48 protein-coding genes and 2 pseudogenes (1 of these 50 running past the window's edge) are annotated in these 57,671 nt (G+C 72.8%); 20 read left to right on the plus strand and 30 right to left on the minus strand.

Features of this window, described 5'->3' with window-relative positions; all coding sequences use genetic code 11:
* Positions 1–159: 159 nt before the first annotated feature.
* From ACIRD3_RS32375 to pdhA, 3 genes are read right to left on the minus strand one after another with little or no spacing between them, the layout of a single operon-like run.
* Positions 160–1,599: a dihydrolipoamide acetyltransferase family protein gene (locus ACIRD3_RS32375; RefSeq protein WP_402223705.1), complete on the minus strand. Its 1,440-nt coding sequence runs from the start codon at positions 1,597–1,599 to the stop codon at positions 160–162.
* A 15-nt stretch (positions 1,600–1,614) separates the two neighbouring features.
* A complete protein-coding gene (locus ACIRD3_RS32380; RefSeq protein ID WP_402223707.1) occupies positions 1,615–2,589 on the minus strand; it encodes an alpha-ketoacid dehydrogenase subunit beta in 975 nt (324 codons plus the stop codon).
* The gene (gene pdhA / locus ACIRD3_RS32385; protein WP_402223709.1) at positions 2,589–3,743 is read right to left on the minus strand and encodes a pyruvate dehydrogenase (acetyl-transferring) E1 component subunit alpha; all 1,155 of its coding nucleotides are present in this window, start codon (positions 3,741–3,743) and stop codon (positions 2,589–2,591) included. Before pdhA ends, ACIRD3_RS32380 begins: the two co-directional genes overlap by 1 nt.
* 425 nt (positions 3,744–4,168) lie before the next feature.
* Between pdhA and ACIRD3_RS32390 the strand changes: the two genes are divergently transcribed.
* Together ACIRD3_RS32390 and ACIRD3_RS32395 are read left to right on the plus strand one after the other, a co-directional pair.
* Positions 4,169–4,828, plus strand: a complete 660-nt coding sequence (locus tag ACIRD3_RS32390) for a response regulator (RefSeq protein ID WP_402223710.1) — start codon at positions 4,169–4,171, stop codon at positions 4,826–4,828.
* A gap of 125 nt (positions 4,829–4,953) precedes the next feature.
* Complete coding sequence (locus ACIRD3_RS32395) at positions 4,954–5,994, plus strand: phosphotransferase (RefSeq protein WP_402223842.1); 1,041 nt, start codon at positions 4,954–4,956, stop codon at positions 5,992–5,994.
* A gap of 6 nt (positions 5,995–6,000) precedes the next feature.
* On the opposite strand, the gene ACIRD3_RS32400 is transcribed toward ACIRD3_RS32395, so the two are convergent.
* The 11 genes and pseudogenes from ACIRD3_RS32400 to ACIRD3_RS32450 all read right to left on the minus strand — a co-directional run bounded on the left by ACIRD3_RS32400 (position 6,001) and on the right by ACIRD3_RS32450 (position 17,449).
* Positions 6,001–7,737, minus strand: a complete 1,737-nt coding sequence (locus tag ACIRD3_RS32400; protein ID WP_402223712.1) for a protein kinase — start codon at positions 7,735–7,737, stop codon at positions 6,001–6,003.
* A 111-nt stretch (positions 7,738–7,848) separates the two neighbouring features.
* Entirely contained in the window at positions 7,849–9,300 is a 1,452-nt protein-coding gene (locus ACIRD3_RS32405; protein ID WP_402223714.1) for a protein kinase, read from the minus strand.
* A gap of 291 nt (positions 9,301–9,591) precedes the next feature.
* Positions 9,592–10,206, minus strand: coding sequence for a bacterial proteasome activator family protein (locus ACIRD3_RS32410; protein ID WP_402223716.1), 615 nt, complete (start codon positions 10,204–10,206; stop codon positions 9,592–9,594).
* A 283-nt stretch (positions 10,207–10,489) separates the two neighbouring features.
* Positions 10,490–11,236, minus strand: coding sequence for a hypothetical protein (locus ACIRD3_RS32415; RefSeq protein WP_402223718.1), 747 nt, complete (start codon positions 11,234–11,236; stop codon positions 10,490–10,492).
* 151 nt (positions 11,237–11,387) lie between these two features.
* Positions 11,388–12,365 (minus strand): NAD(P)H-quinone oxidoreductase, encoded by a 978-nt coding sequence (locus tag ACIRD3_RS32420; protein ID WP_402223720.1) that lies wholly within the window; start codon positions 12,363–12,365, stop codon positions 11,388–11,390.
* 36 nt (positions 12,366–12,401) lie between these two features.
* A complete protein-coding gene (locus ACIRD3_RS32425; protein ID WP_402223844.1) occupies positions 12,402–13,421 on the minus strand; it encodes a potassium channel family protein in 1,020 nt (339 codons plus the stop codon).
* Positions 13,422–13,506: 85 nt separating this feature from the next.
* Positions 13,507–14,715 (minus strand): molybdopterin molybdotransferase MoeA, encoded by a 1,209-nt coding sequence (locus ACIRD3_RS32430; RefSeq protein WP_402223722.1) that lies wholly within the window; start codon positions 14,713–14,715, stop codon positions 13,507–13,509.
* Positions 14,712–14,998 (minus strand): annotated as a pseudogene (locus tag ACIRD3_RS32435) (DUF6457 domain-containing protein); the annotation flags it as partial. The pseudogene ACIRD3_RS32435 and the gene ACIRD3_RS32430, both read right to left, overlap by 4 nt.
* A 114-nt stretch (positions 14,999–15,112) precedes the next feature.
* A pseudogene (locus ACIRD3_RS32440) lies at positions 15,113–15,681 on the minus strand (molybdenum cofactor guanylyltransferase); the annotation flags it as partial.
* A gap of 55 nt (positions 15,682–15,736) precedes the next feature.
* Positions 15,737–16,693, minus strand: coding sequence for an MBL fold metallo-hydrolase (locus ACIRD3_RS32445; protein ID WP_402223724.1), 957 nt, complete (start codon positions 16,691–16,693; stop codon positions 15,737–15,739).
* A 111-nt stretch (positions 16,694–16,804) separates the two neighbouring features.
* A complete protein-coding gene (locus tag ACIRD3_RS32450; protein WP_402223726.1) occupies positions 16,805–17,449 on the minus strand; it encodes an FMN-dependent NADH-azoreductase in 645 nt (214 codons plus the stop codon).
* 106 nt (positions 17,450–17,555) lie between these two features.
* Between ACIRD3_RS32450 and ACIRD3_RS32455 the strand changes: the two genes are divergently transcribed.
* Positions 17,556–17,966 (plus strand): winged helix-turn-helix transcriptional regulator, encoded by a 411-nt coding sequence (locus ACIRD3_RS32455; protein ID WP_402223727.1) that lies wholly within the window; start codon positions 17,556–17,558, stop codon positions 17,964–17,966.
* Between the two features lie 100 nt (positions 17,967–18,066).
* On the opposite strand, the gene ACIRD3_RS32460 is transcribed toward ACIRD3_RS32455, so the two are convergent.
* Entirely contained in the window at positions 18,067–18,831 is a 765-nt protein-coding gene (locus ACIRD3_RS32460; RefSeq protein WP_402223729.1) for a polyprenol monophosphomannose synthase, read from the minus strand.
* Between the two features lie 329 nt (positions 18,832–19,160).
* On the opposite strand from ACIRD3_RS32460, the gene manA reads away from it, so the two are divergent.
* Complete coding sequence (gene manA, locus ACIRD3_RS32465) at positions 19,161–20,360, plus strand: mannose-6-phosphate isomerase, class I (protein ID WP_402223731.1); 1,200 nt, start codon at positions 19,161–19,163, stop codon at positions 20,358–20,360.
* A gap of 135 nt (positions 20,361–20,495) precedes the next feature.
* Here manA and ACIRD3_RS32470 read toward each other — a convergent pair whose 3' ends face one another.
* Both ACIRD3_RS32470 and dnaB read right to left on the minus strand, forming a co-directional pair.
* Positions 20,496–21,923 carry an acyltransferase family protein gene (locus ACIRD3_RS32470; protein ID WP_402223733.1) on the minus strand — a complete coding sequence of 476 codons (1,428 nt, stop codon included), beginning with the start codon at positions 21,921–21,923 and terminating at the stop codon, positions 20,496–20,498.
* Between the two features lie 75 nt (positions 21,924–21,998).
* Positions 21,999–23,627, minus strand: a complete 1,629-nt coding sequence (gene dnaB, locus ACIRD3_RS32475; protein ID WP_402223735.1) for a replicative DNA helicase — start codon at positions 23,625–23,627, stop codon at positions 21,999–22,001.
* A gap of 451 nt (positions 23,628–24,078) precedes the next feature.
* Between dnaB and ACIRD3_RS32480 the strand changes: the two genes are divergently transcribed.
* Positions 24,079–25,428, plus strand: a complete 1,350-nt coding sequence (locus tag ACIRD3_RS32480; RefSeq protein ID WP_402223737.1) for an MATE family efflux transporter — start codon at positions 24,079–24,081, stop codon at positions 25,426–25,428.
* 121 nt (positions 25,429–25,549) lie between these two features.
* On the opposite strand, the gene rplI is transcribed toward ACIRD3_RS32480, so the two are convergent.
* The 4 genes from rplI to rpsF all read right to left on the minus strand — a co-directional run bounded on the left by rplI (position 25,550) and on the right by rpsF (position 27,319).
* The gene (rplI, locus tag ACIRD3_RS32485) at positions 25,550–25,996 is read right to left on the minus strand and encodes a 50S ribosomal protein L9 (protein WP_402223738.1); all 447 of its coding nucleotides are present in this window, start codon (positions 25,994–25,996) and stop codon (positions 25,550–25,552) included.
* Positions 25,997–26,013: 17 nt separating this feature from the next.
* Positions 26,014–26,250, minus strand: a complete 237-nt coding sequence (rpsR, locus tag ACIRD3_RS32490) for a 30S ribosomal protein S18 (protein WP_030059640.1) — start codon at positions 26,248–26,250, stop codon at positions 26,014–26,016.
* A 79-nt stretch (positions 26,251–26,329) separates the two neighbouring features.
* Positions 26,330–26,932 (minus strand): single-stranded DNA-binding protein, encoded by a 603-nt coding sequence (locus ACIRD3_RS32495; protein WP_402223740.1) that lies wholly within the window; start codon positions 26,930–26,932, stop codon positions 26,330–26,332.
* A gap of 96 nt (positions 26,933–27,028) precedes the next feature.
* Positions 27,029–27,319: a 30S ribosomal protein S6 gene (gene rpsF, locus ACIRD3_RS32500; RefSeq protein ID WP_030233085.1), complete on the minus strand. Its 291-nt coding sequence runs from the start codon at positions 27,317–27,319 to the stop codon at positions 27,029–27,031.
* A 320-nt stretch (positions 27,320–27,639) separates the two neighbouring features.
* Here rpsF and ACIRD3_RS32505 point away from each other — a divergent pair, with 320 nt between their 5' ends.
* The 3 genes from ACIRD3_RS32505 (at position 27,640) to ACIRD3_RS32515 (ending at position 30,300) form a co-directional block, all read left to right on the plus strand.
* A complete protein-coding gene (locus ACIRD3_RS32505) occupies positions 27,640–27,939 on the plus strand; it encodes a hypothetical protein (RefSeq protein WP_402223743.1) in 300 nt (99 codons plus the stop codon).
* Between the two features lie 194 nt (positions 27,940–28,133).
* Positions 28,134–29,252, plus strand: a complete 1,119-nt coding sequence (locus ACIRD3_RS32510; protein WP_402223745.1) for a lipid II:glycine glycyltransferase FemX — start codon at positions 28,134–28,136, stop codon at positions 29,250–29,252.
* Positions 29,253–29,265: 13 nt separating this feature from the next.
* Entirely contained in the window at positions 29,266–30,300 is a 1,035-nt protein-coding gene (locus ACIRD3_RS32515) for an alanine racemase (protein WP_402223747.1), read from the plus strand.
* Between the two features lie 33 nt (positions 30,301–30,333).
* On the opposite strand, the gene ACIRD3_RS32520 is transcribed toward ACIRD3_RS32515, so the two are convergent.
* Positions 30,334–31,911, minus strand: coding sequence for a glycosyltransferase family 87 protein (locus ACIRD3_RS32520; RefSeq protein WP_402223748.1), 1,578 nt, complete (start codon positions 31,909–31,911; stop codon positions 30,334–30,336).
* Between the two features lie 155 nt (positions 31,912–32,066).
* Entirely contained in the window at positions 32,067–34,544 is a 2,478-nt protein-coding gene (locus ACIRD3_RS32525; RefSeq protein ID WP_402223750.1) for a transglycosylase domain-containing protein, read from the minus strand.
* A 536-nt stretch (positions 34,545–35,080) separates the two neighbouring features.
* Here ACIRD3_RS32525 and ACIRD3_RS32530 point away from each other — a divergent pair.
* The 5 genes from ACIRD3_RS32530 to ACIRD3_RS32550 all read left to right on the plus strand — a co-directional run bounded on the left by ACIRD3_RS32530 (position 35,081) and on the right by ACIRD3_RS32550 (position 40,278).
* Positions 35,081–35,782 (plus strand): PadR family transcriptional regulator, encoded by a 702-nt coding sequence (locus ACIRD3_RS32530; RefSeq protein WP_402223752.1) that lies wholly within the window; start codon positions 35,081–35,083, stop codon positions 35,780–35,782.
* A gap of 124 nt (positions 35,783–35,906) precedes the next feature.
* Complete coding sequence (locus ACIRD3_RS32535) at positions 35,907–36,989, plus strand: inositol-3-phosphate synthase (protein WP_402223754.1); 1,083 nt, start codon at positions 35,907–35,909, stop codon at positions 36,987–36,989.
* A gap of 134 nt (positions 36,990–37,123) precedes the next feature.
* The gene (locus ACIRD3_RS32540; RefSeq protein WP_402223756.1) at positions 37,124–38,443 is read left to right on the plus strand and encodes an MFS transporter; all 1,320 of its coding nucleotides are present in this window, start codon (positions 37,124–37,126) and stop codon (positions 38,441–38,443) included.
* Between the two features lie 108 nt (positions 38,444–38,551).
* Entirely contained in the window at positions 38,552–39,208 is a 657-nt protein-coding gene (locus ACIRD3_RS32545; RefSeq protein ID WP_402223758.1) for a hypothetical protein, read from the plus strand.
* 32 nt (positions 39,209–39,240) lie between these two features.
* Positions 39,241–40,278 (plus strand): hypothetical protein, encoded by a 1,038-nt coding sequence (locus ACIRD3_RS32550; RefSeq protein WP_402223760.1) that lies wholly within the window; start codon positions 39,241–39,243, stop codon positions 40,276–40,278.
* Positions 40,279–40,357: 79 nt separating this feature from the next.
* Here the strand turns inward: ACIRD3_RS32550 and ACIRD3_RS32555 are convergent, their stop codons facing one another.
* Positions 40,358–41,785, minus strand: a complete 1,428-nt coding sequence (locus ACIRD3_RS32555; RefSeq protein ID WP_402223846.1) for a CCA tRNA nucleotidyltransferase — start codon at positions 41,783–41,785, stop codon at positions 40,358–40,360.
* A gap of 433 nt (positions 41,786–42,218) precedes the next feature.
* Here ACIRD3_RS32555 and ACIRD3_RS32560 point away from each other — a divergent pair, with 433 nt between their 5' ends.
* The 7 genes from ACIRD3_RS32560 (at position 42,219) to trxA (ending at position 52,944) form a co-directional block, all read left to right on the plus strand.
* Complete coding sequence (locus ACIRD3_RS32560) at positions 42,219–44,753, plus strand: DUF6049 family protein (RefSeq protein WP_402223762.1); 2,535 nt, start codon at positions 42,219–42,221, stop codon at positions 44,751–44,753.
* A 59-nt stretch (positions 44,754–44,812) separates the two neighbouring features.
* Entirely contained in the window at positions 44,813–47,317 is a 2,505-nt protein-coding gene (murJ, locus tag ACIRD3_RS32565) for a murein biosynthesis integral membrane protein MurJ (protein ID WP_402223764.1), read from the plus strand.
* A 301-nt stretch (positions 47,318–47,618) separates the two neighbouring features.
* Entirely contained in the window at positions 47,619–49,640 is a 2,022-nt protein-coding gene (locus ACIRD3_RS32570; protein ID WP_402223766.1) for a protein kinase family protein, read from the plus strand.
* A gap of 41 nt (positions 49,641–49,681) precedes the next feature.
* Positions 49,682–50,404 carry an RNA polymerase sigma factor SigM gene (gene sigM / locus ACIRD3_RS32575; protein WP_402223768.1) on the plus strand — a complete coding sequence of 241 codons (723 nt, stop codon included), beginning with the start codon at positions 49,682–49,684 and terminating at the stop codon, positions 50,402–50,404.
* A complete protein-coding gene (locus tag ACIRD3_RS32580; RefSeq protein ID WP_402223770.1) occupies positions 50,401–51,345 on the plus strand; it encodes a hypothetical protein in 945 nt (314 codons plus the stop codon). Before sigM ends, ACIRD3_RS32580 begins: the two co-directional genes overlap by 4 nt.
* Positions 51,346–51,518: 173 nt before the next feature.
* Positions 51,519–52,484: a thioredoxin-disulfide reductase gene (gene trxB / locus ACIRD3_RS32585; protein WP_402223772.1), complete on the plus strand. Its 966-nt coding sequence runs from the start codon at positions 51,519–51,521 to the stop codon at positions 52,482–52,484.
* A 133-nt stretch (positions 52,485–52,617) separates the two neighbouring features.
* Positions 52,618–52,944 (plus strand): thioredoxin, encoded by a 327-nt coding sequence (gene trxA / locus ACIRD3_RS32590; protein WP_402223774.1) that lies wholly within the window; start codon positions 52,618–52,620, stop codon positions 52,942–52,944.
* 101 nt (positions 52,945–53,045) lie between these two features.
* On the opposite strand, the gene ACIRD3_RS32595 is transcribed toward trxA, so the two are convergent.
* The 6 genes from ACIRD3_RS32595 to yidC form a co-directional block, all read right to left on the minus strand.
* Positions 53,046–53,663, minus strand: a complete 618-nt coding sequence (locus ACIRD3_RS32595) for a GNAT family N-acetyltransferase (protein WP_402223775.1) — start codon at positions 53,661–53,663, stop codon at positions 53,046–53,048.
* A gap of 135 nt (positions 53,664–53,798) precedes the next feature.
* Positions 53,799–54,785, minus strand: a complete 987-nt coding sequence (locus tag ACIRD3_RS32600; protein WP_402223776.1) for a ParB/RepB/Spo0J family partition protein — start codon at positions 54,783–54,785, stop codon at positions 53,799–53,801.
* Positions 54,782–55,759, minus strand: a complete 978-nt coding sequence (locus tag ACIRD3_RS32605; protein WP_402223777.1) for a ParA family protein — start codon at positions 55,757–55,759, stop codon at positions 54,782–54,784. The genes ACIRD3_RS32600 and ACIRD3_RS32605 overlap by 4 nt, the downstream gene beginning before the upstream one ends.
* 269 nt (positions 55,760–56,028) lie before the next feature.
* Entirely contained in the window at positions 56,029–56,865 is an 837-nt protein-coding gene (gene rsmG / locus ACIRD3_RS32610) for a 16S rRNA (guanine(527)-N(7))-methyltransferase RsmG (protein ID WP_402223779.1), read from the minus strand.
* A gap of 181 nt (positions 56,866–57,046) precedes the next feature.
* Positions 57,047–57,577, minus strand: coding sequence for a protein jag (locus ACIRD3_RS32615; protein ID WP_402223781.1), 531 nt, complete (start codon positions 57,575–57,577; stop codon positions 57,047–57,049).
* An 82-nt stretch (positions 57,578–57,659) separates the two neighbouring features.
* On the minus strand, positions 57,660–57,671 hold the 3' end of the coding sequence (yidC, locus tag ACIRD3_RS32620) for a membrane protein insertase YidC (protein WP_402223783.1). Its footprint extends 1,158 nt past the window's final position; the window shows 12 of its 1,170 coding nt (coding positions 1,159–1,170); its start codon lies off the right edge, out of view — the gene reads right to left on this strand; the stop codon is at positions 57,660–57,662.

Below are 57,671 nucleotides of genomic sequence, written 5' to 3' on the forward strand. Positions count from 1 at the left end.
CGCGGGCCCCCCCCCCCGGGGGGCGGCCGCCGGGCCCGCCGCCGCGCCCCCCGCCCCCCCGCGCCCGCCCCCCCCCCCACCCCCCGCGGGGCCCCCCCCCCCCCGGGGGGGGGGGGCCCGCCCCCCTTCTGTGGTTCCGGTGACCGGTCCGGTGACCGGTCAGCCCCAGGTGATCAGGCGCTTCGGGTACTCCAGCAGCGCGGCCACGTCGGCCAGCACCTTGGAGCCCAACTCCCCGTCCACCAGGCGGTGGTCGAAGGAGAGCGCCAGCGTGGTCACCTGACGCGGGACCACCTTGCCCTTGTGCACCCACGGCATTTCCCGGACCGCGCCGAAGGCGAGGATGGCCGCCTCACCCGGGTTGAGGATCGGGGTGCCGGTGTCGACGCCGAAGACGCCGACGTTGGTGATGGTGACCGTCCCGCCCTGCATGTCGGCCGGCGAGGTCTTGCCCTGGCGGGCGGTCTCGACCAGCTCGCCGAGCGCGACGGCCAGCCCCGAGAGGGTCCTGGACCCGGCGTCCTTGATGTTCGGGACGATCAGGCCGCGCGGGGTGGCCGCGGCGATGCCGAGGTTCACCTGGCCCTTGATGACGATCTCCTGGGCCGCCTCGTCCCACTGGGCGTTGATCTCGGGGTGCCGCTTGATCGCGGTGAGCAGCGCCTTGGCGACCAGCAGCAGCGGGCTGACCCGGACGTCCCGGCCCAGCTCGCCGCTCTCCTTGAGCCGGCGGACGAACTTCATCGTGCGGGTCACGTCGACCTGGACGAACTCGGTGACGTGCGGGGCGGTGAAGGCCGAAGCCACCATCGCCTGCGCGGTCGCCTTGCGGACGCCCTTGATCGGCACCCGGACGTCGCCCGCGGTGGGGACGAGTGCCGGCGCCGCGACCGGCTCGACCACGGCGGTCCCGACCGCCGGAGCGGCCGGAGCGACCGGCTCGGCCGGAGCGGCCTGGGCCGCCGCGTGGGCGTGCACGTCCTCGCGGGTGATCACGCCGTCCCGGCCGGTCGGGGTGACGTCCCGCAGGTCGACACCCAGGTCCTTGGCCAGCTTGCGCACCGGCGGCTTCGCCAACGGCCGCTCCCCGGTGGGCGCTTCGGCGACCGGCGCCGGAGCCACCGCAACCGGAGCCACCGGGGCGGGCGCGACCGGAGCCGGAGCCGGCTTGGTCGCGGTGACCGTGGTGGTGGTCGTCCGCCGGGCCCGGCGCTGGGCGGTGCCGGTGCGCGGGCCGTAGCCGACCAGCACCTCGCGGCGCTCCGGCTCGGCCTCCTCGGCCGGGGCGGGCGCGGCCGGAGCCGCGGCGACGGGGGCGGCCGGAGCCGCGGCCCCCGCCTCCCCGGCGACCGCGACGGAAATGATCACGGTGCCGACGTCGACCGTCGTGCCCTCGGGGAAGTGCAGCTTCTCGACCACCCCGTTGAACGGGATGGGCAGCTCCACCGCCGCCTTGGCGGTCTCCACCTCGCAGACGACCTGCCCGTCGGTGACGGTGTCACCGGGCTTGACGAACCAGCTGAGGATCTCGGCCTCGGTGAGGCCCTCGCCCACGTCGGGCATCTTGAACTCGCGGAGCGAGCGAACTTCGGTGGTCATCTTCGCTCCCCGGGATCAGTACGCGAGCGCGCGGTCGACGGCGTCGAGCACGCGGTCCAGGTCGGGGAGGAAGGCCTCCTCGACGCGGGACGGCGGGTACGGCGCGTAGTAGCCGCCGACCCGAAGGACCGGTGCCTCCAGGTGGTAGAAGCACTTCTCCGTGAGCCGGGCGGCCAGCTCGGCGCCCATGCCCAGGAAGACGGGTGCCTCGTGCACCACGACGGCCCGTCCGGTGCGCTTGACCGACTCCTCCAGGGTGGTGAAGTCCACCGGGGAGAGCGAGCGCAGGTCGACGACCTCCAGCCGGCGGCCGTCCTCCTCGGCGGCCGCGGCGGCCTCCAGGCAGACCTTGACCATCGGGCCGTACGCGATCAGCGTCGCGTCGGTACCGGGCCGGACGATCCGGGCCTCGTGCAGGCCCAGGTCGGCGGCGTCGCCGACCTCGCCCTTGTCCCAGTAACGGCGCTTGGGCTCCAGGAAGATGACCGGGTCGTCCGACTCGATCGCCTGCCGCAGCATCCAGTGCGCGTCGTGCGCGCTGGACGGGGTGACGACGCGCAGACCGGCGGTGTGCGCGAAGTACGCCTCGTGCGACTCGCTGTGGTGCTCGACGGCGCCGATGCCACCCGCGTAGGGGATGCGGATCGTGACGGGCATCTTGACGTGCCCGAGCGCGCGGGCGTGCATCTTCGCCAGCTGGGAGACGATCTGGTCGAAGGCCGGGTAGACGAAGCCGTCGAACTGGATCTCCACCACCGGGCGGTAGCCGCGCAGGGCCAGGCCGATCGCGGTGCCGACGATGCCGGACTCGGCGAGCGGGGAGTCGATCACCCGGCCCTCGCCGAAGTCCTTCTGCAGGCCGTCGGTGATCCGGAAGACGCCACCGAGCTTGCCGATGTCCTCGCCCATGAGGAGGGTCTTCGGGTCGTTCTCCAGCGACTTGCGCAGCGCCCCGTTCAGCGCCTTGGCGATGCTCAGCTGACCGGCCATCAGAGGTTCTCCCCCGCCTCGAAGGAGGCCGCGTACTCGACGTACTCGGCCCGTTCCTCATCGACCAGCGCGTGCGGCTCGCTGTACACGTGGTCGAAGATCAGGGTCGGGTCCGGGTCCGGCATGCCGCGCACGCCCTCGCGCACCCGCAGCCCCAGCTGCTCGCTCTCGGCGTCGACGGCGGCGAAGAACTCCTCGTCGGCCAGGCCCTCCTTCTCCAGGTGGGCGCGGAGCCGGGTGATCGGGTCCTTGGCCTTCCAGGCCTCGGTCTCCTCGGCGTGCCGGTAGCGGGTGGGGTCGTCCGAGGTGGTGTGGGCGCCCATCCGGTAGGTGAAGGCCTCGATCAGCACCGGGCCGTTGCCGCTGCGGGCGTGGTCGAGCGCCCAGCGGGTGACCGCGAGGCAGGCCAGCACGTCGTTGCCGTCGACCCGTACGCCGGGGAAGCCGAAGCCGGAGGCGCGGCGGTACAGCGGGATCTTGGTCTGGGTGGTGGTGGGCTCGGAGATCGCCCACTGGTTGTTCTGGCAGAAGAACACCACCGGGGCGTTGTAGACCGAGGCGAAGGTGAAGGCCTCGTTGACGTCGCCCTGGCTGGAGGCGCCGTCGCCGAAGTACGCGATCACCGCGTCGTCGGCGCCGTCCTTGCTGATGCCCATCGCGTAACCGGTGGCGTGCAGGGTCTGCGCGCCGATCACGATGGTGTACAGGTGGAAGTTCTTCTCGTTCGGGTCCCAGCCGCCGTGGTTCACGCCGCGGAACATGCCGAGCAGGTTCAGCGGGTCGACGTCGCGGCACCAGGCCACGCCGTGCTCGCGGTAGGTGGGGAAGGCGTAGTCGCCGGTGCGCATGGCGCGGCCGGAGCCGACCTGGGCGGCCTCCTGGCCGAGCAGCGAGGCCCACAGGCCCAGCTCTCCCTGGCGCTGCAGCGCGGTGGCCTCGCCGTCGAACCGGCGCACCAGCACCAGGTCGCGGTAGAGGGAGCGCAGCTCCTCCGGAGTGGTGGTGAGGGGGTAGTCCGGGTGCTCGACCCGCTCGCCTTCCGGGGTGAGCAGCTGGACGAGCTCCGGCTGGGCGTCCTTACCCGTGGCGCGGAGGGTGTCAGGGACAGCGGGGGCCGCCTTCTTGCGAGCCCTCGCCGTGCTTTTGACGGTCACGTTCACTCCTCGGTCTGTCCGGCCGCCCGGGGTCGCCGGTGACCGGTCCGGTCACCGCCTCGCGGGGCGCGCGTGGGTGTGCGCTCCTACTGCGGGGCAGGTGGTGATCCTGTTCCGACGGCACCCTCACGAGAACGTTACCCAGCGTCCGCCCTTGGCGCGCTTGCGCTAGGACGTCCTACTTGTTCAGGGCCTACAACCCCGAGGGTGCCGCGCTCGGACCGCCGTCGGAAGGGTGGGGGTGACGGACGACGTGACGCAGCTCTCAATTCGAGCGCCTTCAGGACACCAGCGCACGTTATCCGGGCGGACGCCTGTGCGTAAGGGGGTTCTCGATATCGGTTTCGGATGGCTCTGGCCGGATCACGTCGTGATGACCGGGCGGACGATAGGTCTTTCCTACGGTGATATGGGAGGCTTTGGTCGTGACTGATAACGGACAAATCAGGGTATTCCTGCTCGACGACCACGAGGTCGTCCGGCGGGGCGTGCACGATCTGCTCTCGGTCGAGGACGACATCGAGGTGGTCGGCGAGGCCGGTACGGCCGCCGAGGCGCTCACCCGGATCCCCGCGGTCCACCCCGACGTCGCCGTGCTCGACGTCCGGCTGCCGGACGGGAACGGGGTCGAGGTCTGCCGCGAGATCCGGTCCCGGCTGCCGGGGCTCAAGTGCCTGATGCTGACCTCGTTCTCGGACGACGAGGCGCTGTTCGACTCGATCATGGCGGGTGCCTCCGGCTACGTCCTGAAGGCGATCCGCGGCACCGACCTGATCACCGCCGTCCGGGACGTCGCGGCCGGCCGTTCGCTGCTCGACCCGGTCGCCACCAGCCGGGTGCTCGCCCGGCTGCGCGACGGCGGCGAGAAGGAGGACGAGCGACTGGCCCAACTCACCAAGCAGGAGCGGCGGATCCTCGATCTGATCGGCGAGGGGATGACGAATCGTCAGATCGGCAACGAGTTGCACCTGGCCGAGAAGACGGTGAAGAACTACGTCTCCAGTCTGCTCGCCAAGATGGGCATGGAGCGACGCACCCAGGCGGCCGCGTTCGTGGCGCGGCACCAGGCCGACCACCAGCACTGACCGGGCGATTGCACATATCTGACGGCTTGTCAAGGGCCCCCGCCAGGGGGCCATAACCTCTGGCTGTGACTTTCAGCCAGACCCTCGCCTGCGCCCCGGCCCGCCCCGACCTCTCCGCTCCGCCGATGGGGACACTCAGCCCGCCAGTCCCGCACACCGCGCTCGCCGAGGTCCTGGCCCGCTACCCGGTGGGGCGGCTGCTGACCGCCGAACCGGTCGCCGAGGGCCTGCTGAACCGGGGGTACCGGGTCACCACCGAGGCCGGCCGGTACTTCCTGAAGTGCTACGTCGACACCGCCACCGCCAGCCGCCCGAAGATCCTCGCCCACCACCGCGCGATGGCCGCGCTGCACACCCTCGGACTGCCCGTCGCACCCCCGCTGACCTGCGCGGAACGCTCCGGCACGGTGGTCGGCTCGGGCGGCCGGCTGTTCGCCCTCTTCCCGTGGACCGATGGCCGACACCGGCACGGTACCGAGCTCGACCTGCCGCAGTGCGACGAGCTCGGCGCGCTGCTCGGCCGACTGCACGGCGCGCTCGACGACGTCTGCGCCCCCTTCGAGCAGCCCGCCGGCTACCGCAGCGCCGACCCCGCCGACAGCGCGGCGCTCGCCCGCGACCTGCGGCGCAGCGCCCGGGAGCAACGCCCGTACGGGGAGCTGGACGCGCTGGTGGAGCGGCGCCTCACGGAACGGCTGGAACTGCTCGCCGAACACGCCCACCGCCGCCCCGCCCCGCAGGCCGCCCCGCCCACCGGCTGGACCCACGGCGACTTCCACGGCCTCAACCTGCTGTACGGCGACGGCCCGCCGGGCGACCGGGTGGCGGCCGTCCTGGACTGGGACAAGCTCGGCCCGCAGCCGCGCGCCGAGGAAGCCGTCCGGGCCGCCACGCTGCTCTTCAACGACCGTACGTCCGGCGTCCTCGACCTGGTCCGGGTCCGCCGCTACTCCCAGGCCTACCGGGCCTCCGGGGCCGCCACCGCCGAGCACCTGGCCGCCGCCGCCCACCGGGTCTGGTGGGAGCGGCTGAACGACTTCTGGATGCTGCAGTGGCGCTACCAGCGGGGCGACCACCGGGCCGACCCGCTGTACCCCGCCTCGGCGGGCCAACTGGCGTGGTGGTGCCAGGAGTACGAGCAGGTCCTGGACGCCTTCGCCAACTGACCCGGGTCAGCCGCCGAGGGTCGGCGGCGAGACCGGTCCCTTCGAGGAACTCGGCGGCGCCGGGTTGGTGGGCGTCCCGCCCCCGCCGCCCGAGGTCGGCGTCGAGCCGCCGGTCGACCCGCTGGTCGGCGTGCTCGTCGCCGTCCCCGTCGCCGTGTGGGTGGGGGTCGCCGTCGGCGTCGGGGTCGGGGTGTGCCTGCCCGCGCTCGGCGACGGCGACACGTTGGTGCCGTTGTTCCCCGAGTTGTTCCCGCTGTTGTTGCCGTTGTCGGTCGGCTGCTGCGGCTTCCTGCTGCCGGAGACCGAGGCCGGCGGGCTCGGCAGACCGCTCTGGGACTGCGTGACCGGCTCGGTCGTGCTGACCGCCGGCGCGGGCGTCGAGGGCAGGTTGTGGTCCTTGTTGCCGCCGTCGTCGCTGCCGCTGAGCGCGATCGCGATCCCGGCCCCGGCCGCGACCAGCACGGCGATCGCGCCGGCCACCCAGGCCCACGGCCCGCGCCGCCGGCCGTGCCCGTCGTCGTCGCCGCCGTCGCCACCGCCGTACGCGCCGCCACCGCCCGAGTAGGGGGTGAAGGGGGTCTGCTGGTCTCCCTGGTAGGGCAGCGCGGAGGTCTGGTCGCCCGGGCGGACCACGCCGAAGGCCGCGGTGGCCGCGGTCTGGTCCGGCCGGATCACCTGGGTCGCACCGGTGTCGCCCGCGGCGCCGGCCGCGCCGACCCAGCCCGCCCCTGCCGCGCCGTGCATCTCGCGCAGCGCGTGCTGCAGGTGGGCGCGGAACTCGTCGGCGTCCTGGAAGCGGTCGTCCGGATTCTTGGCGAGCGAGCGCAGCACCAGCGGGTCGAGGCCGACCGGTACCCGGCTGTTGGCCTGCGAGGGCGGCACCGGCGGGTCCTGGACGTGCTGGTAGACCACCGAGAGCGGGGTGTCGCCGGTGAACGGCGGACGCAGCGTGAGCAGTTCGTACAGCATGCAGCCGGCCGCGTACAGGTCGGACCGGTGGTCGACCGGCTTGCCGAGCGCCTGTTCGGGCGAGAGGTACTGCGGGGTGCCCATGACCATGCCGGTCTGGGTCATCGTGGTGGCCCCGCCGGTGAGCGCCCGGGCGATGCCGAAGTCCATCACCTTGACCGCGCCGCTGTTGGTGATGATCACGTTGGCGGGCTTGATGTCGCGGTGGACGATGCCGTTCCGGTGGCTGTAGGCGAGCGCCTCCAGCACCCCGGCGATGATGATCAGCGCCTGGTCGACCGGCGGCGCGTCCTCGTCCGCCAGCAGCTCGCGGACGGTCCGGCCCTCGACCAGCTCCATCACGATGTACGGCGTGGACTCGTCCCCGACGTACTCCTCGCCGGTGTCGTAGACCGAGACGATCGAGTGGTGGTTGAGCGCCGCGACGGCGTGCGCCTCGCGGGTGAACCGCAGCCGGGCGACGTCGTCCTGGGCCAGCTCGCCGCGCAGCAGCTTGACGGCGACGGTGCGGCCCAGCCGCACGTCCTCGGCCGCGAACACCTCGGCCATGCCGCCGCGGCCCAGCCGGTGGGTCAGCCGGTAGCGGCCCTCACCGACGGTGCCCAGCGGCGCGGCGGTGCCGCGGCCGGGGGTGTGCGGGCCGCCGGCGCCGATGACGGGCGGCAGTGCCGAGGTCGCGGCCTCGCTGCCGGGCTCGGGGATCCTCGGCGTCCCGCCGGTCCGGCCGGCCGCTCGGGCACCCGCGTCGTCGTCCGGCTGATGCGTCTGTGCCATCGCTCCTCGCCCCGGGCGTTCGCTCGGATCGCGGTGCCCTGTCGCTTACGTATCCCCGAACGCTACCGCCTCCGGGCCGCACCATGACACGCCCGAACCGGCCGGAAGCCGTCAGAGCAGGCCATTCCGGTCGGTCGGGAGGTCGGCCGGGGCGTCGACCACCAGCACGTTCGCCGGGCCCACGCCGTGGCTGTACTTGCCGTTCGTCTTCTTGTCGGCGTTGTTGATCACGATCGCGATGATGATGCCGGCCAGCACGAGCACGCCGACGATGATCCCGATCACGACCACGGCCGTCGAGCAGCCGCCGCCGGACGGCTTCGGCTGCTGGTACGGCGGCATGGGCTGGGGCATCGGCTGCGGCATCGGCCGCGGCGGCGGGGTGTGCGCCTGCTGCGGCCCCCCTTGCTGGAGGAACTGCGGGTGCGGGGTGTGCGGGGCCTGCGGACGCGGGGTCTGGTAGGCCGGCGGCGGCGTCTGGTACTGCGGCTGCGGCTGCCCCCCTTGCTGGAGGAACTGCGGGTGCGGGGTCTGGTAGGCCGGCGGCGGCGTCTGGTACTGCGGCTGCGGCTGGAACGGGTGCGGGGTCTGCGGCGCCTGCGGGGCGGCGTGCACCGAGCGCGGCCCCTCGTTGATCACCAGCGGGGTGCTGGCCTGCAGCTTGTGCCCGTTTCCGCCGCCCTTCGCGGCCTCGATCAGCCGCTCCGCCTCGTCCCGCATCGCGGCCGCGCTCTGGAACCGGTGCGCCGGGTCCTTGCGCAGCGCCTGGGCGACGAACGCGTCCACCTCGGGGGTGACCGAGCGGTTGAGGGCGGAGGGCGCCGGCGGCTCCTCCTGGACGTGCTTGTAGGCGATCGAGAACGCCGAGTCGCCGTCGAAGACCAGCTGGCCGGTGAGCATCTCGAAGAGCATCACGCCGACCGAGTACAGGTCGGAGCGGGCGTCGACCGGCTTGCCGAGCGCCTGCTCGGGCGAGAGGTACTGCGGCGTGCCGACGACCATGCCGGTCTGCGTCATCGACGTGACGCCGGATTCCAGCGCCCGGGCGATGCCGAAGTCCATGACCTTGACGTTGCCCTTGCGGTCGAACATGACGTTGCCGGGCTTGATGTCGCGGTGCACCAGGCCCATGTCGTGCGAGGCCTCCAGCGCGTTCAGCACGCCGATGGTGACCTTCAGGGCGTCCTCGGTCGGCATCGCGCCGTACTGGGCGATCGCCTCGTTGATCGCCTCGCGCAGGCCCTTGCCGTCGATCAGCTGCATGACGATGTACGGCGTGCTGGAGCCGTCCGGGGCGATGTCCTCGCCGCTGTCGTACACCGTGACGATGTTCGGGTGCTCCAGCCGGGCCACCGCCTGGGCCTCACGGCGGAACCGCTCCTTGAACGAGTCGTCCCGGCCCAGTTCGCTGTGCATGCTCTTCAGCGCGACCTGCCGGTCCAGCACGCTGTCGTAGGCGAGGTGCACGGACGCCATGCCGCCCTCGCCCAGCAGCCGCTGCAGCACATAACGGCCGTTGCCCAGGGAGAAGCCCTCGACCGCCGCGTTGCCGTGCTCGCTCATGGTCCTCTGCTCCCCCTCGGCGCGGCCGTGCTGCCGCAACCTGACGTTCGGTCTCGTCCGTGCGTGGTGACCCGGCCCGCTGGCCCGGCGAACCCCTGTCGCGGCGGCTCGACCGGCCTGCGACAGGGGTCAGGGTATCGGCTCGCGCCGACGGTGATCGGCCCAGGGCCGTTCCTGGGTCCGTGCCGTCGGCGCCGGATCCCGGCGACGACGGCCCGGGGCGGATGGTCGTGGTACGTCCGGTCCGGCGGTCCGCCGGAGCTACCGCCGGGTACCGGACGCGGGGTACGGCTACAGGTACGGGCCGGAGCGGATGCCGCGGCCCTGGCCCGGCTCGTCCTCGTCCTGGTCGCCGCCGTGCAGACCGGGCGGCAGCGCCCGCCGCATCTGCTCCAGCTGGGCCCGCGCCGCCATCTGCTGGGCGAACAGCGCGGTCTGGATGCCGTGGAACAGGCCCTCCAGCCAGCCGACCAGCTGGGCCTGGGCGATCCGCAGCTCGGCCTCGGTCGGGATGGAGTCCTCGGTGAACGGCAGCGACAGCCGCTCCAGCTCGGCGACCAGCTCCGGGGCCAGGCCGAGTTCGAGTTCCTTGATCGAACTCGCGTGGATGTCCTTCAGCCGGGCGCGGCTCGCCTCGTCGAGGGGCGCCGCCCGGACCTCCTCCAGCAACTGCTTGATCATGCTGCCGATGCGCATGACCTTGGCGGGCTGCTCGACCATCTCGGTCACCGGGAGCTCACGCGGCACGTCGCCGTCGTCCTCCCCCTCCCCGACCGGGCCGCCGAACCCCTGGCCCACGGGCATCCCGTCCGGTCCGACGATCAGCACCTTCTGGCTGTCCTGCGGCTGCCCGCCGGCCGCCTGGTAGGGCTCCTGCGACGAGCGCTCGTTCATCGGATTCGTCATGAACAACATTCTCTCTCACTGGGGTTGGTCGGGCGGAAGCCCCCGTGCGTCCCGCCGGCCTGCGCCACCCGTCACGAAGGTACGCCCCCGCGCGCCGCGCGGGAATCCGTACGGCTCCTCAGATCCCGCGCCCCGCCCACCGACCACCCCACCCGAACCCGCACCGAACCTCCACCCGCCCGCGCCCCGGCCACCACGACCACGGCCCTTCCGGCGGCGGCCGCACCCGCGGCTCGGCCCGGTGCAGCCTCAGCCCCTGCGCGGTCTCAGCCCTTGCGCAGCCTCAGCCCTTGCGCAGCCTCAGGCCGACCAGCCCCAGCCCGCAGCCGATCAGGCCCAGGCCGACGCCCAGCGGGAGCTGGGTCGTGGAGGCGTCCCGCCAGCGGGCGGGCAGGACGATCGGGATGGCGGCGGCCGCGACGGGCCGGCCGGAGGCGGTGGTGACGGTGTCCGGCGCGACGGCGTCGCCGGGGGCGGCCTGGTCCGGGGTGTCCGGGTCGGCCTCCGGCCGGTCGGCCCCGACGGCCTGGTCCTGGGCCTGCTCGGGCGCCTGGTCGACGGCCTGGTCCGGTTCCTGGTCCGGCGCCTGCTCCACGGCGGCCGCGGGGTGCTCCGGCAGCGACGCCGGGCGGTGCCGGTGGCCCCGGGGGAAGGCGCCGTCCGGGTGCGGACGGGACAGCGCGCGCTGCGGCGGCGCGGGCGCCGGGGTGGGCACGGCCGAGCGCGCCGGACCGGTCCACTCCGCGCCCGGGGAACTCCCCGCCTCCGGCGTCGAGGGCACCTGGGCGGCCGGGGAAGCCGGGGAGGCCGGGGCAGGAGCTGCGGAGGGAGAGGAGGGCGACGGCGAGACCCCCGCGGAAGGCGCCGGCATCGCCACCGCCGCCGAGGCGGCGGCCAGCGGGAGCGCGAGTCCCAGCGCGGCCGCCGCGAACAGCTGCTGCGCACGGCCCGGGCGGGGGTGGCGACGGGTACGACGGTGGTGCGGCGCCGCGGGCAGCGGCCCGAGGCAGGCGTGCGGTGATGCGGCCACGGTCGGAGTCCTTCCGACGGCCGCCCGCGCCCGGGGGCGGGGCGGCGGCGGGACAGCTCCGGACCAGCGTCGCACGATCCGACAATCAAGGCATTTCGGACACTCGTCCCACCACCGCCGCCCCGGCCGCACCACCGGGTCGACCCGTCCGTCAGGCCCGCAGCACGACCTTCCCGACCTGCTCCCCGGCCTCCAGCACCCGGTGCCCCTCGCCCGCGTCGGTCAGCGGCAGCACCCGGTCCACCACCGGCTTCACCACCCCGGACTCGACCAGCGGCCACACGTGCTCGCGCACCGCCGCCACGATCGCCGCCTTCTCCGCCAACGGCCGCCCGCGCAGGTTGGTGGCGATCACCGCCGCCCGCTTGCGCAGCAGCGCGTTGAGGTCGAGCTCACCCTTCACCCCGCCCTGCAGTCCGATGATCACCAGCCGCCCGTTGACCGCCAGCGCGTCCACGTTCCGCTGCAGGTACTTGGCGCCCATGATGTCCAGGATCACGTCCGCCCCGGCCCCGCCGGTGGCCTCCTTGAGCACCTCGACGAAGTCCTGCTCGCGGTAGTCGATCACGATGTCCGCGCCCAGCTCGGCGCACCGGGCCAGCTTCCCGGCGCTGCCCGCGGTGACCGCGACCCGCGCGCCGACCGCCTTGGCCAGCTGGATCGCCATCGTCCCGATGCCGCTGGCACCCCCGTGCAGCAGCACGGTCTCGCCGGGCCGCAGGTGCGCGGTGAGGAAGACGTTGGACCACACCGTGCAGGCGACCTCCGGCAGCGCAGCGGCCTGCTCCGGGCTCAGCCCCGCGGGCAGCGGCAGCAGCTGCCCGCTCGGCACCGCGACCCGCTGCGCGTAGCCGCCGCCGGACAGCAGCGCGCACACCTCGTCGCCGACCGCCCAGCCGGACACCCCCGGCCCGAGCGCGACGATCCGCCCGGCGCACTCCAGCCCGGGGTAGGGCGAGGCGCCGGGCGGCGGGTTGTAGAAGCCCTGCCGCTGGAGCAGGTCGGCACGGTTGACGGCGGTGGCCGCCACCTCGACCAGGACCTCGCCCTCGCCGGGCACCGGGTCGGGCACCTCGGCCCACACCAGTGCCTCGGGGCCGCCGGGTACGGGAATCGTCATCGCATGCATGCCCCGAACCTACTGCGCGTCACGGCAGTTCGGAGCTCAGGCCCGGCCCGGCCCGCCGACACCGGGTCGGTCGGCCGACCTGATGACGATCACCCGGTCGGTGAGCTGCAGCACGGCGGCCTCCGGCTCGGTGTAGTTGAGCACCCGCCGGCCGCGGACCACCGCGACCACCAGGTCCTCGCACGCGCGCGGGCTGTGCCCGGCCTCGGCCCGGGTGACCGGCCGCTCCACCACGTCCAGCCCGTTGCCGTACGTCAGCAGGTCCTCGATCACCGCGCCGGCGTGCGGGCTGAGCATCGACAGCCCGAGCAGCCGCCCGGCCGAGCTGGAGCTGGTGACCACCACGTCGGCGCCGCTCTGCCGCAGCAGCGGGGCGTTCTCGTCCTCCCGCACGGCGGCTACCACGGTCGCGCCCTTGTTCAACTGCCGCGCCGTCAGCGTGACCAGCACGGCGGTGTCGTCCCGTTCCGGCGCGACCACCACCCGGGTCGCCGTGGCGAGCCCGGCCCGCACCAGCGTGTCGGTGCGGGTGGCGTCGCCGACCACCCCGACCAGGCCGTGCTGCGCGGCCTGGTCGATGACCTTGCGCTGCGGGTCGACGACGACGATCTCCTCCTTCTTCACCCCCTGGCCGAGCAGGGTGTCGACGGCGCTGCGGCCCTTCGTCCCGTACCCGATGACGACGGTGTGCTCGCGCACGGTGGACCTCCAGCGGTTCAACCGCCACTGCCGGCGGGTCCGTTCGGTGAGCACCTCCAGGGTGGTGCCGACCAGGATGATCAGGAACAGCACGCGCAGCGGGGTGATCACGAAGATGTTGGTGAGCCGGGCGCCGTCGCTGAACGGCGTGATGTCGCCGTACCCGGTGGTGGAGAGCGTGACGGTGGCGTAGTACGCCGCGTCGAGGAAGCTGAGCCCGCCCCCGGCGTTGTCGTGGTAGCCGTCCCGGTCGACGTAGACGAGCAGCGTGGTGGCCACCAGGACGGCGAGCGCCAGCAGCAGTCGCGTGCCGACCTGCCGTACGGCGGGCTCGGCCCGGCGGGCGGGCAGCACGATCCCGGCGTCCGCCCACGGCTCGGTCCCCGGTGCCGGAGGACGCCGCAGCCGGCTCACCCGGCGGCCCCGGCCGTACCACGCGTCCTCACGGGACCTCCAGCAGCTCGACCGTCTCCCCCGCCGCCGCCCCGCCGGGCGGGACCACGGCCAGCGCCTCGGCCCGGGCGAGCCCGCGCAGCATGGCCGGTCCGTCGAAGGCGAGCGGAACGACTCCCTCCGCGGTGCGCCGGACGGGCTGCAGCCGGGTGTCCGCCGGGTGTCCGGGCAGCGCGGCCGCGGCGGGTGCGAGGACGGGGGCGCCGCCGGTGCGCCCGCTGCGGGCGTGCAGCAGCGGCAGGCCCAGGGTGACCATCCCGGCGACGGCGGCCAACGGGTTGCCCGGCAGGCCGACCAGGTGGCGCCCGCCGGGGAGTTCGGCCAGCAGCATGGGGTGTCCGGGCCGGACGGCGACGCCGTCCACCAGCAGTCGGGCGCCGGCCTCGGCGAGCGCCCGGTGCAGGAAGTCGACCGGTCCGGCGGCCGTCGCGCCGGTGGTGACCACGATGTCGGCGGTGGAGTGCCGCAGCGCGTCCCGGAGCAGCCCGAAGTCGTCCCGCACATGGCGCACTTCGGCGACCTCGGCACCGGCGGCCCGCAGCCAGGGCGGCAGCAGCGGCCCGAGCGCGTCCCGCACCAGGCCCGGCCCGGGGATCCCGTCTGCGAGCAACTCGTCCCCCAGTACGAGCAGTTGGACCACCGGCCGACGGTGGACGACCAGCCGGTCGTGACCGCAGGCGGCGGCCAGGCCGAGCACGGCCGGCCCGACCGGGGTGCCCTCCGGCAGCAACTCCTCGCCCCGGCGGCACTCCTGGCCGCGCGGCCGGACGTCCTGACCGGTGGTCAACCGGCGCGGTTCGCGGTCGCGCAGCAGCGTGCCGTCCGCGAGTCCGTGCTCGCGGCGCAGGACGGCGGTGGCGCCGGACGGCAGCCGGGCGCCGGTGGCGATCTCCACGGCGGTGCCGTCGGCCAGCGGCGCCGGGTCGGCCGCTCCGGCCAGCACCCGGCCGGCCACCCGCCACGGGCCCGGCCCGGCGACCGCCCAACCGTCCATCGCGGAGGTGTCGAAGGCGGGCAGGTCGGTCAGCGCGCGCAGCGGCTCGGCGAGGGTGTGCCCGAGCGCCTCGGCCAGCGGCAGCCCGGTGCCGGGCAGCGGGCGCAGCCCGGCCCGGCGCGCGGTCTCGCGGGCCCGGGGCCACCCGAGCGCGGCGGGACCGGTCGACGGGGCGGCCACGGTGGTCTGCCCGACCGCGCTCACCGCTCGCCCGGCCGGTCGGCGGCGCCCCACCCGTCGGCGAGGGCCTCGGTCCGCCGGGCGGCCGCGGCCACCGCCTCCGGGCCGCCGCCCTGCTGAGCGGCCGCGTAGCCGATCAGGAAGGCGGTCAGCGGCGCGGCCGGCCGGGCCACTCCGTGCGCGACCACCCGGGCCAGGTCGAGCAGACCTCGGACGTCCACGTCCAGGTCGATGCCCAGGTCGGCCTTGACCTCGGCGATCCAGTCATCCAGCGTGCGCTCCATGCGCCCATGCTGCCTGATCGGCGGTTTCCCGGGGGTGTCCGGGGCCGTGTGCGGGGCGCGTCGTCTCCCTCACGGACCGCCGACGGGAGCAGTGCGGCCCCGGCTCGCCCCGGCCCGGCTCGCCTCAACCCCGGTCGCGCTCCCGGGCCTGCTCCAGGTCCTCCCAGGTGTCGCAGTCGTACGCGACGTCGTCGGTGTCGGCGACCCGCAGCCGGGCCAGCCCGCCGACCAGGCGGCGCAGCGGCTGCCCGGCCGGGTCGCCGAGGGCGGCCAGCGCGGCGCGCAGCGGGGCGGTGCGGTACGCGGCGGCGAGCGGCTGGTCGCGCCCGCCCGCGTCGACCAGCACGGCGGCGTCCGCGCCCGCCCCGGCCCGGTCCAGTGCGGCGGCCAGCCGTTCCACCGTCCGCCGGTCCAGGAACGGCAGGTCGGCGGCGAGCAGCAGCACGGTGTCCGCGGTGACCAGGTCGAGTCCGGCGGCGACGGCGGCGACCGGGCCGCCACCGGGCGGCTGTTCCCTGGTCCAGCGGACGCCGGGCCGCTCGGTGGGCCGGGTCGGGCCGACCACGACGGTGGTGCGGGCGTCCGCGCAGGCGGCGAGCACCCGGTCGAGCAGAGTGGTCCCGCCCACGGTCAGGGCGGGCTTGTCGGCTCCGCCGAGGCGCCGGGCGGCACCACCCGCCGGAACGATCACGTCGTACGGCGTCATGCGGCCAGTATCGGCCCTGCCGCAGCGGCCCCGGGACGGGTCTGCGGACGGGGCCTCAGTCGGTCGGGTCGTCCTCGACGATCTCCGCGTCCACGATCTCCGCGTCCTCGGTGTCGTGCCGCGCCGCCGCCCGGGCGGTGTTGGCCTCCGCGCCGAGGTCGAGGATGGCCGGCAGCGTCAGCTCCCCGTACCGCTCGTTCATCGCGGTGACCAGGGCCTCGGGGTCGTCCGGGTGCACGGCCAGCAGCCGGTCGAAGTCCTGCAGGTACTCGGCGGTGAAGGCGAGCACCCGGGCGGCGTCGTCGCCCTGGCCGGGGGCGCGGTGCCCGGCGATCACCCGGTCCACCCCGAGGTCGGCGATCCGGCCGAGGTTGTGTCCCCAGGTGATGCGCTGGGCCGGGGTGGTGTCGGCGGTCCAGACGTGGGTGCCGTTGTAGGCGAAGTCCCCGGCGATCACGGTCCGGATGCTCGGCACGTGGACGACGGTGGAGTTCCCGCAGTCGCCCTGGCCGAGCAGCAGGACGGGGATCACCTGGCGGTCCAGCATGAGCGGCTGCGGCAGCAGCGGAGCGGGGACCAGCGGGTGGTCCGGGATGTCGTCGCCGTACACCGGCTTCCACTGCGCGACCTTGGCGGCGGCGGTGCGCCGGATGCCCTCGACCACCGCCGGGGCGGCCAGCAGCTGCGCGTCGGGGAAGAGCTTCAGCACCTCCTCGGCGCCGAAGTAGTGGTCCGGGTGCTGGTGGGTCACCACGATGGCGAGCAGTCGGCGGCCCTTGCCCGCGACCCACTCGGCGAGTTCGCGTCCGGCGCTGCGGGTGAGCTGGGCGTCCACCAGGATCGCGGTCCGCTCGCCGAGGATCAGCGTGGAGGTGGCGAAGAAGGCCGACTCGGGGCCGGCGAAGACGGCGACCTCCAGCGGCCGGGCGGCCCGCTCGGTCTCCGCGGACGCGTCGGGCGAGGCGTCCGCACGCTCCGCGCCGGCGCTGTCCTCGGGCGGGGACGACGTCACGGGCTTGCTCCCTCTGCTCGGCGGTCGGATTTCCTGCGCCCTACAGCATGGGAGTACCGGTGCCCGATTCGACGGAAGGCGCGCCCGGCGGGGCGCGCCTTCCGGTTCACGTCACACCGCGACCCGGGTGGCAAGCTCCTCGGCCCGGCGGGCGGCCTGCTCCAGGGCGCGGGCCTTGGACTCGGCGGCGTTCGGGATGAAGTCGGCCAGCGCCGGAACGACCGGGGCCATGGTGAACTCGGGGACGATGAAGTCGACCTCCAGGCCGAGTTCGCCCAGCACCTTCCCCAGGTAGGTGGTGACGAACTCGTACGGCTCGCGCGGGGCGCCGGGCGCGTACGAGCCGCCGCGGGAGGCGACCACGGTGACCGGGGTGCCCTTGGCGGACGGTGCCTCGCCGGCGGTGCGGCCCATCAGGATCACCTGGTCCAGCCAGGCCTTGAGGGTCGACGGGATCGTGAAGTTGTACATCGGGCTGCCGATCAGGACGGCGTCGGCCCCCTCCAACTCCGCGATCAGTTCCTCGCGCAGCGCGAAGGCGGCGGCCTGCTCGGCGGTGCGGGCCTCGGCCGGGGCGAATCCGCCGCTGATGCCGTGCGCGTCCAGGTGCGGGACCGGGGCGGCGGCGAGGTCCCGGTAGATCACGGTGCCCTCGGGGTGCTGGGCCTGCCAGGCGGCCCGGAAGGCGGCGGTGACCTCGCGGGAGACGGAGCCGTCGGCGACCGCGGAGGAGTCGATGTGCAGAAGCGTGGGCATGGCGGACCTCCAGAGAATAAGTAGCTGCTGTTTTCGCTGCAGCTGAAAGTACGGTAGCAGCTTACTTTTCTGCAGTCACTAGTGACCGGTCGAGTACCCTGGAGCCATGGCCCAGCACCAGGTAGTGACCGACGGAGCAACCACCGCCCCCGATGCCTGCGGCCCCGTGCCCGAGGGCGCCTGCCAGAACGTCGACCTGGCTCTCGGCCGGGTCTTCACCCTGCTGGGCAAGCGCTGGACGGGCATGCTGCTGGGCGTGCTCAACAACGGGGGCCAGGCCTACTTCTCCGAGCTGCGCCGCGCCGTCCCCGGCATCAGCGAGCGGATGCTCTCCGACCGGCTGACCGAGCTGACCGAGGCCGGACTGGTGGTCCGCGAGGTCGACGCCGGCCCGCCGCTGCGGGTCAGCTACCGGCTCACCGAGGGCGGCATCGCGCTCAAGCCCGCCCTGCACGAGCTGGCCGTCTGGGCCGATCGCTACCTGCCGGAGAGCGCCCTCAAGAGCGGCGGCTGCTGAGGCCCGCCGGTCCTCCCCCGGACATGCGGAAGGGCCCGCCCGCTGTCACCAGCGGACGGGCCCTTCACCCGAGCTTCTCTTCTCAGCGCGTCCCGGCGCCTCAGCGCTTCCCGGCGCCGCGCAGCCGGGCCAGCCGGTCGGACAGACCCCAGGTGGTCACCCGCCACAGCGCCTCGACCACGATGTTGCGGCTCATCTTGGACGCGCCCAGCTCGCGCTCGACGAAGGTGATCGGCACCTCGGCGACCTTGAACCCCGCCTTCACCGTGCGCCAGGCCAGGTCGACCTGGAAGCAGTACCCGGCCGAGGCGACCTCGTCCATCCCCAGGCCCAGCAGGGTCTCCTTGCGGAAGGCCCGGTAGCCGCCGGTGACGTCCTTGATCGGCACGCCCAGCATCAGCCGGGAGTAGGTCGAGCCGCCGCGCGAGAGCAGCAGTCGCGACTTCGGCCAGTTCACCACCCGGCCGCCCGGCACCCAGCGGGAGCCCAGCACCAGGTCGGCGCCGCGCAGGGCGCCCAGCAGCCGGTCCAGCTCCTCGGGCTGGTGCGAGCCGTCGGCGTCCATCTCGACCAGGACGTCGTAGCCGTGGTCGATGCCCCAGCGGAAGCCCGCGAGGTAGGCGGCGCCCAGGCCCTCCTTGCCCTTGCGGTGCATCACGTGCACGTTCGGGTCCTCGACGGCCAGCTTGTCGGCCAGCTCGCCGGTGCCGTCGGGGCTGTTGTCGTCGGCGACCAGCACGTGCACCTCGGGCACCGAAGCGCGCACCCGGCCGACGATCCGCTCGACGTTCTCCGCCTCGTTGTAGGTCGGGATGATCACCAGGACCCTGCCGAGATCAGCAAAACTCTGCTGGTTCACGGTCACGTACAAACCTCTCGGCCGAAGGCGGGGAATCTCGGAGCACCGTCGCCCGCACCATGGAACGCGGCTCCACCGGCAGCCCTCCGACGGGGTGACCACGGTGGGGGACTGCGCGCAGGGCGGAGACTACTGCGTCCTGGCATCCTACTACCGAGCCCGGGAACCACCGGTCCGACCGAGGCACTCCCACCGGATGCCCACCGTTTCCCCGTGGGTGACACCGTTCGGCTAGGGTCGATGCCCTTGCCCGTGCCCGGACCGCCCGCAGCGCCGGGCCCGCCCCCGGCCATCCGGCACACCGGCCCAGACCGCGAAGGAGTAGGACCGCGCGCATGGACAGGCTCGTCAACACCGTCCGCCCGTACGCCTGGGGGTCGCTCACGGCCCTGCCCGAGCTGCTCGGGCAGCAGCCGACCGGGGAACCGCAGGCGGAGTTGTGGATGGGCGCCCACCCCGGAGACCCCTCCCGCGCCGACCGCGGGGACGGCCCGCGCCGACTGGACGAGCTGATCGCGGCCGACCCCGAGGGCGAGCTGGGCGCAGCGACCGTGGCCAGGTTCGGCCCGACCCTGCCGTTCCTCTTCAAGGTCCTCGCCGCGGGCACCCCGCTGTCGATCCAGGCCCACCCGACGATCGAGCAGGCCCGCGCCGGCTTCGCCGCCGAGAACGCCCTCGGCATCCCGCTGGACGCCCCCGAGCGCAGCTACCGCGACGCCAACCACAAGCCCGAAATGATCTGCGCCCTGGGCGAGTTCGAGGGCCTCTGCGGCTTCCGCACGGTCAACGGGGCGGCCGAGCTGATGGCCAGGCTCTCGGTGCCCGAGCTGGAGCCGCTGATCGACCTGCTCGGGGTCGAGGACGAGACCGAGGCGCTGCGCGGCACGCTGGCCGCCATCCTCACCATGGACGACGAGACCGCCGTGAAGACCGTCCGGGCGACCGCCGGGACACTGGCCGAGTACGACACCGGCGATCCGGACTGGTACTACGCCCCCTACGCCCGGATCGCCAAGGACTTCCCGGACGACCGCGGTCTGCTCGCCGGCATGCTGCTCAACCACTTCCGGCTGCGGGCCGGCGAGGCGCTCTACCTGGGCGCCGGGGTGCCGCACGCCTACCTGTCCGGCGCCTGCGTCGAGCTGCAGGCCAACTCCGACAACGTGCTGCGGGCCGGCCTCACCCCGAAGCACATCGACGTGCCGGAGCTGCTGAAGGTCGTGGTCTTCGAGTCCGGCGCCCCCGCGGTGCAGACCCCGGTCGAGGTCGAGGCCACCCCCGGCGAGGAGCTCTACCCCGTTCCGATCGACGAGTTCCGGCTGTCCCGCTTCGTGCTGGACGGCGTCGAGCGCGCGATCGACGGCCGCACCCCGCAGATCCTGCTCTGCACCGAGGGCACCGCCCGGCTCACCGCCGCCGACGGCACCGTCCTCGACCTCGCCCGCGGCCAGTCCGCCTTCCTCCCCGCCACCGGCACCCCGACCCGCCTCACCGGCGCCGGCACCACCCTCTTCCGGGCCACCGTCACCCTCTGACGCCCCGCCGCTCCGACGGCACGACGGCACGACGCGCCGACGAACACAGGCGCGGGCAGAACACGGGGCCGGGCAGCAGGAACCCTCCTGCTGCCCGGCCCCGTTCCGTCGGCCGACGCCCCCGCCCGGCCGCGCTCAGCCGGTCGGCTTGCCCTGACCCTGCCCCGCGCCCACCAGCGCCGGCTCCGGCTCCGCCCCCGAGGCCTGGGCCGGGACGAAGGCCACCGCCGGGGCCGGCGCCTCCAGCGACTGCGGCGGCCACCGCCGGTTCGCCGCCTTGGTCAGCTTCCGGCCCAGGTTCTGGAACGGCAGCTCCACCAGCCGGTACACCAGCCAGCAGACCACCAGCAGCACCGCGACGTACCCGGCCACCCAGGACCACCGCTCCACGAACGTCAGCGAGGCCAGCTTGTCCGGGTAGAAGTTCCGGTCCCAGCCGAACCGCCAGAGCAGGAACGTCTTCACCGGCCAGTGGAACAGGTAGACCGAGAAGCTCACCGCGCCCAGCCAGACCAGCGGACGGGGCAGCCGGCGCTTGCGCAGCAGGAAGAAGAAGCCGAACGAGGCCCACGCCGCCAGGTAGGCGTTGGTCCACGCCGTCCAGGTGAAGGTCGAGGTCGCGTGCGCCATCGCGCCCCGGTTGTACATCCACCCCACCAGGGCGCCGGCCACCACCACGAAACCGACGGTCAGCCAGGCCTCGATCCGGGCGATCTGCCCGTGCTGCGCCCGGTAGATCACCGTGCCGGCGAACATCGTCGCGAAGATCGTGAAGGTCTCGTACGCGGTCGTCCGGCCGTTGGTGAACACCAGGAACAGGCCGAGCCCGCCCAGCAGCAGACCGCCGGTCCGGGCCAGGGAGGCGTTGCCGCTGAGCATGCAGAGCAGGCCCATGCCCACGATGGCCACGGCGGCGACCGTGAGGTTGGTGATCGCGCCGAGGCCGGTCTGCAGGCTGTAGGACGGGATCCAGACGCCCAGCGCGAGGGCGATCGCCGCCGCCCCGACCGCGATCGGTGCGCTGCGCCGGTGCCAGGCGAAGGTGAAGAGGCTGCTGACGAAGAAGTAGAAGAGCATCTCGTACGTCAGCGTCCAGCTCACGCTGAGCCCGTTGACGACGCCCAGCACGTCCGTCAGCATCAGGCCGTTGCCGGCCAGCCACAGCTTGTCGTGGTGGTAGCCGTTGAAGGTGAGGACCTGGTAGTCGTGCGGCAGGACGAGCTCGGCGAACAGCATGCTGACGATCAGCGCCGGGTAGATCCGGAAGACCCGGCCGATCCAGAAGGCCCGGACGTCACCGCGGCGCTCCAGCGAGGCCGGGATGATGTACCCGCTGACGATGAAGAACGCGATGACCCCGTAGAAGCCGAGGTCGAAGTTGGCCGAGACGGTGGCGCCGTGCGGGATCAGCTTCAGGATTTCGAAGTGATGGGCCGCCACCGCGAGCGCGGCGATCCCGCGCAGCGCGTCCAGCCACCCGAGCCGGCTCGCCGGCGCCGCGGCGCGTTCGCCCCGCCCGGCTCTCCGTGCTCCCCATCGAGCCAGTGATCCCTTGGTCGTCATCCGCCGGACATTAGCCCATTCGGGTGAGCCCGACCCCGGCCGGGGTCGGCCCCGAACGAACCGCTGTCCGTACGGTCAGTCCCGGGTCATGTCGACGAAGCGCGAGTAGTGGCCCTGGAAGGCCACCGTGATGGTCGCGGTCGGGCCGTTGCGGTGCTTGGCGACGATCAGGTCGGCCTCGCCGGCGCGCGGGGACTCCTTCTCGTAGGCGTCCTCGCGGTGCAGCAGGATGACCATGTCGGCGTCCTGCTCGATCGAGCCGGACTCACGCAGGTCGGAGACCATCGGGCGCTTGTCGGTGCGCTGCTCGGGTCCACGGTTCAGCTGGGAGAGCGCGATGACCGGGACTTCCAGCTCCTTGGCCAGCAGCTTGAGGTTACGGGACATGTCCGAGACCTCCTGCTGGCGGTTCTCGGCCCGGCGGGAGCCGCCGGACTGCATCAGCTGGAGGTAGTCGATGACGATCAGCTTGATGTCGTTGCGCTGCTTGAGCCGACGGCACTTGGCGCGGATCTCCATCATCGACAGGTTGGGCGAGTCGTCGATGAACAGCGGCGCCTCGCTGACGTCGGGCATCCGGCGGGCGACCCGGGTCCAGTCGTCGTCCGTCATGTTCCCGGAGCGCATGTGGTGCAGCGCGACCCGGGCCTCGGCGGAGAGCAGGCGCATGGCGATCTCGTTGCGCCCCATTTCGAGCGAGAAGATCACGCTCGGCAGCTTGTGGTGGATCGAGCAGGCCCGCGCGAAGTCCAGCGCGAGGGTGGACTTGCCCATCGCGGGACGGGCCGCGATGACGATCATCTGGCCGGGGTGCAGGCCGTTGGTGAGCTGGTCGAAGTCCGCGAAGCCGGTCGGCACGCCGGACATCTGGCCGTTGCGGGAGCCGATCGCCTCGATCTCGTCGAGGGCGCCCTCCATGATGTCGGCGAGCGGCGCGTAGTCCTCGTTGGTGCGCTGCTCGGTGACGGCGTAGATCTCCGCCTGGGCCGCGTTGACGATCTCGTCCACGTCGCCCTCGGCGGCGTAGCCCATGCCGGCGATCCGGGTGCCCGCCTCGACCAGGCGGCGCAGCACGGCGCGCTCGTGGACGATCTGGGCGTAGTACTCGGCGTTGGCCGCGGTCGGGACGGAGTTGACCAGGGTGTGCAGGTAGGAGGCGCCGCCGACGCGCTGCAGCTCGCCGCGCTTGGTCAGCTCGCCGGCCACGGTGATCGGGTCGGCCGGCTCGCCCCGGGCGTAGAGGTCGAGGATCGCGCCGTGGATCATCTCGTGCGCGGGCCGGTAGTAGTCGGCCGGCTTGAGCACCTCGACCACGTCGGCGATGGCGTCCTTGGACAGCAGCATGCCGCCGAGGACGGACTGCTCGGCCGCGAGGTCCTGCGGGGGGACGCGCTCGAAGCCGTCCACGCCGCCCTCGCCGTCGCCCTCACCCCGCCGCTGCCAGCCGCCGTCCCGCTGGCCGCCCTCGCGCCCGGAGCCGTTCCGGCCGCCCTTGCCGCCCTGGAAGCCGCCCTTCTGGAAGCCGTCGCGGCCACCGCCCTGGCCGTCCTGGCCGTTGCGGCTGCGCGAGACCGGGAGCCGGTCGCCGGGGCCGTCCGGGAAGGGGGCGTCGTCGAAGGCACCGGCCGGGAAGGGGTCCTCGGCGTTCTGCCAGTCCTCCTCCGGCGGCGGGGCGTCGTGGTCGTCGTACTGGGGGCCGGTCACGCGTGTTCCCCGATCAGCGAGTGGTGCGAGTTGGAGCGGGCCTTGCCGGTGGCTGGGTGGAGCGGATCCGCTCCTCTTTGTACGCCACGGCTCCGACAAATCGGACGCCGGGGCGCTGGGAGTGTCGGGCGGACGGCCCACGCTAAGGCGCCGGACGCCCTTGCGCCAAGACGGTTATCCACAGGGGGTGTGGATGAGCGGCCCCGGCCTGTGGAGAACTGCCGCAAAGCTGTGGACACCCCTGTGGACGTCCCTGTGGATAACCGGACGATCGATCCACCGTCAACTTGCTGACCTGGCATTACCTCTTCCAGGGCCTGTGCATGAGAAATTCTTCACACACCTCCGAACGGCTGTGGGCACAGAGCGGCCCAACCGCATCGCTCAAGATTTCGAGTAATGGTCACATTGGCCTTCCGTCCATTACCTGTGGATGAGTAGCCTGGAGCCCATGACCGCCTCGCCGCCCCACGACACCCAGCCGGCCACCGCCCGGCGTCGGCACGACCGGGAGATCCTCTCCCTGGCCGTCCCGGCCTTCGGCGCGCTGGTCGCCGAGCCGCTCTTCCTGATGGCCGACTCGGCGATCGTCGGACACCTCGGCACCCCCCAGCTGGCCGGGGTCGGCGTCGCCTCCGCCGCGCTCACCACCGCGACCGGCGTGTTCGTCTTCCTCGCCTACGCCACCACCGCGGCGGTCGCCCGCCGGATCGGCGCCGGGGACCGCCGGGGCGCGGTGCAGCAGGGGGTCGACGGCATCTGGCTCGCCCTCGGCCTGGCCGTCCCGGTGGTCCTGGCCACCCTGCTGGCGGCCCCGTGGGTGGCCGGGGTCCTGGGCGCCTCGCCGACCGCCGCGCCGTACGCGGTGACGTACCTGCGGATCAGCTCCCTCGGCATCCCGGCGATGCTCATGGTGCTGGCGGCCACCGGCGTGCTGCGCGGCCTCCAGGACACCCGCACGCCGCTGGTGGTGGCCGTGGCGGGCTTCACCGCGAACATCGGCCTGAACGCCGGCCTGGTGTACGGCGCCGGGCTCGGGGTGGCCGGCTCGGCCTGGGGCACCGTGCTCGCGCAGACCGGGATGGCGGCCGCCTACCTGGTCGTGGTGGTGCGCGGCGCCCGCCGGGAGCGGGCCTCGCTGCGCCCGGACGCGGCGGGCATCCGGGCCTGCGCCAGGGCGGGCGGCCCGCTGCTGGTCCGGACGATCAGCCTGCGCGCGGTGCTGATGATCGCCACCGCGGTGGCCGCCCGGCTGGGCGACGACCAGGTGGCCGCGCACCAGATCACCATGACGCTGTTCAGCTTCCTGGCCTTCGCGCTGGACGCCATCGCGATCGCCGGTCAGGCCATCATCGGCCGCTACCTGGGTGCCTCGGACGTCCCGGGCGCCAGGGCCGCCACCCGGCGGATGGTCGAGTGGGGCATCGGCTCGGGGGTGGTGCTCGGCCTGCTGGTGGTCGCCGCCCGCCCGCTGTACGTCCCGCTGTTCACGCCCGACCCGGCCGTCCACGCCCAGCTGGACACCGCCCTGCTGCTGCTCGCGCTCAGCCAGCCGGTGGCCGGCCTGGTCTTCGTCCTGGACGGCGTGCTGATGGGCGCCGGGGACGGCCCGTACCTGGCCCGGGCCGCGCTCGCGACCCTGGCGGTGTTCGCCCCGGCGGCCTTCGCCGTCCCGGCCACCGGCGTCGGACTGGCCGGGCTCTGGTGGGCGATGAACCTGTTCATGCTGGTCCGCGCCGCCTTCCTGGTCGGGCGCGCCCGCGGCGGCAAGTGGCTGGTCACCGGGGCCGTGCGCGGCTAGCCGCGCGCCGGGCGGGCCGGCTCCGAGGCACGGGCGGGCTGGCGCGGGCGGGGGCCGCCCCGGGAACGACCGAGGGCCGGACTCCGGGAGGAGTCCGGCCCTCGGGCCACTGCTACGGAACTCAGGCAGCGACGACCGCGATGTCCAGGTTGGCCTGGACGTCGGAGTGCAGCTTGACCGAGACCTTGTGGGTGCCCACGGTCTTGATCGGCGAGGCGATCGCGACGGCGCGCTTGTCCACCGACGGGCCGCCGGCGGCCTTGATGGCCTCGACGACGTCGGCCTGGGTCACCGAGCCGAACAGACGGCCGGCGTCGCCCGAGCGGACGGCCAGCTTGACCTGGACGCCCTCGAGCTGACCCTTGACCTCGTTGGCGGCCTCGAGGGTCTGGATCTCGTGGATCTTGCGGGCGCGACGGATGGCGTCGACGTCCTTCTGACCACCCTTGGTCCAGCGGATGGCGTAGCCACGCGGGACCAGGTAGTTGCGGGCGTAGCCGTCCTTGACCTCGACGACCTCGCCGGCGGAGCCGAGACCCGGCACCTCGTGCGTGAGGATGATCTTCATTACTCGGTCACCCTCTCTTAGCGCGCGGTGCTGGTGTAGGGCAGCAGCGCCATCTCACGGCTGTTCTTCACGGCCGTGGCGACGTCACGCTGGTGCTGGGTGCAGTTGCCGGTGACCCGGCGGGCACGGATCTTGCCGCGGTCGGAGATGTACTTCCGCAGCAGGTTCGTGTCCTTGTAGTCAACGTAGTTGACCTTGTCCTTGCAGAAGACGCAAACCTTCTTCTTCGGCTTGCGAGCAGGCGGCTTCGCCATTGTGTGCTCCATTTGGGGTTCACGGCCCGGCGGGCGTCCGGGGACGCCGACGGCCGGGCCGCACGAAATCTGTCAGCTCTTAGAACGGGGGCTCTTCCGAGTAGCCGCCGCCACCACCGGACGGGGCACCCCAGCCGCCGCCCTGGTTTCCACCGGACGGGGCGCTGGAGGCCCAGGGGTCCTCGGAGGGGCCGGACTGGCCGCCGGAGTTGCCACCCCAGCTGCCGCCCTGCTGGCCGCCACCGCCGCCGCCCCAGCCGCCACCGCCCTGGCCGCCGCCCTGCTGGCCGCCGAAGCCGCCACCGGGGCCGCCGGACCGGTTGGCCCGGGTGACCTTGGCGGTCGCCGACCGCAGGCTCGGGCCGACCTCGTCGACCTCGACCTCGAAGACCGTCCGCTTCTCGCCTTCCTTGGTCTCGTAAGACCGCTGGCGCAGTCGGCCCTGCACGATGACGCGCATGCCGCGCTGCAGCGACTCGGCCACGTTCTCCGCCGGCTGCCGCCAGACGTTGCACGTGAGGAAGAGGCTCTCGCCGTCCTTCCACTCGTTCGTCTGACGGTCGAAGGTGCGGGGGGTGGACGCGATGCGGAACTTCGCGACCGCCGCACCCGACGGGGTGAAGCGCAGCTCGGGGTCGTCGACGAGATTGCCGACGAGGGTGATGACGGTCTCGCCTGCCATGGTGGTGATGACCTCTCGGGAAGATGTCCGTTCACCGCTGTTTCACGTGAAACAGCGGACGCGAGCTACCCGAGACCCGAAGGCCTCAGAGGTGGCTCAGTGGGTGTCCGGGCGCAGGACCTTGGTCCGCAGAACCGACTCGCTCAGGCCCATCTGGCGGTCGAGCTCCTTGACGACCTCAGGCGTGGCCTTCAGGTCGATGACCGAGTAGATGCCCTCGGACTGCTTGTTGATCTCGTAAGCCAGACGGCGACGACCCCAGGTGTCGACCTTCTCCACCTTGCCGCCGCCGTTGCGGACGACAGTGAGGAAGTTCTCGATCAGGGGGGAGACAGCGCGCTCCTCGACCGACGGGTCGAGGATCACCATCACCTCGTAGTGACGCATGGGTAACCCACCTCCTTTGGACTCAGCGGCCACGGTCTCTCCGTGGCAGGAGGGTTGTGCGTAGCGTCGGCACCGGAGCAGTGACGACTCCGGCCCACCGTAGCGGGCGGGTCAGACAGTCGGGCCCCGCACCACCCGGAAGGGGGTGTCACCCGGAAGAGGGCGCAGGGGGGCACAACTACACCAGTGCAGACGGCACAGCCTACCCGCACCCGTACGGCCGAACAAAACGCATAGGGGTTGTGAGAGCGACCCAAGCGCCGCAATCTGGACGGAACGGGATTCCTGCCCGTTCGTCTCCACGCCAGGAGGTGGGACTCATGGCCCAGTCCGTCCACCGCATGCCCGCGCTCACGCTGAACACCGACGGCCACCCGCACCCCCGCGAGAACACCCTGGTCGCCATCACCGCGGTCCTGGGTGTGATCGCCTTCACCACCTCGTTCTTCTACAACCTGCACGTGCTGACCTCGTGGACCGGCCTGGCCGGCATCGTCACGGGGCTGTACGGCATGTTCGTCTCGGTGACCACCGCCGAGCGCTTCGTCCTGATGATCACGCTCGGCGCGTCCGCGGTCGGCTTCTACCTCGGGATCGCCCGCGGCGGTCTCTGGGGCTGAGCCCGCGCCCCGCGGGACGGCCCCGCCGGGCGCGTCCGGAACCCTCGGCGCCCCCTTCGCGTATCTGCAAGGAGACAGGTACGCGACGGGGGCGCCGTCGTGCCCGCCCGCGACGGGCGCCCGGGCCCCGGACGATAAGGTCAGCCCGAGAACCCGGGGCCCACCGCAGCCCGACCGACGAGGAGCACCGAGCAATGAGCCTGCGCCTGAGGACGATCACCCGCGAGGAGCACCTCGCCTTCATCAGGAGCCGCGCCTCGGCCAGCCACATGCAGGTGCCGTCGTGGGGCGACGTCAAGGCCGAGTGGCGGTCCGAGTCGATCGGCTGGTTCGACGACTCCGACCAGATCGTCGGCGCCGGCCTGGTGCTCTACCGCCAGCTGCCGAAGCTCAAGCGGTACCTCGCCTACCTGCCCGAGGGCCCGGTCATCGACTGGTTCGACCGGGACCTGGACCGCTGGCTCTCCCCGATGCTGGCGCACCTGAAGGCCCAGGGCGCGTTCTCGGTGAAGATGGGCCCGCCGGTGGTCATCCGCCGCTGGAACGCCCCCACCATCAAGGAGGCCATCGCCGGCAAGCAGGCCAAGCGCCTGCGCGACGTCGAGGCCGACTGGTACGAGGCCCGCGCCTTCGAGGTGGCCGACCGGCTGCGCAAGTCCGGCTGGCTGCAGGGCGAGGACGGCGGCGCCGGCTTCGGCGACGTCCAGCCCCGCTACGTCTTCCAGGTGCCGCTGGCCAACCGCTCGCTGGACGACATCCACAAGAACTTCAACCAGCTGTGGCGCCGCAACATCAAGAAGGCCGAGAAGAGCGGCGTCGAGGTGTTCCAGGGCGGCTACGACGAGCTGCCGATCTTCCACCAGCTCTACCTGGTCACCGCCGAGCGCGACCGCTTCACCCCGCGCCCGCTGTCCTACTTCCAGCGCATGTGGAAGGCCCTCACCGCCGAGGACCCGAACCGCATGCGGCTGTACATCGCCTACCACGAGGGCGAGCCGCTGGCCGCCACCACGATGCTCGTGGTCGGCGAGCACGTCTGGTACTCCTACGGCGCCTCGGCCAACCACAAGCGCGAGGTCAAGCCGTCCAACGCCATCCAGTGGCGGATGATGCGCGACTCCTACGCCCTCGGCGGCGGGGTGTACGACCTGCGCGGCATCAGTGACACCCTGGACGAGAACGACCACCTGTTCGGCCTGATCCAGTTCAAGGTCGGCACCGGCGGCCAGGCGGCCGAGTACCTCGGCGAGTGGGACTTCCCGCTGAACAAGCTGCTGCACAAGGCCCTCGACCTCTACATGTCCCGCCGCTGAGGAGGCTGACCCGATGACGCTGTCGCTCTACCTCGACACCGAACGCTGGCGCACCCACCAGCGCTCCGTCCTCGCCGAGTTCCCCGGTCTGGTGCCGGTCGCCAAGGGGAACGGCTACGGCCTGGGCAACCACCGGCTGGCCGAGGAGGCGACGCTGCTGGGCACCGGTGTGCTCGCCGTCGGTACCGCGTACGAGGCGGCCGACGCCGCCGAGTGGTACGGCGGCGAGCTGCTGGTGCTCACCCCGTACCGGGTCGGCGAGGAGGTGCTCCCGCTGCCGCACGCCCGGGTGATCCGGACGGTGGCGAGCGTGGACGCGCTGCGGTCGCTGCACGGTGCCCGGGTGGTGCTGGAGTGCATGACCACCATGCGCCGGCACGGCGTGAGCGCCGCCGACCTGCGCACCGTCGCCGCCGAGCTGGAGGGCGTCGCGTTCGAGGGCCTGGCGCTGCACCTGCCGATGGACCGGCCGGACGGCTCCAGCCCGGTCGAGGAGGTCGCGTACTGGGTGGACACCGCCCGCGCGGCCGGCGTCCCGGTGCACACCGTGTTCGTCAGCCACCTCGGCGCGGCCGGCATGGAGCAGCTGGCCCAGCGCTACCCGGAGACCGTCTTCCGGGCCCGGATCGGCACCCGGCTCTGGCTGGGCGACCACGCCGCGCTGGAGGTCCGGGCCACCGTCCTGGACGTCACCCCGGTGAAGAAGGGCGACCGCTACGGCTACCGCCAGCACCCGGCGCCGACCGACGGCCACATCCTGGTGGTCGCCGGCGGCACCGCGCACGGCATCGGCCTGGAGGCGCCCAAGTACGTGCAGAGCATGGGCGCGCGGGCCAAGGGCATCGCCCGGGCCGGCCTGGCGACGGTCAACAAGACCAAGTCGCCGTTCCACTGGGCCGGCAAGCAGCTCTGGTTCGCCGAGCCGCCGCACATGCAGGTCTCGCTGCTGTTCCTGGACGGCGAGACCAAGCCCCCGGCGATCGGCGAGGAGCTCGGCCTCCAGGTCCGCCACACCACCACGCACTTCGACCGCGTGGTGGACCGCTAGGCACACCCCTTCACCGGGTTTGCCGGGCTCGGTTCACGGCTTCTCGGCCGGCTCCGGCAGGTGCGGCTCGTTCAGCCACTGCTCGGGGCCGGCCGGCGCGAACGCGGCGTAGGTCTCCTCCTCGCGCAGCCGCCGGGCGGTGCCCAGCACGAACACGTCCGGGGCGCGGTCCAGCACCCCGCCGGAGGGGTCGTCGCTGCCGTCCCAGCGGACCGGGTCGCGGTCCGGGTACAGGACGTCGCGGACGACCAGGGTGACCAGGTACAGCGTGCCGATCAGGTGCAGCCCGATCGCGAACTGGTACCAGGCCTCGCCGATCCCGTGCTGCTTGGGCCCGGTGACGAAGCCCAGGTGGGACCAGATGCCCAGGGTGTAGAGCACCTCGCAGGCCTGCCAGATCAGGAAGTCCCGCCAGCGCGGCCGGGCCAGCACCGCGAGCGGCAGCAGCCAGAGCGCGTACTGCGGCGAGTACACCTTGTTGACCAGCACGAACAGCGCGACCACCAGGAAGGCCAGCTGGGCGAAGCGCGGTCGTCGCGGCGCCGAGAAGCCGAGCCACGCTATGGCCAGGCAGCCCAGCACCATCAGCACGCCGATGAAGAGGTCGAGGTCGGCCAGTCCGACGCCGCGGACCTGCATCAGGATCAGCCAGAACGAGCCGTAGTCCTCGCCGCGGTGCTTGCTGAACACGTAGAAGGTCGACCAGCCCTGCCAGTTGGCGAGCATGATCGGCAGGTTGACCACCAGCCAGGAGCCCACCGCGCCGCCCAGCACGGCCCGGAACTCACGCCATTTGCCGGCCCGCCAGCAGAGCACCAGCAGCGGCCCGATCAGCAGCAGCGGGTAGAGCTTGGCGGCGGTGGCCAGGCCGATGAAGACGCCGGCCCAGCCCGGCCGGGAGCCGGCCCACCAGGCCATCGCCACGGCGGCGAGCGCGACCGCGAGCAGGTCCCAGTTGACCGTTCCGTTGAGCAGTAGGACGGGCGCCAGCGCGAACATCAGCGCGTCCCAGGGGCGGCGCCGGTGGGTCCGGGTGAGCGCCACCACGGCGACCACCGCGCAGGCCATCAGCAGCCCGGCGTTGATCGCCCAGAACCACTGCTCCTGGCTCTGCTGGTCGCCCCCGCCGGGCGTCAGCCAGGCCGCGACCTGCATGAACAGGCCGGTCAGCACCGGGTACTCCAGGTACTGCAGGTCCCCCGAGGAGCCCGGGATCCGGTCCACGTACGGGTGCAGCCCGGCCGCGAAGCCCCGGCCGGAGAACAGGTGCGGGATGTCGCTGTAGCAGGCGTGGATGTACTGCGGCGAGCCCGGCTGGAACCAGGCCTGCTGGTAGCAGGGCAGCTTCTGCGCCATGCCGAGCACCGAGACCACGATCACCGCGAGAGCCAGGAAGCGCGCCGGGATCCACCAGGAGACGCCCAGCAGCGCCCGGCGTCCGGGCGGCCCGCCGATCACCTCGCTGCCGGCCGCCGCCACCGGGTCCTCGTCGGCCGGGACGACCACGGTGTTGGCCGGCGGCGCGGCCGTAACGACGGCTGCCGGGGTGGGCCCTGCGGCGGCGCCGGACCCGACCGGGCCGGCGGTTTCGTCACGATCGCTCGACGTCATGCCGGACATCCTGCCGCACCATCCCCGCCGGGACGAGGAGCACCCCGCGACGGTCCGCGGCGGTCCGCGGCGGCCGGGGCCGCGAACCGTGACGAAAACGGCGGTGGCGGCCCTCCGAGGAGGACCGCCACCGCCGTCGGCTTCGCGCCGGACCGCTACCCGGCGGCCGGTGCGCCGGTGGGTGTCGTGGTCGGCTTGCCGCCGCCACCGCCCGGCTTGCCGCCACCGCCCGGTGTGGTGGTGTCCGTGGGCGTCGGCTGCTGGGTCTGGCAGCCGCTGGGCAGCCCGGGGATCAGGCAGGTGGTGGTCGGACCCGGCTTCTTGGTCGGCGTGTGGGTCGGCTGGTCGCCGGGGCAGTCCACACCGGGCACGCAGGTCTGGGTGGGCTGCGGCTGCGGCGGCTGGACCGGCTGCGTCGGCTGCTGGGTCTGGGGCGGGGCCGACGGGGTGTCGGCCGTGGTCGGCGTCGGGGCCGCCGTGGCCGTGGACGGCGCACCGGAGGAGTCGACCTCGGTGCCGACCGGCTGCGGGTTCGGGAAGTCCAGCTTCTTCTCGTTGGCCAGCGCGGCCGCCATGTACCGGGTGAAGACGTCGGTCGGGATGTCACCACCGTGGATGGACGCCTTGCCGCCGGTGCCGTTGAGCGAGAGCCGGTCGTGCTTGTTCGGGTCCTCGCGCCACATCGCGACGCTGGTCACCAGCTGCGGGGTGTAGCCGACCCACCAGGCCGACTTGTTCTGGTCGGTGGTACCGGTCTTGCCCGCCACCGGGCGGCCCAGCGCGAGGGTCTTGGTACCGGTGCCCTTCGCCGCCACGTTCACCAGGACGTCGGTGACGTTGTCGGCGACGGCCGGCTCCAGCGCGGTCTTCGGCTCCTTCTTGCCGAAGCCCGGGCGCTCCACGCCGCTGACCTCGACCTTGGTGACCGAGTACGGCTCGGCCTCCTTGCCGCTGGCCGCCAGGGTGCCGTAGGCGGTGGCCATCCGGATCGGGCTGATGGTGGAGGTGCCGAGCGGGAAGGTCGCGGTCTTCGGGTCGGCGAGGCTGTCCTTCTTGACGCCCATCTGCACCGCGATGTCGGCCACGTTCTGCCCGCCGACGTCCTGGTTGAGTTGGACGAAGGGCACGTTGTACGAGTACTGCATGGCCTGCCGCAGCGAGACGTAGCCGCGCTTGCCGGCGTCCTCGTTCTTCTGCCGGTAGGGCTTGCCGTCGTCGCCGATCACCAGCGAGCCGTCCGGCTTGCGGATCTCCGACATGTCGTCGGCGAGGTAGCGGCTGTCGGCGTTGATCCGCTTGGGCTTGCCGTCGTCCCCCTTCGCCGTCTGCACGCCGACCTGCATCGCGGTGGCCAGCACGAAGGGCTTGAAGGTCGAGCCGACCTGGACACCGGTGGCGTCGGCGTTGTTGTCGAAGTGGCCGTTCTCCACGCCGTCGCCGCCGTAGAGGGCGACGATCGCGCCGTCGCCGGGACGGATGCTGGCGGAGCCGAACTGGATGAAGGTGTCGTTGTCCGGACGCTTCTGCGGGTTGAGGTTCTCCGCCTTGACGTCGTCCACGGCCTTCTTCAGGGCGTCGACCTTGTCCTTCTCGAAGGTCGTGTAGATCTTCAGACCGCCCTTGTCGAGCACCTGCTGGGTGATCGTCTTGTCGTTCTGCATCACGTACTTGTTGGCGGTGTCGACCAGGTAGCTGATCTCACCGTTCATGTTCGTGCTGGGCTTGAGCGGGATCGGCGTCGGGAACTCGGTGCACTTGGCCCGCTCCTCGGGGGTGACGGCCTTGGTCTTCACCATCTGGTCGAGGATCCAGGACCACCGCCCCTCGGCCCGCTCCTTGTTGGCCGGGTTGGTGGGGTCGTAGTACGCCGCGCCCTTGAGCAGACCGGCCAGCATGGCGCTCTGGCAGACGGTGAGGTCCTTGGCGTTGATGCCGTAGTACGCCTGGGCGGCCGCCTGGGCGCCGTTCGCGCCGCGGCCGAACCAGCTGGTGTTCAGATAGCCCTTGAGGATCTCGTTCTTCTCGAGCTTCTGGTCGACCTTCAGCGTGATGAAGAACTCCCGCACCTTGCGGGAGATCGTCTGCTCCTGGCTCAGGTAGGCGTTCTTGACGTACTGCTGGGTGATCGTCGAGGCGCCCTGGGTCTCCCCGCCCTTCGCCATGTTGTAGACGGCGCGCAGCATGCCCTTGGGGTCGATGCCGTGGTCGTCGCGGAAGCTCTGGTTCTCCGCGGCGATGACGGCGTTCTGCAGGTTGGGGCTGATGTCGTCGAGCGGCACGATCTGGCGGTTGGTCTGGCCCTTGCGGGTCATCTCGGTGCCGTCGGCCCAGTAGTAGATCGTGTTCTGGCCCTTGACCAGCTCGTTCATGTTGGGGATCTCGGTGGTCTGGTACAGGTAGAACACCAGGCCCACGAAGCAGCTGAAGACGAACAGGAAGCCGCTCAGCCACTGCTTCCAGGACGGCAGCCAGCGCCGGACCCCGGTCTTGCCGAACCGCGGGTAGTCGATGAAGCGCTTCTTGCCCGGCCCGGCGGCCGCGGCCGAGGCCCCGGCGGGACCGCGCCGGCCAGCGCCGCCGCCTCCCTTGCCGCCCTTCTTCTGGGCAGCCTTGCGCATCTCCGCGCGGGTCATCCGTGGCTGCTGCGCGGTCTCCCGGACGCCCGACGGGCGCCGACGGCCGATCCCGTCCGAGCTCAGCTCGTCAGGACCCGGCCCTCCCCGACGGCCGCCGCCTCCCGGGGGCTGCTGCCCGTCACCGCCCGGGTCGGGCGTCCTTCGCCGTCGCTCGCTCATCTTCCAGCTACTCCTCGCCAGGCGTTTCCGACCTGAAGGCAGGGGTTCACGTCCGATGCCCGCCAACCGCCCTGATCCCGGAGGTGGTCCTCGTGCACACGCGACAGCGTACGCAGCAGCGAAATACAACTAATCGGGCATCATTCGCCAATAACCGCAAAACGGCGACAGATCATTACAAGCCCGTTGCCAAGCCCACCCGCGCGTCGGCTTGTGATCACATTCACGCGAGCCCCACTTGCCGGTTCCGGGGGCCGGGTTTACTGTTCTCGATATATCGAGCCGATACATCGAAGCGGAATACCGCCGGACGCGCTGGAATACTGCCGGATACGGCGGCCGGGCGGCGGCCGAGAGGGAGGAGGACGACGGCAGTGGGCAGGCGCTCAGGAGTGCTGGAGTTCGCCGTTCTCGGCCTGCTCCATGACGCTCCGATGCACGGCTACGAGCTGCGCAAGCGGCTCAACATCCTGCTCGGAACCTTCCGGGCACTCTCCTACGGCACGCTCTACCCCTGCCTGAAGAGCCTCGTCGCCCAGGGCTTCCTGGTCGAGGACAACCCGGACGTCGAGTACGTCCCGGCCACGGCTCTCAACGGCAAGCGGTCCAAGATCGTCTACCGGCTCTCCGCCGAGGGGAAGCAGCGCTTCGAGGAACTGCTGGCCGACTCCGGGCCGGACGCCTGGGAGGACGAGCACTTCGGCGTCCACTTCGCGTTCTTCGGCCAGACCGACCGGGCCGTCCGGATGCGCGTCCTGGAGGGGCGCCGCGGCCGGCTGGAGGAACGCCTGGAGCGGATGCGCAATTCGCTGGCCCGCGCCCGCGAGCGGTTCGACGACTACACCGTCGAACTCCAGCGGCACGGGCTGGAGTCGGTGGAGCGCGAGGTCCGCTGGCTCAACGAGCTGATCGAGACCGAGCGGTCCAACCGCACCGGCCGGACCGGACCCGCCACCGGCGGGAACGCGACCGCCGGACCCCCCAAGACTTCGGACGGCCGTGGCCGGGAGAGCGGGTCCTCCGACCCGCCCGGACCGCCGTACGACCGCCCGGGGCGCTCCGCCCAGGAGCGCTGACACCGCGCCAGCCCTGTGCCGCGCGGCAGGATCGGGCGCCTCGCGCCCTTCGAAGCATCATCGATAGAAGCACGAGAGTGCCGCCGGGCTCGGCGGTCCTCATGAGATCACAGGGAGCCCGGACATGGGTTCGGTTCGCGTAGCAATCGTGGGCGTCGGCAACTGCGCCGCGTCGCTGGTGCAGGGCGTCGAGTACTACAAGGACGCCGACCCGGCGAGCAAGGTCCCCGGGCTGATGCACGTCCAGTTCGGCGACTACCACGTCCGTGACGTGGAGTTCGTCGCCGCCTTCGACGTCGACGCCAAGAAGGTCGGCTTCGACCTGGCCGACGCCATCGGCAACAGCGAGAACAACACCATCAAGATCTGCGACGTGCCGCCGACCGGCGTCACCGTGCAGCGCGGCCACACCCTCGACGGCCTGGGCAAGTACTACCGGCAGACCATCGAGGAGTCGGACGAGGCCCCGGTCGACGTCGTCCAGGTCCTGAAGGACCAGCAGGTCGACGTCCTGGTCTGCTACCTGCCGGTGGGTTCCGAGGACGCGGCCAAGTTCTACGCCCAGTGCGCCATCGACGCCAAGGTCGCCTTCGTGAACGCCCTGCCGGTGTTCATCGCGGGCACCAAGGAGTGGGCGGACAAGTTCACCGAGGCCGGCGTGCCGATCGTCGGTGACGACATCAAGTCCCAGGTCGGCGCCACCATCACGCACCGCGTGATGGCCAAGCTGTTCGAGGACCGCGGTGTCATCCTCGAGCGCACCATGCAGCTGAACGTCGGCGGCAACATGGACTTCAAGAACATGCTCGAGCGCGAGCGCCTGGAGTCCAAGAAGATATCCAAGACGCAGGCCGTCACCTCGCAGATCCGCGACCGCGAGCTGGGCGACAAGAACGTCCACATCGGCCCCTCGGACTACGTGGCCTGGCTGGACGACCGCAAGTGGGCGTACGTCCGCCTCGAGGGCCGCGCGTTCGGTGACGTCCCGCTGAACCTGGAGTACAAGCTCGAGGTCTGGGACTCCCCGAACTCCGCCGGTGTCATCATCGACGCCGTGCGCGCCGCGAAGATCGCCAAGGACCGCGGCATCGGTGGCCCGATCCTGTCGGCCTCCTCGTACTTCATGAAGTCCCCGCCGGTCCAGTACTTCGACGACGAGGCCAAGGAGAACGTCGAGAAGTTCATCCGCGGCGAGGTCGAGCGCTGAGCGCCGAGCGACTGATCGGCTGAGCTCCGACAGCGCGTGAGAAGGGCCCACGGTCTCCGGATCGTGGGCCCTTCACGTTTCCGCGGCCGATGTTTCACGTGAAACGACGACCGGATCCATGGCACTCTGGGCGGGTGGCGATCACCGAGAACGGCAGCACCCACCAGTCCGCGCACCGCGCCACGCTCCTCGACCTGCTCCGGGGCCGCGACTTCCGGCGGCTGCTGACCGCCCGGGTGCTCTCCCAGCTGTCGGACGGCGTCTTCCAGGTCTCGCTCGCCGCGTACGTGGTCTTCTCCCCCGAGAAGCAGTCCTCCCCCGCCGACATCGCCTCGGTGCTGGCCGGGATGCTGCTGCCGTTCTCGGTGATCGGTCCGTTCGCCGGGGTGCTGCTGGACCGCTGGCGCCGCCGCCAGGTCCTGTACGTCGGCAACCTGGCCCGCTTCGGCCTGGGCCTGGTCACCGGGGCACTGCTCCTGGCCAAGGCACCGAACTGGCTGTTCATCGCCTCCGCCCTGCTGGTCACCGCGCTCAACCGGTTCATCCTGGCCGGCCTGTCGGCCGCCCTGCCCCGGGTGGTGGAGCAGGACCAGCTGGTCACCGCCAACGCGCTCTCGCCCACCCTCGGAACGGTCGCCGCCGCCCTGGGCGGCGCCGTCGGCTTCCTGCTGCACCAGGTGATCGCCCCCGGCCCGACGGCGGACGCCGCCCTGGTCACCGTGGCCTCGTTGCTCTACCTGTCGGCCGCGCTGGCCGCCCGCCGGATGGACCGCGACCTGCTCGGGCCGGAGCAGCACGACGACCGCCCTGCGCTCGGCCAGGCCCTGGTCCGGGCCGCCGTCGAACTCGGCGCCGCGGTGCGCCACCTGGTGCGGGACTGCCGGCCCGCCGTGCACGCACTGGCCGCCGTCACCGCGGCCCGGTTCTGCTACGGCGTGCTGATCGTGGTCGTGGTGATGCTCGCCCGCTACACCTTCAACGACCCGGCCGACCCCGCGGCCGGCCTGGTCACCCTCGGGCAGGCGGTCGGCCTCTCCGCCGCCGGGTTCTTCATCGCCGCGGTGGTCAGCCCGTGGTGCACCCGTCGGCTCGGGCTGGCCGGCTGGATGACGGCCTGCCTGGTCGCGCCGGTGGTCTTCGTCCCGGCGCTCGGCCTGAGCTTCACGCTGGTGCCCTGCCTGATCGCCGCCCTGCTGCTCGGGGTGGTGACCCAGGGCACCAAGATCTGCGCCGACACCGTGGTGCAGGAGACGGTCGAGGACGAGTACCGCGGCCGGGTCTTCGCCATCTACGACGTGCTGTTCAACGTCGCCTTCGTGGCCGCCGCCATGGTCACCGCGCTGGTGCTGCCGCTGTCCGGCCGCTCGGTCGTGGTGGTCGTCGGGGTCGCCGCGGTGTACGCCGTCACGGCCGTCCTCTACCTGCGCGCCGCGCGACGCCGCCCACTTCCCTGACCGGTTCTCCACGAGTCCCCCGGGGCCTCGGAACGGATGACGTCCGGCCGAGTCGCTAAGGTGTCAGACCTGTCGGAGCGACAGCACTCTGTCTCGGGGGACGAACTGATGAGCACACCGCCCAACCCGTACGGGCCGCCGCACCCGGGGCCGCCCGGCGCCCAGCCCTACGGCGCGCCCGTTCCGCCGCCGGCCAACCCGTACGGGGCGCCGCCGGCCTACGGGCAGCCGCCGCAGCCCGCACCGGCCGGCTACGGCGCACCGCCGTCGTACGGACAGCCGCCGTACGGGCAGGCGCCGTACGGACCGCCGCAGCCGCAGCCGTACGGCCAGCAGCCGGCGGCCGGGGCGTACGGCTACCCGCAGCCCGCCGCTCCGGCACCGGGTACGCCCACCGCCCCCGCGAAGAAGCTCGGCACCAAGTCCAAGCTGAAGGCGGTCGGCCTGGTCGGCGGCGGCATAGCCCTGGTGGTCGGGTACTTCGTCGCCGGGCCGAGCGTCAGCAGCGCCAAGCCCGGCGACTGTGTGCGGGTGAGCGGCTCCCGTGACGTCGAAATCGTCAAGTGCACTGATTCCAAAGCGAATTACCGCGTACTGTCGAAGTTCGAAGGCACCACCGACGTGAACCGCTGCAAGCAGACGCCGCAGACCACGAGCGCCGTCTCGGGCAAGAGCGGCCGCCGCTGGAACAAGAAGCGGTACGTGCTCTGCCTCGGCCCGATGACACCCGCCACCACCGGCCTCCCGCCGGTGAAGAAGTCCTGACCCCTTCCGCCACTCCGTCCCCGGGGGACCACTTGTCCGTTCCGCCTCCGCCCCAGATGCCGTACGGTCCGCCACCCGGCGACGGCAACCCCTACTCCTCCGGCGGTGCCTACGGCGCTCCGCCCCCGCCGCCCGGCCAGCCCGGGTACGGCTACCCGAGCGCCCCGCCGCCCGAGCAGCCGTACGGCTACCAGCAGCCCGCGCCGGGCTACGGCTACGGGTACCCGCCGCAGGGCCCGACGGACGGGGTGACCTGCCGGTTCTGCGGCGGCTACCCGGCGGTGGACGCCACCGTCCGCGGCCACCAGGGCCTGCTGGTGGCCTACCGGATGCTGCGGATGTCCGGCCCGTTCTGCCGCACCTGCGGGACGGCCACCGTGCGCGACATGTCCGCCCGGACGCTGGTCCAGGGCTGGTGGAGCCTGGTGTCGTGGTTCCTGACCCCGATCACGCTGCTGCTGAACCTCGTCCCGCACAACAAGTTCAAGCGGCTGCAGCCGCCCGTCCCGGGCAGCCACGGCCCGCAGCTCGACCCGGGCGTCCCGCTGACCAGCCGGCCGCACATGGCGATGCTGCTGGTGCCGGTCTCGCTGGCGGTCACCGTCGTGCTGGCCGCCACCGGTGTGCTCGGCCCGGCCAAGCACACCCCGTCCGACCCGATCACCGCGGCCCCGGCGCCGTCCCCCTCCGGCCTCACCTTCACGCCGTCGCCGCCGCCGGCCTTCCCGTCGCCGACCTTCACGATGCCGGCGGTGCCGAGCATCACCCTGCCGCCGGTCACCACGCCGAGCGCCGCGGCCGACGACACGGACGCCGTGGACGCGGCCAAGGCGGGCGACTGCCTGCGCAACGAGAACGGCCCGGCCGGCGAGACCACCGACACCCACCCGAAGGTCTCGGTGCTGCCGTGCACCGACGCCAAGGCGCAGTACAAGGTGATCTGGAAGTACCTCGCCACCTCCGACGAGAAGGTCTGCGAGAAGCAGCCGAAGGCGGACAGCTGGTACACCCGCACCTACACCAACCTCCCGGCGCTGAACTACGTGCTCTGCCTCAAGAAGCTCAAGTAGCCCGGCGGAGAACGCGAGGGGTGGCCCCGGCCGAGTGCCGGGACCACCCCTCGCGTCGTGTCGGAAGCCGCAGCCGGCGTCAGCCCTGCTGCTGCCCGGCCCACCAGGCCCGCAGCGCCGCGACCGCCTCCTCGTGCTCCATCGGGCCGTTCTCCAGCCGGAGTTCGAGCATGTGCTTGTACGCCTTGCCGACCTGCGGGCCGGGCCTGAGGCCGAGCAGCTCCATGATCTGGTTGCCGTCCAGCGCCGGGCGGATGGCGTCCAGCTCCTCCTGCGCCTTCAGCTCGGCGATCCGGGTCTCCAGACCGTCGTAGGTGCGCGAGAGCGCGGCCGCCTTCTTCTTGTTGCGCGTGGTGCAGTCGGAGCGGGTCAGCTTGTGCAGGCGCTCCAGCAGCGGCCCGGCGTCGGCGACGTAGCGGCGCACCGCGGAGTCGGTCCACTCGCCGCCGCCGTAGCCGTGGAAGCGCAGGTGCAGCTCGACCAGGCGGGAGACGTCCTCGGTGAGCTCCTTGGAGTACTTGAGCTCGCGCATCCGCTTGCGGGTCATCTTGGCGCCGACCACCTCGTGGTGGTGGAAGGAGACCCGGCCGTCCGACTCGAAGCGGCGGGTGCGCGGCTTGCCGATGTCGTGCAGCAGCGCGGCCAGCCGCAGGGTGAGGTCCGGGCCGTCCTGCTCCAGGTCGATGGCCTGCTGCAGGACGGTCAGCGAGTGCTCGTAGACGTCCTTGTGCCGGTGGTGCTCGTCGCGCTCCAGCCGCAGCGCGGGCAGCTCGGGCAGCACGTGGTCGGCCAGGCCGGTGTCCACCAGCAGCCGCAGGCCCTTCACCGGGTGCGTGGCCAGCAGCAGCTTGTTGAGCTCGGCCTGGACCCGCTCGGCCGACACGATGGTGATCCGCTCGGCCATCGCGGTCATCGCGGCGACCACCTCGGGCGCCGGGTCGAAGTCCAGCTGGGCGGCGAAGCGGGCGGCCCGCATCATCCGCAGCGGGTCGTCGGAGAAGGACTCCTCGGGGGTGGCGGGGGTGCGCAGCACCCGGGCCTCCAGGTCGTCCAGGCCGTGGTGCGGGTCGACGAAGCCGCGGCCGGGCAGGTCGACGGCCATCGCGTTGACCGTGAAGTCCCGGCGGACCAGGTCCTGCTCGATGGTCTCGCCATAGGTCACCTCGGGCTTGCGCGAGGTGCGGTCGTAGGCCTCGGAGCGGTAGGTGGTGATCTCGATCAGGAAGGAGCCCTCGGGGGTGTCCTTGCGGGCCCCGACCGTGCCGAAGGCGATGCCGACGTCCCAGACCGCGTCCGCCCAGCCCTTGACCAGCTTGAGCACCTGCTGCGGACGGGCGTCGGTGGTGAAGTCCAGGTCGTTGCCGAGCCGGCCGAGCAGCGCGTCCCGGACCGAGCCGCCGACCAGCGCCAGCCGGTGACCGGCCGCCTGGAAGCGGCGGGCGATCTCGTCGGCGACCGGCGACACCCGCAGCAGTTCTTGCAGCCCCAGGGTCTGGGCCTCGCTCAGACCTGGTACGGCCTGGACGGCGGTGCTGGGACGATCGGTGCGCGTGGTGGGCTCATTGGCAGTGGACACGGCTCACAAGGGTACGTGCCCCGGAAGGTCAACCGCCCGCGCGTTTTGGGCGTCTCACCCCACAGCCCGCAACACTGCACCACGGGCTGCATCGTTACCATGCCGGTGGACGAGTCTCGGGCACCGGGCAGGGGACGCGGTGTCGCGTGCCGCCACGGCCCGCGGAACTCCCGCGGTGGCGGTGCGGTACGGCTCCGGGCGGAGCGTTCCGGGCGGAGCGTTCCGGGCGGTCCGGAAGGGCGTTCCGGAATTCCGGGATTTTCAAGGGTTCCAAGATTTTCCAGCGAAGACCGTCGGGTGGACCGCGCCGGACGGGACGAACAGCATCAGCAGCGAGCGATCGAGAACGGCGAGGGCGAAGCGAGTGAGTGAGCCGGCACGGCACTCGGGCCTGGGGGCGCACCGACAGCCTGGACGGGCCGAGCGCCCCGCCGACGGACGCCATCCGGTCCGCCGGGCGGGCCTGCGCCTCGCCGCCGCCTGCGCGGCCGCCCTGACCCTCTTCACGGCCGCCCCGGCCGGTGCGCTGCCGGGCGGCGGCACCGTCCGGGCGGGCGGCGACTCCACCGCCTCGGCCGAGTACCCGGTGGTGGTGACCATCGAGTCACTGGCCCCGCAGGTGGCCGCCCCCAACGGCACCGTGACGATCACCGGGCACGTCACCAACTCCGGCAAGTCGGCGCTCAAGGGTGCCCACGCCGCCGTCCGCAAGCCGTACTCGGGCAGGCCGCTGGACCGGCGCAGCGACCTGGCCAACGTGGCCGGCCGCTCCGCGCCGGACGGCAAGGACGGCGTCGAGCTGGAGAGTCCGCAGTACGCCCTGCCGGAGCTGAACCCGGGCCAGACCCTGCCGTACACCCTGAGCGTCGCGGTGAACGACCTCGGGCTGTCGTCGAGCGGCGTGTACGAGCTCGCGGTGGACGCCTGGGGCTCGACCGCCGACAACCCGCGCGACCGGGCCCTGGGCATCGCCCGGAGCTTCCTGCCGTACAACCCGGGCGGTGCCGAGGCGCAGCCGACCAAGGTCGCCACGCTCTGGCCGCTGGTGCACGCGCCGGTGCTCGCCGCGCAGACCACCTCCGACAACGAGCAGACCGTCCCGGTGCTGCGCGACGACAGCCTGGCCACCGAGTTCGCCCCCGGCGGGCGGCTGTACGAGCTGGTCGACACCGGCGCCAAGCTGCCCGGGCTGACCTGGGTGATCGACCCGGACCTGCTGGACGCCGCGCTCGCGATGACCAAGCCGTACCGGGTCCAGAACCCCGGCACCGAGGCCGGCGGCAAGCCCGCCAAGGACGACAACACCGTCGTGCGCGGCGCCTCGGCCGCCGCCACCGCCTGGCTGGACAAGCTGCGCACGGCCGTCGCCAAGCCGGACAGCCAGGTGGTCGCGCTGCCGTACGCCGACCCGGACATCGCCTCCATCGCGCACAACGGCGCGGACCTCTCCGGGATGCCGGCGGCGCTGAACAAGGCGGCCGCGGCCGGCCGGCTGACCGTCGAGGGCCGGCTCTCCGTGGACACCCGCTCCGACGTCGCCTGGCCGTACGAGGGCTACGTCGACCAGCAGATCGCCGCCCTCGCCCAGCAGACCGGCAGCGGGCTGCTGCTGGCCAACGGCGCGAGCATGCCGGAGCCGGACGCGCTGAGCTACACCCCGACGGCGGTGCGCCCGATCGGCAACGGGCAGAACGCCGTGGTCGCCGACGAGACGGTCTCCGGGCTCTTCCAGAAGGACCTGAGCACCGCGAAGGACCAGACCGAGTCGACCCAGCGCTTCCTCGCCGAGACCTTCGCGATCACCCACGAGCAGCCGCAGAACCAGCGCGGCCTGCTGGTCATGCCGCCGCGCGAGCTGAGCGTCACCACCGCCAAGGTGCTGGCGAACGCCCTGCAGGCGGCGTCCGGCAAGTGGATCGCCCCGGTCAAGCTGGACGCGGTGGCCCAGACCGCGCCCGACGCCAAGGCCAACACCGGCGTCCCCGCCGCCACCGACTACCCGACCCAGGCCCGCGCCTCGGAGCTGCCGGCGGCCCACCTGGACAAGACCAACCGCATCCAGTACGACCTGGACACCCTGATGCGGGTGCTCACCCTTCCGCAGCGGGTGCGGGGTCCGTTCAACGCCGCCATGGTCCGCTCGCTGTCCACGGAGTGGCGCGGCCAGACCTCGGCCGGCGAGGACTACCTCAAGGGCGTCAAGCAGTACCTGACGGAGCTGACCGGCGCCGTCCAGGTGCCGCACAAGACCGAGGTCACCCTGGCCGGCAACACCGGCCTGCTCCAGGTCAGCGTCCGCAACGACCTGACCCAGACGGTCACCAACCTGAAGCTGGTGCTCACCTCGAGCCAGCCGAACAGGCTGAACGTGAAGAAGGAGGAGGAGCTGGTCCTCCCCGCTTCGCAGAGCGCCACCCTCCGCTTCCAGGCCGAGGCGCACAACAACGGGCCGGTCCAGATGACCGCCCAGCTGTGGACCACCGGCCCCAACCCGCGGCCGTACGGCCCCGCCCAGCCGTTCACGGTCCAGGTGACGTCGGTGACCAACGGCGTGCTGTACGTCTTCGCGGGCGCCGGCCTCCTGCTGCTGCTGGCCGCGGTGCGCTTCGTGCGCCAGCGCAAGCGGCGGGGCGGTCAGCCGCACGAGGACGGCGACCAGCCGGTCGGCGACGCCCCCGCGACGGACGGGGCCGCGGCCCGGGAGCCGGCGGCGGACGGCACGGACGGCACGGACGGCGCCGTCGCCGCGGACGGGACCGGGGCGACGGGCGGGGCCGACGGTGCCTCCGGGAGCGGGCCCGCGGACGACGCCGCCGGTGGCGGTCCCGTGCAGACACCGCGCGCCAGCAGCCCGGATGGCCGGGATAGGGCCGCCAGTGATGAGAAGGTTGGTCCTTGATACCGCCGACCCCCCGCGACGCCGGGCCGGTCTCCCCCCAACGACAGCGAAGAGGTGACATGACCGGGCGCAGCGAGGAGCGGCCGCCGGGCCGCGGTGAGAGCCGGCCGGGTGCCGAGTCGCCGTCCGGCGACTGGTACGTGGCCGACACCTACGCCCAGGACCCGTACGCGGCCGACGCCTACGGGACCGCGCAGGACGGCCAGGACCCGTACGGTCTGCAGGCCGGTCGGCCGGCCGCGCCGCAGCAGCCGGCCGCCGCGTACGACGTGCCGCCGCAGCTGCCGCCGCAGGCCGGTGGCTACCCGACGCCGGTGCCACCGGCCCCGTACCCGGCCGCGGACCAGTTCTCGCCGCCGGTGCCGCCGGTGCAGCCCGGCTGGGACACCCCGGCGCAGGGCGACTGGCAGCAGGAGCCGGCCCCGGCTCCGGCCCGCGGCCCCTGGGGCGGTGCCGAGCAGCCGCAGCAGCAGTGGGAGCCCGGCCCGGCGCACTCGGCCTGGGACTCCGAGACCACCGAGTACGTCGGGGTGGACGCGCTGTTCGGCGGCCGCCCGGTGGAGGCCGCCGGCCCGCCACCGGTGCCGCAGCCCGCTCAGGCCCCGCAGCCGGCCCCGATCCCGCAACCGTTGCCCCAGCCGGGCGTCCCCGGCGCCGTGCCGCCCGGCGGCCCCGCGCCGTACCCGCCGATGGGCGGCCACCCCGGACAGCCGCAGCACGGCGGCCCCCGCGGGCAGCGCCCCTTCGTGCCCCCGATCGAGTTCGACCCGCCGCTCTCCGAGGAGGAGGCCACCATGCAGGTGGCCGCCGTCGCGGTGCCCCCGGCGGTCGAGCCGCTGGCGGACGTCGCCGACGACCTCGCCGAGGAGCGCGCCGAGCGGCAGCCCGCGACCGCGCCCGCCCCGGCGGCCGGCGGCGGGGGCAAGGTCGCGAGCCTGCTGAACTCCAGCGCGATCATGGCGGCCGGCACGCTGGTCTCCCGCGGCACCGGCTTCCTCCGCACCATGGTCATCACCACCGCCATCGGCGTCAGCGTGATGGGTGACTCGTACAACGCGGCGAACACCCTGCCGACCCTGCTCTACATCCTGATCGGCGGCGGCGCGCTGAACGCGGTCTTCGTGCCGCAGCTGGTGCGCAGCATGAAGAACGACGAGGACGGCGGCACCGCGTACGCCAGCCGACTGCTCACCCTGGTGATGGTCGGGCTCGGCGGCGTGGTGTTCCTGGCCGTGCTCGGGGCGCCCGTCCTGGTCCAGCTGATCGCCCACCCGATGATGGCGAACCCGGAGCGCGCCGAGACCACGGTGGCGCTGGCCCGCTACTGCCTGCCCACGATCTTCTTCATGGGCATCCACGTGGTGATGGGCCAGATCCTCAACGCCCGCGGCCGGTTCGGCGCCATGATGTGGACCCCGGTCCTGAACAACATCGTGGTGATCTTCACCTTCTCGGCCTACATCTGGGTCTACGGCGGCTTCGGCAGCACCCACGTCACCCCCGAGTCCATCTCGCCCGAGGGCGTCCGGCTGCTCGGCATCGGCACCCTGATCGGCCTGATCGTCCAGTCGCTGGCGATGGTCCCGTACCTGCGGGCGGCCGACTTCCACTACCGGCCGCGCTTCGACTGGCGCGGCCACGGCCTGGGCAAGGCCGCCCGACTGGCCAAGTGGACGTTCTTCTTCGTGCTCGCCAACCAGGCCGGCTACCTGGTGATCACCCAGCTGTCCACCAAGGCGGGGGCCGCCGCCGCGGCGGCCGGCCACGGCGGTGTCGGTCTGGCCGCGTTCTCCAACGCCCTGCTGATCTGGCAGCTCCCGCAGGCCGTGATCACCGTCTCGATCATGAGCGCGGTGCTCCCCCGGCTCTCCCGGGCGGCCGCCGACGAGGACGCCGGCGCCGTCCGCGACGACATCTCCTACGGACTGCGCACCACGGCGGTGGCCGTCGTCCCGGCCGCCTTCCTGTTCCTGTCGCTCGGCCCGGTGATCGGCCGTTCGATCTACGCGGTCGGCGGCAACGCCTCGGTGCTGAACGACGCCACCAACGTCGGTCTGATGCTCTCCGCCTTCGCCCTGGGCCTGATCCCCTACTCGGCCCAGTACGTGATGCTGCGTGGCTTCTACGCCTACGAGGACACCCGGACGCCGTTCTCCAACACCGTCTGGGTCGCGGTCTGCCAGGCCGGCTTCTCGCTGCTGTGCTGGCTGCTGCTGCCCGCCGAGTGGACCGTGGTCGGCATCGCCTTCGGCTACGGCCTGGCGTACGCCGTCGGGGTGATGGTGGCCGTGCCGAAGCTGAAGAAGAAGATCGGCGGGCTGGACACCAAGCGGATCGGCAAGGTCTACAGCCGGCTGGCCGCCGCCTGCGTCCCCGCCGCGCTGGTCGGCCTCGGCGCCAGCCTCGGGGTCCAGCAGGTGCTCGGCGGCTGGGCGGGCAGCATCGCCTCCCTGGTCGTGGCCGGCGGCCTGCAGATGGCCGTCTTCGTGCTGATCGCGAAGCGCCTGCGGATCGAGGAACTGAACGCCATGCTGGGCATGGTCCGCGGCCGACTGGGCCGCTGACCGCCCCTTCGACGGCCGGACGAGCGGCGCCCTGAGCGGGCGTCAACCGGAGCGTACGGCTCCTCCGCTCGTCCGGCCGAGTGCCGGGTCGCCGGTGGCCCGGGCCCGCCCCGGCCGCAAGATGGCGACCCGGTGTCCTATCTGCACCACATCTCTCCACCGGTGGGCAACCGAGCGGACCCCTCAGCGGTCGTACCCGGGGGAGAAGAGTGGGCACAATTGTCCTGGAGCACAGGGCCGCCAACCCGCGGGCTCCAGCGACTCTCTCAGCCGGGGCGACACAAGGGGAGGCAGGACCACGGTGGCTGATGGCACCAAGGCGGTCGTCGACACGTCAGCAGCTGACGCGGCGGCGGACGAGGCCGCGCTGGCCGCGGCGATCGACGAGCTCGCGGTCGCGAAGGACACCGACGGGCGCGCCGGCGCCTCCACCGAGCAGAGCGCCACCCCCACCGTCGTCCCGGCGAAGACCGACGAGACCCACGCGGCCGACGCGGCCGACGCGGCCGAGAACACCGACGAAGCCGACGAAGCCGATGCCGGCGCCGGACGCCACCCGCGGACCGCCGCCCCGGAGACCTGGGCCGGCGAGGAGACCTCCGAGATCACCGCGCCGCTCTCGGTCCGCGAGATCGCCGCCGAACTGGCCGCCGGCTCCTCCCGGACGAAGCCCGCCGCCGCCCCCGCGCCCGCCAAGCGCCGGCCCACCGACCCGCAGCCCACGGTCGACCCCCGCGACACCGCCACCCTCCCCCGCACCCTCCCCGCCCCGCAGCGGCGCAGCGGCGACATGATCGGCCACCGGTACCGGCTGGAGGAGTGCATCTCCCAGACCGACACCTTCAGCAGCTGGCGCGCCGTCGACGAGAAGCTGCGCCGCGCCGTCGGCGTCCACCTGATGGCCTCCGGCCACCAGCGGGCCCGCAAGGTGCTCGCCGCGGCCAAGTCCGCCGCCCTGCTCGGCGACCCGCGCTTCGTCCAGGTCCTGGACGCCGTCCAGGAGGGCGAGCTGGTCTACGTCGTACGGGAGTGGCTGCCGCACTCCTCCGACCTGGCCCGGCTGCTCGCGAACGGCCCGATGGAGCCGCACGAGGCGTACCAGATGGTGCGCCAGGTCACCGACGCGGTCGCGGCCGCCCACCGACGCGGCCAGGCCCACCTGCGGCTCACCCCGCGCTGCGTGCTGCGCACCGACAGCGGCCAGTACCGGATCAACGGCATCGCGGTGGACGCCGCCCTGCGCGGGCTCTCCGCCGAGGGCACCGAGGACGCCCAGCGCACCGACACCCGCGCGATCGGCGCTCTGCTGTTCGCCGCGCTCACCCACCGCTGGCCGTACCCGGAGGACCGCTACGACCTCCGGGGCCTGCCGAAGGGCCTCCAGAACGCCGCCCCGGACCAGGTCCGCGCCGGGGTCCACAAGGGCCTGTCCGAGCTCGCCGCACGGGCCCTGTTCGACCACCCGCCGCACCACGCCGAGCCGATCACCACCCCGGAGGAGCTGTTCCGGGCGATCGCGCAGATGCCCCGGATCCGGCCGCCCGAGCCGGAGCTGCCCGCCTACCCGGCACCGCCCCGGCACAACACCCACGCCCTGCCCACCGCGCCCAACCCGACCCGGGTGGCCGACCCGGCGGTCCCCCCGCTGCCCGCCTCCTCCCGGCCGACCGCGGCCCGGCGCACCCGGCGGCGGCTGCGCCGCGCGGTCAAGGCCACCGCCTGGACGGTCGCCCTGGGCGCGATCGGCGTCGCCTCCTGGCAGTTCGTCGGCAGCCTGCGCCACACCGGGCCGTCCACCCCCGCCCCCCTGCCCTCGGTCACCAGCTCCTCGCCGAGTCCGCAGGCCAGCACCCACAACCCGGTGCCGATCCCGATCAAGGACGCGCAGTCGTACAACCCGTTGGGCGACGGGCCCGAGGGCACCGAGAGCATCGGGAAGGCCATCGACGGCGACCCGAACACCGCCTGGACCACCGGTTGGTACCGCGACCAGCTCGGCCCCAAGGCACCCGCCCTCAAACCGGGCACCGGCCTGCTGATCGACCTCGGCTCGCAGCAGTCGGTCTCCTCGGTGAACGTCCAGTTCCTCGGCGGCGAGCAGAGCGCCGAGCTGCGCCTGCCCACCGGGTCCGCCACCACCAACCCGATGCAGGCCAGGCCGGAGAGCTTCACCGTCGTCGCCAAGAAGTCCGGGACCAACGTCGAGTACACCCTCGACTCCCCGGTCACCACGCGGTACCTCTTGATCTGGCTGACCGGTCTGACGAAGGATGGCGACGAGAAGTACCGCGGCCACGTCGCCGAGGTGAAGGTCTCCGGCTGACCGCACGACCCGTGCACCGGAACGACGGCGGAGGTCGAGGGGTGACAGTGGCGGACGACGACGCGGCCCTGCTCGCCCGGCACGTCGCCGGCGATCCGGACGCCTTCGGACTGCTGGTGAACCGCCACCGGGACCGGCTCTGGGCGGTCGCACTGCGCACCCTGGGCGACCGCGAGGAGGCCGCCGACGCGCTCCAGGACGCCCTGGTCTCCGCCTTCCGTGCCGCCGCCGGCTTCCAGGGCCGCTCGGCCGTCACCACCTGGCTGCACCGGATCGTGGTCAACGCCTGCCTCGACCGCGCCCGGCGCGGCGCCACCCGCCGCACCACCCCGCTGGACGAGGACCCGCAGCGGCTGGACACCCTGGTGGGCTCCGCCGAGCCGGCCGACTCCCCCGTGGTCCGGGCCGAGCTGCACCGCGAGCTGACCGCGGCGCTCGCCGAACTGCCCGCCGAGCAGCGGGCCGCACTGGTCCTGGTCGACATGCAGGGCTACCCGGTCGCCGAGGCAGCGGAGCTGCTGGGCGTCCCGGTGGGCACCGTGAAGAGCCGCTGCGCGCGCGGCCGGGCCCGGCTGCTCCCGCTGGTGCGGCACCTGCGGGAGAGCGACGACGGACCGGATGTTTCACGTGAAACACCGGGCTCGCCCCGCTCCGCCCCACCGGGGCGGGACGCCCCGGGGAACCCGAAGCCCCCCGGCACCGTCAGAGGGACAGGCCCGAGCACCGGTCGGACGATTCTGGAAGGAGACGCGAGCACGCGATGACCGCCCCCCTCTCCTCCCCCGACCACCCCGGGGACCATCCCCCGGTCGAGCAGCTGGCCGACCTCGCCGAGGGGCTGGTCGACTCCCCCGAGGCCGTCGAGACCCTGCACCGGCACCTGGACGGCTGCGCCGAGTGCCGGGAGACCGTCGACGCGCTCGCCGAGGTCCAGGCACTGCTCGGCGCCGTCGAGACCCCGCCGATGCCCGCCGACGTCGCCGCCCGGCTGGACGCCGCGCTGGCCCGGGCCGCCACCGACGCCGCTACCGACGCAGCCGCCGAGGACGACCACGGCCGAACGGCCACCGCCCGCCCCCAGGAGGCCCCCACCGGCCCCGGCCGCCCCGCCACGGGCCCCTCCGGCCCGCCGTCCCGGCCCTCCGGCCGTCCCGCCGCGGCCACCGGCCCCGGCCGTTCCCGTCCCCGCCGCCGTCGGATCGCCCTGCTGCTCGGCGCGGCCGCCGCCCTCGCCGCCCTCGGCCTCGGCGGAGCGCTGCTGCTGCACCCCGACGACCGCTCGGGGCCGACGGTCACCGCGGGCGCCCCGGCCGACAGCAGCGCCGCCGCTGAGCAGAGCGCCCGCACCCCGCACGCGGCGAGTGCCGGCACCGCCTACCGCGCCGACCGGCTCGCGACCCAGATCCAGCAGCTGCTGGCCCGCACGGAGCAGACCCCGGGGGCGGGGCCGACCGGGCTCGCCAAGCCCAACACCGTCCTGCCCGGCGAGGGCGCACGGCCGGAGCCCACCGTCCCCTCCCCCTCCGCCACCTGCCCGGCTCCCGCCTCCGGGCCCCCGCTGGCCACCGACCGGGGCAGCTACGACGGCGCCCCGGTCGACGTCCTGGTCTACCCGGTGCCGGGCCACTCCGACCTGGTGGACGTCTACCTGCGCTCCCCCGACTGCGGTCCGGTCGTCCTGCACCAGAGCGTTCCCAGCCGCTGACCAGCGGGTCCCATGCGATCCACGTCCAGCACGGCGCGCGGCTTCCGGAGTTCGGGCACCTGGTACTGATCAGCCTGGGAATGCGAGACACTGGTCAGTCGTTGTCCCGGGCGGCGGAGCAGGACCGCCCTCCCCGCAGCAAACGCGGGTCGCGATGCGAACCAGGAGAAGCAGTGAGCGACGTCCGTAACGTGATCATCATCGGTTCCGGCCCGGCAGGCTACACGGCCGCGCTCTACACGGCCCGTGCCTCCCTCAAGCCGCTGGTCTTCGAGGGGGCCGTCACCGCCGGTGGTGCGCTCATGAACACCACCGAGGTCGAGAACTTCCCGGGCTTCCGGGACGGCATCATGGGCCCCGAGCTGATGGACAACATGCGGGCGCAGGCCGAGCGCTTCGGCGCCGAGCTGATTCCGGACGACATCGTCGCGGTCGACCTCACCGGTGACGTCAAGACCGTCACCGACTCCGAGGGCAACGTGCACAAGGCGCGTGCCGTGATCGTCACCACCGGTTCCCAGCACCGCAAGCTCGGCCTGCCGAACGAGGACAAGCTCTCCGGGCGCGGCGTCTCCTGGTGCGCCACCTGCGACGGCTTCTTCTTCCGCGACCAGGACATCGCGGTGGTCGGCGGCGGTGACACCGCCCTGGAGGAGGCCACCTTCCTCTCCCGCTTCGCCAAGAGCGTCACGATCATCCACCGCCGGGACACCCTGCGCGCCTCCAAGGCGATGCAGGAGCGCGCCTTCGCCGACGAGAAGATCCGCTTCGAGTGGGACAGCGCGGTCGAGGCCATCCACGGCGACCCGAAGCTGACCGGCGTGACCCTGCGCGACACCACCACCGGCGAGACCCGCGAGCTGGCCGTCACCGGCCTGTTCATCGCGATCGGCCACGACCCGCGCACCGAGCTGTTCAAGGGCCAGCTGGACCTCGACGCCGAGGGCTACCTCAAGGTCGAGGCCCCCTCGACCCGGACCAACATCCCGGGCGTGTTCGGCGCCGGCGACGTCGTGGACCACACCTACCGCCAGGCCATCACGGCCGCCGGCACCGGCTGCTCCTCCGCGCTGGACGCCGAGCGCTACCTGGCCGCGCTGGACGACCTGGAGGCCAAGGCCGCCGCCGTGGCGGTCTGACCCCGGGCCACCGACCCACCCCGCGGGGGTGTTCCACGTGAAACACCCCCGCCCCGGCCGGGCAGAAACAGAACGGGCCCACCCGTTGTTCTCCTGGCAGCAGCCCCCCTCCGTCCGATCCCGAGGAGTTCCCGTGGCCGGCGCCACCACCACCGTCACCGACGCGACCTTCCAGGCCGACGTCCTGGACAGCAGCAAGCCCGTTCTGGTCGACTTCTGGGCCACCTGGTGCGGCCCGTGCCGCCAGGTCGCCCCGGTCCTGGAGGACATCGCGGCCGAGCACGGCGACAAGCTCACCATCGCCAAGCTCGACGTGGACGCCAACCAGGAGACGGCCGCCAAGTACGGCGTCATCTCCATCCCGACCCTGATCGTCTACAAGGACGGCGAGCCGGTGAAGTCCATCACCGGTGCCCGTCCGAAGGCCGCGCTGCTGCGCGAGCTGGCCGAGTTCATCTAGGTCGTCGACCGCGCGGCGGCGGGGCTCCCCACCCGGGGAGCCCCGCCGCCGTCTTTTCGCCCCGCCGGCCCCGCTCAGCCCACGAGTCCCGCCCGGCCCGCTCAGAACGGTCGCAGCGCCGGCTCCTTGCGAGCACCGCCGAGCAGCCGCTCCAGCGCCCCCTCCACGTCCCCCCGCCAGGAGAGCGTGGTCCGCGCCTCCAGCCGCAGCCGCGGGTAACGGTGGTGCGGCCGGACGGTCTTGAACCCGACCGCCAGCAGGTGGTCGGCCGGCAGCACGCAGCTGGTCGGCAGCCGTCCGACCGAACCGAAGGCCTCGACCGCCCGCACCCCGCGCCCGATCAGGTCCTTGACCACGGTCTGCACCAGCACCCGGCCGAGCCCCTGGCGCTGGTAGCCCGGCAGCACCCGGCTGACCATCAGCTGAACGGCGTCCGGCGAGACCGGACTGGTCGGGAAGGACTGCGAGCGGGGGACGTAGGCGGGCGGCGCGTACAGCACGAACCCCGCAGGCCGGTCGTCCACGTAGACGATCCGACCGCAGGAGCCCCACTCCAGCAGCACCGTGGAGATCCACCCCTCCTTCTCCAGCTCCGGCTTCCCGGACTCCACCGCCTGCTTGGCACTGACCGGGTCGAGCTCCCAGAACACGCAGGAGCGACAACCGGTCGGCAGGTCCCCGAGGTTGTCCAGCGTCAGCGGAGCGATCCGGCGCCCCATGCCCGTACCTCCTCCTCCACTCCACGGTCGAGCTTCCCCCACGAACACCGATGGGTGCATGTTTCACGTGAAACAGCGCTCACGTGAAGCATGCACCCATCGGGTCGGTGCCCTGAGGCGGGCCCTCGGACCGGTTCAGCCCTGCGACAGCCGCAGACCGTCCTCGCCGGGAGCCATGCTGTCCAGGATCCGGTTGAGGTCCTCCACCGAACCGAACTCCAGCACCACCTTGCCCTTGCCCAGCTTGCCGCCGCGCTGCGAGACCTCGACCTTGACCCGGGTGTCGAAGCGGTCCGACAGCCGGCTCGCCAGGTCGTTGAAGGCCGGGGAGAGCAGCCGACCCGCCTTCGGGGCCTGGCGCTTCGGCTTGTCCGCCTCGCTCTCGGCGGCCGAGTTGATCATCGTGACGATCTCCTCGACGTTGCGCACGCTCAGGCCCTCGGCGTTGATCCGGGCCGCCACCTGCTCCTGACGCTCGGGGTCCGCCAGGCCCAGCAGCGCCCGGGCGTGCCCGGCCATCACCGTGCCGGCCGCCACCCTGGTCTGGACGGAAGCCGGCAGCTTCAGCAGCCGCAGCGTGTTGGAGACGTGCGAGCGCGAGCGCCCGACCCGGTCCGCCAGCTGGTCGTGGGTGCAGGAGAAGTCCCGCAGCAGCTGGTCGTAGGCGGCCGCCTCCTCCAGCGGGTTCAGCTCGGCGCGCTGGAGGTTCTCCAGCAGCGCGTCCAGCAGCAGCTTGTCGTCCTCGGTGGCGCGGACGATCGCGGGGATCCGCTCCAGCCCGGCTTCCCTGGAGGCGCGCAGACGGCGCTCCCCCATGATCAGCTCGAAGCTGTCGGGCGCCACCTCGCGCACCACGATCGGCTGGAGCAGGCCGACCTCCTTGATGGAGGCCACCAGCTCGTTCAGCTTGTCCGGGTCGAAGTGGTCTCGCGGCTGACGCGGGTTGGGCTTGATCACGTCGACCGGCAGCTCGGCGAAGAGGGCGCCCGGCACCGGCCGCGGCAGGCCCCGCCGGTTCTCCGTCGACGCCCTGGCCGCCGCCACCGCCGTCGTGCCCTCGGCCGATGCCGGGGTACGGATCAGCGCGTCAAGCCCCCGTCCCAGCGCCCTGCGACCACTCACCGATTGCCCTCCGTCGTACCGAACTGTGCCACCGGGGCGTGCTGCCCCGGAGTGTTGCCGTCCCGCTGCTGACCCGGCACCGAAACGCCGTCGGTGCCCACCGCACGCAGCGCGAGCTCGCGGGCGGCCTCCAGGTAGGAGAGCGCACCGGTCGAGCCCGGGTCGTAGGTCAGCACCGTCTGACCATAGCTGGGCGCTTCGGAGACGCGCACCGAGCGCGGGATCGCGGTGTGCAGCACCTCCTGCTGGAAGTGGGTCCGGACCTCCTCGGCCACCTGGGCGGCCAGCCTGGTCCGGGCGTCGTACATGGTGAGCAGGATGGTCGACACGTGCAGCGCCGGGTTGAGGTGCGCGCGCACCAGCTCGACGTTGCGCAGCAGCTGGCCGAGGCCCTCCAGCGCGTAGTACTCGCACTGGATCGGGATCAGCACCTCCTGGCCGGCGACCAGGGCGTTGACCGTCAGCAGCCCCAGCGAGGGCGGACAGTCGATCAGGATGTAGTCCAGCGGCTGCTCGTAGGCGGCGATGGCGCGCTGCAGCCGGCTCTCCCGGGCCACCAGGGAGACCAGCTCGATCTCGGCGCCGGCCAGGTCGATGGTGGCGGGGACGCAGAACAGCCCCTCGACGTCGCGCACCGGCTGCACCACGTCGGCCAGGGGCTTGCCCTCCACCAGGACGTCGTAGATGGACGGCACGTCGGCGTGGTGGTCGATGCCCAGTGCCGTGGAGGCGTTGCCCTGCGGATCGAGGTCGACGACCAGGACGCGCAGCCCGTGCATGGCCAGCGAGGCGGCCATGTTCACGGTGGTGGTGGTCTTGCCCACCCCGCCCTTCTGGTTGGCGACCACGATCACCCGGGTGGCGGCGGGTCGGGGCAACCCCTCGCCCGCTCGGCCGATCGCCTGAACCGCAGCCTGGGCAGCCCGCGCGATGGGCGTGTCATCGATCTGGTCGATGGTCTCCGAGTCCTGCATGGGGCTCAGTGTTTCACGTGAAACCGGAGCGGCAACAGTCGCCGCCCGGAAGATGCCGAGCCCGCGGCGGAGCCGCTGATCGAAACTGTCCGAGAGCAAGGAGCGACGTTTCACGTGAAACACCATGCCCGCTATGCCGGAAATCTGACGTTGCGACACTCCGGTGCCCCGGCGGCGGCCCGCGCGTCACCTGAACGACGACGGGCGGACGCTCCTCCCCTCCAGGAGGACCGTCCGCCCGTCTCCGCACGTGTCCGGGATCACCCGGTTCAGCGGGTGCGGCGCCGCCCGCCGCGGCCGCGCTCGCCGTTCCGGGCGCTCGCGTTGCGCCCGGCCCGGGCCGCCTTGGCCCGCCGGGTCGCGGCCTTCACACCACCGGGGCTCTCCCCCGCCTTGACCTGGACCACCCGGGTCGAGGTCTCCAGGGTGCCCTCGCCGACCGAGATCACGCTCCACTCGACCGCGCCCAGCTTGGACAGCCCGGCGCGCGAGTCGGCCAGCTCCTGCTCCGCGCTGTCACCCTTGAGCGCCAGCATCTGACCGTGCGGGCGCAGCAGCGGCATGCCCCAGCCGGCCAGCCGCTCCAGCGGCGCCACCGCCCGGGCGGTCACCACGTCCACCGCCAGCTTGCCGACCATCTCCTCGGCGCGGCCGCGCAGCACCGTGACGTTCTCCAGCCCCAGCTCCCGGACGACCTCCTCCAGGAAGGTGGTCCGGCGCAGCAGCGGCTCCAGCAGCGTCACCGAGACGTCCGGACGGGCCAGTGCCACCGGGATGCCGGGCAGACCGGCGCCGGAGCCGACGTCGCAGAGCGAGGTTCCGGCCGGCAGCAGCTCGGCCAGCACGGCACAGTTCAGGACGTGGCGGTCCCAGAGCCGGGGCACCTCCCGCGGCCCGATCAGCCCGCGCTGGACGCCCGCGGTGGCCAGCAGCTCGGTGTACCGGACCGCGGCGTCGAAGCGGTCACCGAAGACCTCCCGGGCCACGGCCGGCGCCTCGCCCGGCGTGACCACCTCGCCCGGCGCAGCCACCTCGGCGGTCCGCCCCTCGGCGGCCGGGTCCACGTCCGCCCCCGGCCGGCCGGCAGCCGCGTTCTCCGTGTCCATCTCGACCTCTCCGATCCCCGGATCCACCGACCCGCTCAACGCACTGTTTCACGTGAAACGTCTCCCGCCGGGCCGCTCCCCGCGGAAGGGACGACGACCCCGCCCGCACGAGGCGGACGGGGTCGCGTCCGGTGAAGCTCTCCGGCTGCCCGGGGGCAGCCGGTCATCGACCTGCCGGCCCTCAGGCCGGCAGCACGACCACGCACCGCTGGGGCTCTTCGCCCTCGGACTCGCTGCGCAGACCGGCCGCGGCGACCGCGTCGTGGACGACCTTGCGCTCGAAGGGCGTCATCGGCCGCAGCTTGACCTGCTCGCCGGTGCTCTTCGCCTGCTCGGCGGCCTTGGCGCCGATCGTGGCCAGCTCGGAGCGCTTGCGGGCCCGGAAGCCGGCAATGTCCAGCATGAGGCGGCTGCGCTCGCCGGTCTCCCGGTGGACAGCCAACCGGGTCAGCTCCTGCAGGGCCTCCAGCACCTCGCCGTCCTGGCCCACCAGACGCTGCAGCGCCCGGTCGTTGCCGTCGCTGACGATGGAGACCAGGGCGCGGTCGCCCTCGACGTCCATGTCGATGTCACCGTCGAGGTCCGCGATGTCGAGCAGACCCTCCAGGTAGTCCGCCGCGATGTCGCCCTCCTGCTCCAGGCGGGAGATGAGGTTCTCGTCGGCGCTGGCGGCGGCCTCGGCCTCGACGGCGGAGGTGGTGCCTTCCGTCACTGATGGACTCCTTCGGAGATGGGCCCGTCTGCCGGGCCTGGAACGAAGCTCTTCGCGGCTGTCACGACCGGCCCGCGGCCGGTCAGGACTTCCT

Source organism: Kitasatospora sp. NPDC093550, assembly GCF_044764985.1.
Taxonomy (GTDB): Bacteria; Actinomycetota; Actinomycetes; order Streptomycetales; family Streptomycetaceae; genus Kitasatospora.

Excerpts from the sequence above, each read along its gene's own strand:
- ACIRD3_RS32375 (WP_402223705.1), bottom strand. The coding sequence starts at position 1,599 with ATGACCACCGAAGTTCGCTCGCTCCGCGAGTTCAAGATGCCCGACGTG.
- ACIRD3_RS32380 (WP_402223707.1), bottom strand. The coding sequence starts at position 2,589 with ATGGCCGGTCAGCTGAGCATCGCCAAGGCGCTGAACGGGGCGCTGCGC.
- ACIRD3_RS32395 (WP_402223842.1), top strand. The coding sequence starts at position 4,954 with ATGGGGACACTCAGCCCGCCAGTCCCGCACACCGCGCTCGCCGAGGTC.
- ACIRD3_RS32400 (WP_402223712.1), bottom strand. The coding sequence starts at position 7,737 with ATGGCACAGACGCATCAGCCGGACGACGACGCGGGTGCCCGAGCGGCC.
- ACIRD3_RS32405 (WP_402223714.1), bottom strand. The coding sequence starts at position 9,300 with ATGAGCGAGCACGGCAACGCGGCGGTCGAGGGCTTCTCCCTGGGCAAC.
- ACIRD3_RS32410 (WP_402223716.1), bottom strand. The coding sequence starts at position 10,206 with ATGACGAATCCGATGAACGAGCGCTCGTCGCAGGAGCCCTACCAGGCG.
- ACIRD3_RS32420 (WP_402223720.1), bottom strand. The coding sequence starts at position 12,365 with ATGCATGCGATGACGATTCCCGTACCCGGCGGCCCCGAGGCACTGGTG.
- ACIRD3_RS32450 (WP_402223726.1), bottom strand. The coding sequence starts at position 17,449 with ATGCCCACGCTTCTGCACATCGACTCCTCCGCGGTCGCCGACGGCTCC.
- ACIRD3_RS32455 (WP_402223727.1), top strand. The coding sequence starts at position 17,556 with ATGGCCCAGCACCAGGTAGTGACCGACGGAGCAACCACCGCCCCCGAT.
- manA (WP_402223731.1), top strand. The coding sequence starts at position 19,161 with ATGGACAGGCTCGTCAACACCGTCCGCCCGTACGCCTGGGGGTCGCTC.
- ACIRD3_RS32470 (WP_402223733.1), bottom strand. The coding sequence starts at position 21,923 with ATGACGACCAAGGGATCACTGGCTCGATGGGGAGCACGGAGAGCCGGG.
- ACIRD3_RS32480 (WP_402223737.1), top strand. The coding sequence starts at position 24,079 with ATGACCGCCTCGCCGCCCCACGACACCCAGCCGGCCACCGCCCGGCGT.
- rplI (WP_402223738.1), bottom strand. The coding sequence starts at position 25,996 with ATGAAGATCATCCTCACGCACGAGGTGCCGGGTCTCGGCTCCGCCGGC.
- rpsR (WP_030059640.1), bottom strand. The coding sequence starts at position 26,250 with ATGGCGAAGCCGCCTGCTCGCAAGCCGAAGAAGAAGGTTTGCGTCTTC.
- ACIRD3_RS32495 (WP_402223740.1), bottom strand. The coding sequence starts at position 26,932 with ATGGCAGGCGAGACCGTCATCACCCTCGTCGGCAATCTCGTCGACGAC.
- rpsF (WP_030233085.1), bottom strand. The coding sequence starts at position 27,319 with ATGCGTCACTACGAGGTGATGGTGATCCTCGACCCGTCGGTCGAGGAG.
- ACIRD3_RS32505 (WP_402223743.1), top strand. The coding sequence starts at position 27,640 with ATGGCCCAGTCCGTCCACCGCATGCCCGCGCTCACGCTGAACACCGAC.
- ACIRD3_RS32510 (WP_402223745.1), top strand. The coding sequence starts at position 28,134 with ATGAGCCTGCGCCTGAGGACGATCACCCGCGAGGAGCACCTCGCCTTC.
- ACIRD3_RS32515 (WP_402223747.1), top strand. The coding sequence starts at position 29,266 with ATGACGCTGTCGCTCTACCTCGACACCGAACGCTGGCGCACCCACCAG.
- ACIRD3_RS32520 (WP_402223748.1), bottom strand. The coding sequence starts at position 31,911 with ATGACGTCGAGCGATCGTGACGAAACCGCCGGCCCGGTCGGGTCCGGC.
- ACIRD3_RS32525 (WP_402223750.1), bottom strand. The coding sequence starts at position 34,544 with ATGACCCGCGCGGAGATGCGCAAGGCTGCCCAGAAGAAGGGCGGCAAG.
- ACIRD3_RS32535 (WP_402223754.1), top strand. The coding sequence starts at position 35,907 with ATGGGTTCGGTTCGCGTAGCAATCGTGGGCGTCGGCAACTGCGCCGCG.
- ACIRD3_RS32545 (WP_402223758.1), top strand. The coding sequence starts at position 38,552 with ATGAGCACACCGCCCAACCCGTACGGGCCGCCGCACCCGGGGCCGCCC.
- murJ (WP_402223764.1), top strand. The coding sequence starts at position 44,813 with ATGACCGGGCGCAGCGAGGAGCGGCCGCCGGGCCGCGGTGAGAGCCGG.
- ACIRD3_RS32580 (WP_402223770.1), top strand. The coding sequence starts at position 50,401 with ATGACCGCCCCCCTCTCCTCCCCCGACCACCCCGGGGACCATCCCCCG.
- ACIRD3_RS32595 (WP_402223775.1), bottom strand. The coding sequence starts at position 53,663 with ATGGGGCGCCGGATCGCTCCGCTGACGCTGGACAACCTCGGGGACCTG.
- ACIRD3_RS32605 (WP_402223777.1), bottom strand. The coding sequence starts at position 55,759 with ATGCAGGACTCGGAGACCATCGACCAGATCGATGACACGCCCATCGCG.
- rsmG (WP_402223779.1), bottom strand. The coding sequence starts at position 56,865 with ATGGACACGGAGAACGCGGCTGCCGGCCGGCCGGGGGCGGACGTGGAC.